This is a genomic window from Methyloversatilis sp. (genome assembly GCF_030698125.1).
In the GTDB taxonomy this organism is placed as follows: domain Bacteria; phylum Pseudomonadota; class Gammaproteobacteria; order Burkholderiales; family Rhodocyclaceae; genus Methyloversatilis.
Window position 1 is genome coordinate 55,867 of the sequence record NZ_JAUYNV010000053.1, and the last position, 56,912, is coordinate 112,778.

A 56,912-nucleotide genomic window follows, 5' to 3' on the forward strand; every position below is an offset into this window, starting at 1 on the left:
GCCGCATCGGCCAGGAGCCGGTGCTCAACGGTCAGCAGCTCACCTATACGGTCAGCGCCAAGGGCCGTCTGCTGAGCATCGAGGAATTCGAGAACATCCTGCTGCGCGCTGATGGCCCGGGCGGCGTGGTGCGGCTGAAGGACGTCGCGCGCATCGAGCTTGGCGCGGAGAACTATGACCGCACGACCAAGGTGAATGGCACGCCGGTGTCCGGCATGGGTATCTACCTGCAGTCCGGCGCCAATGCGCTGGAAGCGGCGAATCTGGTGCGCGCCAAGCTTGATGAACTGTCGGTGCGGCTGCCGGACGGGCTCGAATTCATCATCCCGAACGACACCACGCGCTTCATCCGCGAATCGATCAAGGCGGTGGCGACGACGCTGCTCGAAGCCACCGTACTGGTCGTGCTGGTGGTGTTCGTTTTCCTGCAGAACTGGCGCGCGACGCTGATCCCGCTGATTGCGGTGCCGGTGTCGCTGGTCGGTACCTTCGCCGGATTGTGGATGTTCGGCTTTTCGATCAACACGCTGACGCTGTTCGCCATGGTGCTGTCGATCGGCATTGTCGTGGACGATGCCATCGTGGTGCTGGAGAACGTCGAACGGCAGATGCGCGAATTCGGCCGCACGCCGAAGGACGCGGCACTGGAAGCGATGCGCGAAGTGTCCGGCGCGCTGGTCGCCATGGTGCTGGTGCTGGTCGCGGTATTCGTGCCGGTCGCCTTCCTGGGCGGCATCGCCGGCAAGCTGTACCAGCAGTTCGCCGCCACCGTGGCGGTGTCGGTCACCATTTCCGGCATCGTCGCGCTGACGCTGACGCCCGCCCTGTGCGCGCTGATGCTCAAGCCGCACGACGGGGAATCGAAAATGTTCCGGCCATTCAACCGCGGCTTCGACTGGCTGACGAAGGTCTACACCGGCACCGTGGCGCTGACGCTGCGTCATGGCCTGATCAGCGTGCTGGTGGTCGGCCTGCTGTTCGCCGGCGCGGGGTTCATGTTCCGCGTCGTACCGGGCGCCTTCGTGCCGTCGGAAGACCAGGGCTATCTGTTCGGTTTCGTCACGCTGCCCGACGGCGCGTCGGCCGAGCGCACCGAACAATCGTTCGAAAAGCTGCGCAAGGTGATCAACGACGAGCCGGCGGTGGAAAACCTGTTCATGGTGCGCGGCATCGACTTCATCACCGGCAACAACCGGTCGAGCGTCGCCATGATGTTCGTGGTGCTGCGTCCATGGGACCAGCGCACCGAAACGGCTGACGACCTGCAGAAGAAGATCGCCGCAGCCGGCATGAAACTTTCCGACGGCATGGGACTGATCTTCAACCCGCCACCGATCCAGGGCCTGGGTACGGCGGGTGGCTTTGAAGCCTACGTTCAGGCACGCGAAGAGGCCGACCCGCGCAAGCTCGCGGCCATCACCACGCAACTGCTTGAGGCGCTGAAGGCGCGCTCCGAACTGACCGGCATGAACAGCTTCTTCCGCGTGTCGTCGCCGCAGCTCGCGGTCGAGGTGGACGAGTCGAAAGCGATTGCACTAGGCATACCGATCGACGCGCTGTATTCGACGCTTCAGGCCACGATGGGCACGCTGTATGTGAATGACTTCAATCGCTCGGGCAAGACCTACAAGGTGCAGCTTGGCGCCGATGCCGCCTACCGCATGAAGCCGGAAGATCTGGGCAAACCGTATGTGCGGGCGAGTACCGGTGCAATGATTCCGCTGTCGGCGGTGATCACCGTGAAGTCCGTCGTCGGTCCGGAAATGGTCGAGCGCTTCAATGGCTTCATCGCCGCCAAGATCCTCGGCAATTCGGCGCCGGGCCGCAGTTCGGGCGAGGCGATCCGGATCGTCGAAGAGGTGGCGCGCGACGTCCTGCCGGCGGGCTACTCACTCGAGTGGACCGGTCAGGCGTATCAGGAAAAGCGCACCGGCCTGACCTCGGTGATCGCGATGGGCTTCGGCATCATCATGGTGTTCCTGATCCTCGCTGCACAGTACGAGCGCTGGTCGCTGCCGCTGGCGGTCATCCTCGCGATTCCGTTCGCCATCCTCGGGGCGCTGCTGGCGGTGTGGGTGCGCGGCATGCCGAACGACATCTATTTCCAGATCGGTCTGGTGGTGCTGGTCGGACTGGCGGCGAAGAACGCCATCCTGATCGTTGAGTTCGCTGCGCAGAAGCAGGCCGAGGGCATGAGCGCCCTCGAGGCCTCGCTCGAGGCGGCGCGGCTGCGCTTCCGCCCGATCTGCATGACTGCGCTCGCTTTCATCCTCGGCGTGGTGCCGCTGGTGATCGCCACCGGCGCCGGTGCGTCGGCGCGCCGTTCAATGGGTACCGGCGTGTTCGGCGGCATGCTGGCCGCCACGTTCGTCGCGACGATCTTCATTCCGCTTTTCTATAGCTGGCTGAGCGGCCGCAAGGCGGCAACGCGCAACACAGACACCCCGGAGGCGATGCAATGAAGCCTGCATTCCGCTCACCGGCCCTGACTGCGCTCGCCGCGTTGCTGCTGTCCGGCTGCATGGTGGGCCCGGACTACATACGGCCCGAGCTGCCGCTGCCCGGGCGCTTTGCGGTGTCGGACGACGGCCAGCCCCAGGTGGCGGTGGCGCGCGGCTGGTGGAAGCTGTTCAACGATGACACGCTGAACGCGCTGGTCGACCGTGCGCTGACCGACAACAGCGACGTGCAGCGTGCTGTCGCGCGGATCGAACAGGCCGACGCGGTGCTGCGCGAAGTCGGTGCGGCGCTGTTTCCGGATGTGGGTGTGGGCGCGAACGCGAGCCGCTCACGCATCAGCGGTGTGGCGACACCGATCCCGGCCGGTGCGCCGCTGTACCGCAACAACTTCCAGACGGCGATCTCGACCTCTTTCGAAATCGACTTCTGGGGCAAGCTGCGCCGCGCCAGCGAGGCGGCGCGCGCGCAGGCGCTCGGCACCCGATACGCAAAGGACACGGTGGAGCTGACACTGGTGAGCCAGCTGGTCGGAAGCTACCTGAACCTGCGGGCCCTGGATGCCCAGCTCGCGCTGTCGCGCGACACGCTGACGACACGGCGCGACAACGCCACCATCCTGCGTACGCGCACCGAACGTGGGCTGACCAATGATCTCGAACTGCAGCAGGCGCTCGGCGCGGTGTCGGCCATCGAGGCGCAGATCGCCGATCTGACGCGCAGTCGGGTCATTGCCGAGAACCAGCTCGGTCTGCTCAGCGGCCAGCTCGATCTGGCGATCGCGCCGGGCGACCTGCGCACGCTGCCCATGCCGCCGCAGCCGCCGGCCGGACTGCCGTCGTCGCTGCTCGACGCGCGGCCGGATATCCGTCAGGCCGAAGCCGATCTGGCCGCAGCCAATGCGCAAATCGGCGTGGCGAAGGCGGCGCTGTACCCATCGATTTCGCTGACCGGCAACTATGGCGCTCAAAGCCGGGAGCTGTCCGACCTGTTCAGCGGACCGGCCAATATCTGGTCGCTGGGCATCGGTCTGGATCTGCCGTTGTTCGACGCCGGTCGGCGCAGCGCGCGCGTCGATCAGGCCAGTGCGCAGCAGAAGCAGGCGCTGGCGAGCTATGTGTCGGCGGTGCGCAGTGCCTTCACCGATGTGCGCGATGCGCTGGTGGCGGGCGAGCAGTACGCGCAGAGTGTGGTTGCGCTGCAAGCGCAGTTCGACGCCGCTGCACGCAGTCTGGAGCTGGCGCAGAAGCGCTACGACGCGGGCTATTCGCGTTACCTGGAAGTACTCGATGCGCAGCGAAGCGCGAATGACGCATCGCTCGCGCTGGTGCGGGCGCGCCAGTCGCAACTGGCCGAAGTGGTGAACCTGTATGTCGCGCTCGGCGGCGGATGGGCCGGCGCGACGGCGGAGCAGGGCGAGGCCGCAGCGGCCGCGCCCTGATCTCCAGCCACTCCGGCCTTCCGTTTCAGCCGGCGAGCGCGCTCAGTACACGACGCTCGTCCGCCGGCTGTTCCTTCGTCGGCCGCGAGGCGTCCTTGCTTGCGGCGGTCAGCGACTTCACGTCGCCCGATATTTCCCCGCCCTCCTCGATCAGGATCGAGCCGTAGCGGATCTTGCCGCTGACCCGGCCGGTCGCATGGACGATGAGCCGCTGGCGCGCGGTCAGTTCGCCATCGAAATGACCGTGGATTTCCGCGATGTCGATGCCCACCGTGCCGGAGTACGCGCCATGTTCGGCGATGCGGATGACCCGGCTGTCCATCGTCGCCTCGACGCGGCCTTCCACCACCAGCGTGTCGCAGTCGAGAATTTCCGCGCCCTTGAGCTTCACGTCCGGTCCGACGATGAGGCGGCTGCCTTGCTCGGTCGAACCCGCACTGGCCGCTTCACGCGCGGCGGGCGTGGCGGTGAGTGAGGCCGGTGTGTCGCCGGAGAGCGACACCTGCTGAGCGCTGGTCGGTTGCGCGGCTGGCAAGCCACCTGGCAGGGAGGATTGACCGCCTGGCCGCAACGTACGGCCGGTCTGGTTTTCGGCGGGTTTCGGGAACGGACCGGGTTTGCTGTTGAACATGCGTTCTCCTTGGATGATCGGGCCATCGAAGCGGGGCCCGACAGCACCCAGCAATGGTTGTGCCCGAAGCTATAAACCCATTTTTTTCATTGGCTTGCAGGAATTCATGGATGACGGATGTCCGGGCCAGGCATCCGGATGTCGCTCTGGCACGACACGCCCGCCTTGAACCGGGCGTCAAGCCATGCGTCTGCCATTTACTTTATTTTGCATTTGCTTACGACGGCTTACCGCGCGGGCTTTGCGCCTTCCCTAGACTCGCGGCTCCATCTTGGCCTTACTCCGCCCGCGCATGCCGCATCTTTCCTTCCGCAGCACCCTTCTCATCGCCGTTCTGCTGATCGCCGGCGCGCTTGGCGCAGCGGCCGGTAGCGGCTGGGTGATGCTGCAGGACTTCGCGTTTGCCAGCCGGCAGGCCGGTGCCAGTGCGCTCAGGCTGTCGGCTGCGATGCAGCAGATCGACGAACGCAGCGCCGACATGGAGCGCAGTGCGCGTCAGTACGCGGTGCTGCAGGCACCGGCGCTGCGCGAACGCTTCGATGAGGCCTACGAGCTGGCGCAGATCGCTCTGGTCGATATCGAAGCCGAATTGCCGGTCGCAGCCGCCACGACGAAATGGCGCGAACGTGCCGCCCGGCTCGCGGCCGGATTCGATCTGTCGGCGCCCCCGGCGCCCCCGGCGGACGCGGTCGACGCCGAATCGGATCTGGCCAGCTTCAACGACAGGCTGGCCGCCGCAATCCGCAGCCACATCGACCAGCGCAACACCACGCTGCTCGATACGCTGGAACGCAGTCGTGACCGGCTCGCGCTGCAGGTGCTGGCGGCCGTGGTGCTCGCGGTGTTGCTGGCGTTGGCCATCGGCTGGTGGATATTGCGACCGCTCAAACACGTCGAACGCGCGATCACGCGACTGGGTGAAGGGAGCTTTGCGGTGCCGGTGGCGGTCGGTGGGCCGGCGGACCTGCGTCAGCTCGGAGACCGGCTGGAATGGCTGCGCCAGCGCATGGCCGAGCTCGAAACGCACCGCAACCGGGTACTGCGCCATGTTTCGCACGAACTGAAGACGCCGCTCGCGTCGCTGCGCGAGGGCATCGCGCTGATGCAGGACGGCGTGCTCGGCGGCCTGAACGTGGAACAGCTGGAAGTGAGCCGCATCCTGGACACCAATGCGCGCGCGCTGCAGGAACGCATCGAGCAGCTGATCGGCTACAACGCCACGCAATTCGATGCACAGCACCTCGACCTGCGCCCGACCGCATTGCGTGCGCTGGTGCGCGACGTCACCGCGGACCTCAAGCTGCAGGCCAAGGTCAAGGACGTGCAGATCAACGTGTCGGGCTATGCGCCGCCGGTGCGCGGCGACGCCGCCAAGTTGCGCATCGCGCTGAGCAACCTGGTCAGCAACGGCATCGCGTTCAGCCCGCATGGTGGTACGGTCCGGCTTGAGTTGAGCGCGGATGAACAGACCGCCCGCATCGACTGCATCGATGAAGGGCCGGGTGTTGCGCCGGACGAGGTTGATCGCATCTTCGAACCGTTTTTCCGCGGCACCCGCCGCGCACCGCGACCGGACAAGGGCAATGGCCTCGGTCTGGCCATCGTGCGCGAGTTCATCGCCGCCCACGGCGGCACGGCGCGCGTGATGCCGGCCGAACGCGGCGCCCATTTCAGGATAGAACTGCCTCATGCACCTCAAGCCGTCTGACCCCGCCCGCGGTCCCGCGTTTCCATTCGCATATCTGCTGATGCTCGCCGCGCTGTTGAGCGGCTGTGCGGCGACACGATCATCACCCACCACCGGAGTACCTGACTCGGTGCCGCTATCGCCTGTGGTGAGCGTGCAGCCGGTCGAGCCGTCGCCGCTGCAGCAGGCCATGCAGGCCGCACACCCGCGCACCGGCAACGCGGCGCGCGCGAAGGCGCTGCTCGAAACGCTGCTCGCGACCACGGACGATGCGTCGCGCGCGCAGCATCCGTATGCGCGCAGCCTGCTCGACCAGATCAATGAGCGGCAGCGACTCGTCCAGCAGGCGGAGCGCACGAGCCAGCAGCTGAAGGACAGCCAGCTGCGCAACGACGAGCTGCAGCGCAAGATTGACGCGCTGGCCGATATCGAACGCACGCCGCCGGTCCGCGCTCCGAAGCGGGCGCTGGCCCGATGAGCGGCGCGCACCGCTTGCTGCTGGTCGACGACGATACGGATCTGCTGCGACTGCTGTCGATGCGGCTCAAGGCCAGTGGCTACACGGTCAGCACCGCCGAAACCGCAGAGGCTGCGCTGTTGCGGCTGGCGGTCGAGCGCTTCAGTCTCGTGGTGTGCGATGTGCGTCTGCCCGACCGCGACGGCCTGTCGCTGTTCGGCGACATCCGCCAGCAGCACCCGGCGCTGCCGGTCATCCTGCTGACCGCGCACGGTACGATTCCGGATGCGGTCGAAGCGACTTCACAAGGCGTCGCCGGCTATCTGACCAAACCTTTCGACAGCGCGGTGCTGATGGCGCAGATTTCGCGCGCACTCGAGCATGCGGCGCCACCCGGCGCGGGCGCTACCATCGACGAGGCCTGGCGTGCCGACCTGATCAGCCACAGCGCGCGCATGAACACGCTGCTCGACGAAGCACGGCTGATCGCGGCGTCCGACGCCAGCGTGCTGATCCGCGGCCAGAGCGGGACCGGGAAGGAGTTGCTGGCACGCGCCATTCATCGCGCCAGCCCGCGTGCAGCCGCGCCCTTCGTTGCGATCAACTGTGGCGCGATTCCGGAGGCGCTGCTCGAATCCGAACTGTTCGGGCACGAGCGGGGCGCTTTCACCGGCGCGACCGTGCGCCATACCGGTCTGTTCCGTGCGGCGCACGGCGGCACGCTGTTTCTCGACGAAATCGGCGACATGCCGCTGGCGCTGCAGGTGAAGCTGCTGCGCGTGCTGCAGGAGCGCGCGGTGCGCCCGGTCGGCGCCACACTGGCCGAGCCGATCGACGTGCGCATCGTGTCGGCCACCCATTGCGACCTCGACACCGCGCTTGATCAGGGTCAGTTCCGCGAAGACCTGTATTACCGCATCAACGTGGTCAGCCTCGTCCTGCCGTCGCTGGACGAACGGCGGGAAGACATTCCGCTGCTGGCCGATCACTTCCTGCGTGCGCTGGCGAAGAAGTACGGCAAGCACCTGACCGGCTTTGCACCCGATGCGCTCGAAGCGCTGGCCACCGCGACCTGGGCCGGCAATGTACGCCAGCTGCAGAACGTCGTAGAACAGGCGTGCGCACTGACCACGACGGCACTTGTGCCGCGCACGCTGGTCGACCGGGCGTTGCGTGTGAAGCCGATGGAAGCGCTTGGCTACGCCGAAGCCAAACAACGGTTCGAACGCAACTATCTGGTGCAGTTGCTCAAGCTCACGGCCGGCAACGTGAGCGATGCGGCGCGCATCGCCGGGCGCAACCGTACCGAGTTCTACCGGCTGTTGCAGCGCTGCGGCCTCGACCCGGTGCTGTTCAGGGGCGATGCAACGGATGCGGGAGTCAGCCGGCAGACCTGACCGGGCCGGCGTTTCGCCGCTGGGGTGTCGCTGCGGCACGACACGCGGCCTGCGGAAACTTGAGCAGGTTATTGATTATCAAGAAAAAGGCGTTCTGGCATGAGACCTGCGTAGGTCATCTGGCCAGCGCGACCCGATCACCCGGAGGAGACAGCCCATGATTTGCAGACAGCGCATTGTTACCGTGTTGACCACGACCGCCATTGCCTATTCCATCTGCTCGCCGACCCAGGCCGCCAATCTGGTCGGCGTCGCGCAGTCCAAATCGCGCGAGCCGGTCGCAAACGACCTCGACCACAGCCTGCAAAACGACATCAAGGCCGCACTGGGCGCCGAACCGGCACTGGACGGCTGCTCTGTCGCGGTGTCGTCGCGCAGTGGGCAGGTCACGCTGTCGGGGATCGTGCGCGACGCCGTACAACTGGCCCGCGTGCTGCAGACGGCGATGTCGGTTCCGGGCGTTCGGCACATCGACAATGCGATTGAAGTCGGTGACCCATCCGCTTGGTCTGCGTCGGTTCAGGGCACACGATAGCTCGCCTGCGTCATGAGGTCAGTGCCGCACGGCAGGTCCTCGATCCAGTCCACAAACCGTTTCACCATGGCTGGCCCCTCGAAGCGCGCACCGTGCTGCGGGACGATCATGTCGATGTCCAGGGTACGCACCATGTTCGCCCAGTAGCGACAGACCTTGTTGGCGACCATGTAGCGGCGATGAAAGCCGACCATATGCGGTACATGGGCGTCGAAATCGCTGACCGCATGCAGTGCCTCGCGGTGGTCGAGCATCGAGGCGCCCATGTCACCCGAAAACAGGATTTTCGATACCGGATCGTAGAACTGGAAGTTGCCTTCCGAGTGCAGGAAGTGCGCGGGCAGCGCGATCAGTCTGCATTCGCCGAGGGCGATGTGCATGCCTGCATCCGGAATTGCAATGATGCGCGACGTGTAGTCGCGACCGCTCGTGAAGTGCGGCAGAAAACGCGCCCAGATGCTTGAAATCATCACCTTGCATGAAGTGCTGACCATCCACTTGTTCATCGACGCAATGATGTCCGGGTCGGCGTGCGATGCAAGGATGAGATCCAGATCCTTCGACGGAAAGTAGCGCTGCATCGCCATGATCAGGCCGCTGTAGGTCATGTTGCCGCCGGGATCGATCAGCGCACCGTGCCCGTTGTTCGCGATCAGAAACTGGTTGCACTGGACAGCGTTGTCTGCGCCCTCATCGACCAGGTCGTAGAAGGCAAGGCAGACATGCTGTCCATCGTTGTAGAGTTCGACGGCCATGGGTTACCTTCGTCTGGAGCTTCGGCACCCGAAGCACCACCATTTTGCCGCAACAGCGACCGGCGCTTCGCACTCGATCGAACACGCGTGACGATGATCGCGTCTGCGCCGCACGCCCACGTGCGTGCGGCGCCCGATCCGATCCGGGGCGGCGTGGCGCATGCGGGATCAGGGAGGTGATTGTGGGTCGACACTGCGCAAGAAGGATCTGCTGAGGCCGATGCAGGCGGCATTCACGTCTTCCAGGAAGGCAGACAGGGCGGAGCTCGACAAGGCGCTTGCCAGGTCTTCACTGGCATCGAATTCGCGTTGTCAGGGCTCAGTCGTCACCGAATTTCTGGAACCGGTTGGCCAGTCGGCAGCCGTCGATGCGGGGACCATGAGGGAGGGGTTTGCGACCCGCTGCTGACTGGAAAAGCCCCAGCCGTCAGCGGCTGGGGCTATGTTCTGGTGGGCCCCCCGAGAGTCGAACTCGGCACCAACGGATTATGAGTCCGCTGCTCTAACCAAGCATGAGCTAGAGGCCCGACAAGGGCGCGTACTATAACAAAGCACTGCGCGGTTCGGTCATCGGGACCGGCCGGTCAGCCGGGGAGTCAGCGCTGGATGTGGCCGGATTTTGATGGCGGATCGATTGTCGATCTGATGGACAGCGTGCTGCGCTCGCGTGGCGGGCATGCGGCGGGCCCCGGGCTGCGCGATGTGGACGTGTCGGGCTGGAGTGACGCGCGCACCGTGGTGCTTCTGGTGCTTGACGGCGTCGGCATGGCGCAGCTTGATCTGCTGCCGGAGGACAGTTTTCTGCGGCGCCATTGCGCTCACGCACTGACGTCGGTTTTCCCTTCCACCACCGCCGCGGCGATCACCACCTTCATGACGGCGCGCGCTCCTGCGGTGCATGGTTTGACCGGCTGGCACGTGCGCTTCGATGAACCCGGACTCGATGGTCGGGTGCTGGCCATCCTGCCGGTCACGCCACGCGGCATGCCTGACGCATCGGAGCAGACGCTGGCGCCCGACGACGTGCTGGAAAGGGTGTGCCGCACGCCGTCGCTGTTCGCGTCGCTGCCCGGCGACAGTTGCGTTATTTCCCCGGCCGACATCGTCGATTCACCGTTCAACCTGCGGCACAGTGCGGGGGCTCGGCGCATCGGCCACGATGGTTTGCCCGACATGCTGGACCAGATCGACTGCGCGCTGAGAGTGCCGTCTCCACCGTCTTACGTCTATGCCTACTGGCCGGATTTCGATCATTGCGCCCATCAGCGAGGCGCGGCGTCTGGCGAGGCGCGCGCTCTGCTGCGCGCCGCGGATGTTGCACTGGGCCGCTGGGTACAGGCGCCGTCGCGACGCGACACCTTGCTGCTGGTGACCGCCGACCACGGGTTCATCGACGGGCCACCGCAGCGTCTGATCGAACTGGAAGATTTTCCGCTGCTCGCCGATTGTCTCGCCGGTCCGCTGTCCGGCGAGCGAAGGGCGGTGTTCTGTCACGTGAAGCCCGGGCGCGTGCGCGATTTCGAGCGGGCGTTGCAGGCACTCGAGCCTGCCTGCACCGTGTGGCGATCGGCCGATCTGCAGGCGGCCGGGCGTTTCGGGCCGGGCACGCCTCATCCGAAGCTGCTGTCGCGCATTGGCGACTTCACGCTGGAAATGCGTGACGACTGGACCTTGCGCGACACGATGCCGGGCGAGCGTGGGCACCGCCTCGTCGGCGTCCACGGCGGGACGCACGCCGACGAAATGCGGGTGCCGCTGGTTCAGCTGGTGATATAGCTTTCGAGCTGCCGGATCAGGAACTGCTGGTAGGCGATCGTTTCCTTGACCATGTCGCCGATGGACACGACGCCGACCAGTGCACCGGATTCATCAAGCACCGGCAGGTGGCGGATGCGCTTGTCTGTCATCAGATGCATGGCGTCATCCACCGTATTGGCCGGTGTCACATGGATGAGCTTGCTCGTCATCACCTCGCGCAGCGGTGTCGACGACGAGCTTTTGCCTTCCAGAACCACACGCCTGGCGTAGTCGCGTTCCGAAAAGATGCCGGCAAGCTTGCCGGCATCGGTCACCAGCACGGCGCCGATGCCGTGCTCCGCAAGAAGGCGCAGTGCGTCCAGCACAGTGCGATCCGCCTCCATCTTTGCAATCGGGGCGGTCTTGCCTTCGAGTACCTGGGCTATCGTTTTCATGGTGCATCCTCCCTGTTGTCTATCAAGACTCCGGATGAGGATTCAACCCGAAATCAGGTCTCCGTGTCGAGGAAGCTGCGCAGCTTCTCCGAACGCGACGGATGGCGCAGCTTGCGCAGCGCCTTGGCTTCGATCTGGCGGATGCGTTCGCGCGTCACGTCGAACTGCTTGCCGACCTCTTCCAGAGTATGGTCGGTATTCATTTCGATGCCGAAGCGCATGCGCAGGACCTTGGCTTCGCGTGGTGTCAGGCTGTCCAGCACTTCCTTCGTGATGTCGCGCAGGCTGGCGAACAGCGCGGCGTCTGTCGGTGCCAGCGTCGCAGTGTCTTCGATGAAGTCGCCCAGATGCGAATCGTCGTCGTCGCCGATCGGCGTTTCCATCGAGATCGGCTCCTTGCTGATCTTCAGGATTTTCCGGATCTTCTCTTCCGGCATTTCCATGCGGATGGCCAGCGTCGCCGGATCAGGCTCGGCACCGGTCTCCTGCAGGATCTGGCGCGAAATGCGGTTCATCTTGTTGATCGTTTCGATCATGTGCACCGGAATGCGGATGGTGCGCGCCTGATCGGCAATCGAACGCGTGATGGCCTGACGGATCCACCAGGTCGCATAGGTCGAGAATTTGTAGCCGCGACGATACTCGAACTTGTCCACCGCCTTCATCAGGCCGATGTTGCCTTCCTGGATCAGGTCGAGGAACTGCAAGCCGCGGTTGGTGTACTTCTTGGCGATCGAAATGACCAGACGCAGGTTGGCTTCGGTCATTTCGCGCTTGGCGCGGCGCATCTTCGCTTCGCCGGTGGACATCTGCTTGTTGATGTCCTTCAGTTCCTTCAGCGGCAGACCGATGCGGTCCTGGATGTCGATCAGCTTGCCCTGTTCCTCGATGATGGCCGGCGCAGCGCGCAGCAACTGCGCGCCATTCGACTTGGCAGCGGTGATTTCGCCCTTCAGCCAGTCGATGTTCACCTCGTTGCCCGGGAACACCTTGATGAAGTGCGAACGCGGCATGTTGCCCTTGTCCACGCACAGTTCCAGGATCTTGCGTTCGTGCTTGCGTGCCGACTCGACCATGCCACGCACCGAATCGCACAGCTTTTCGATCATTCGGGCGGTGAAGCGGATGTTCATCAGCTCGTCCGACAATTGCTTCTGCAGCTTCAGATAGATCTTGTCCTGCGAGCCCTTCTTGTCCAGCGTTGCCTGCATCCTGGTGTAGAAGGCGCGGATGTTCTCGAAGCGCTCGAGCGCGTCGGCCTTGAGCTGGATCAGCGAGGCGCTCATCGCGCCGGCTTCGTCTTCCTCTTCCTCGTCGTCCTCTTCGCTGTCCTCGTCAACAGCCGGCTCCGGTGCCGCCGCAGCGGCTTCTTCCTCGACCGCGTTCGGATCGATCAGGCCGTCGATCAGCTCGTCGATGCGCATTTCCTCGCGCGCCACCTTGTCGGCCATGTCGAGGATTTCCGCAATCGTCGTCGGGCAGGCGGAGATGGCCTGAATCATGTGACGCAGGCCGTCTTCGATGCGCTTGGCGATTTCGATCTCGCCCTCGCGCGTCAGCAGTTCGACCGTACCCATTTCGCGCATGTACATGCGCACCGGGTCGGTCGTGCGGCCGAATTCCGATTCCACCGTGGATAGTGCCTGTTCGGCTTCTTCCTCGACTTCCGACGCATCGACCACAGCCGGGGCGTTCTCGCCCATCAGCAGGTCTTCCGATGCGGGGGCTTCGTCGAAGACACGGATGCCCATGTCGTTGAAGGTCGAAATGATCGACTCGATCTGCTCGGCATCGACAATGTCGTCCGGCAGGTGGTCGTTGATCTCGGCGTAGGTCAGGTAGCCACGTTCCTTGCCGAGCGCAATCAGCGTCTTCAGGCGCAGGCGACGCTGGTCGGCGTCCATCGGCAGTGCATTGGCGACGGCGCCGGCTGCCTTGGCAGCTTTCAGTTCCTTCGCCTTGCTGGCAGCCGTGGCGGCCTTCGCGGGCTTTGCAGCGCGTGCTGCGACGGGCTTCGATACGGCTGCTTCAGTCGGGTTGGGGGCGGCAACAGGTGTTTCTTCGACCGCTACCTGCTTGCGTGTATCCTTCGACTTGTCCTTGGCGACCATGTAATTCCTCAGATCTGCGTGTTACCAACGATCTTCCGACCATCGGAATATCGTCCGCCGGCATCGATGAGACACCCCGCGATGTGGCGGCCCGGAATGCTGCGAGGGCATCCGGCTAACGTTTTACGATTCGTTCTGCGGCTCGTCCCACGCTCGTCCCACGATTCGCTCTACGGTTCGAGTACGTTGCGTCCGACGAGTTCGGCAGTGCCCGGCAGGACACCCGCGTCGTCGGCAGAACGTTCAATAGGGGAACCCATCATTATACGTGTTTTAGGGTGCGCGTCCGCCTGTTTCAAGTGCCGGCCTTCTCCTTCAACAGGCGGTGCAACTCCTCCTGCTGCGCGGGGGTCAGCCCGGACTGCCGGCTCAGTTCGGTCAAGCGCTTGATCGAATTCGATATTCCGGCACGTCGCAGATGCAGGATGGTGTCGTCGAACATGTGCGGCAGTGCGCCTTCATCCGCTACATCTTCCAGCGAGCTGGCTGCGGCTTCAGTCATCAGCGCCCCGTGCGGGCTGTCCCGGAAAAATTCCATCAGTGCAGCGGCATTCGGCGATTCGATGTCGCCATGTTCCAGGCAGTCGGCCACGGCCTGCACCGCCTGCAACCAGCTGTCGTCCTCCACGAATTCCAGATGGCCCAGCCGCAGGCTCAGGTCGGGGCGCTGCATCACGATGCACAGCAACTTGCGGGCAGGCGACGACGGCGCAGTGCGCGGCGCCGCTGCCGGCGCGCGCGCCGGGTAGCTGCCGCGGCGCGGTAAGCGCAGCCCGCATGCCTCGGCCAGTTCGGCCGCAGACAGGCCGACCGCCGGCGCCAGCAGATGCAGCAGCTGGGTGCGTAGTGCGCCGGCCGGCACCTGCGTGACCAGCGGTCTCGCTTCGGTCACGAGCTGCGCGCGCCCTTCGGCGCTGCGCGTGTCACAGCGCGCCTCGAGCTCGTGCAGCAGGTATTCGCTCAGCGGCTGTGACGACAGAGCAAGCTGGCGGAAGCGGTCTGCGCCCTGTTCGCGCACGAAGCTGTCCGGATCGTGTTCCGGCGGCAGGAACAGGAAGGATGCGGATCGACCGTCGGCGAGTTCGGTCAGCGCTGATTCGAGCGCACGCCAGGCGGCCTTGCGACCGGCGCGATCACCATCGAAGCAGAACACGATGCGATCGGTCTGGCGGAACAGTTTGTGGATATGGTCGGCTGTGGTGGCGGTACCGAGCGTCGCGACCGCATTGCCGACGCCGAACTGCGCCAGCGCCACCACATCCATGTAGCCCTCCACCACCAGCACGAAGCCGTCGTCGCGAATCGCCGCGCGCGCCTGCGTCAGGCCGTATAACTCGCGGCCTTTCGAGAACAGGGGGGTTTCCGGGGAATTCAGGTACTTCGGCTCCCCCTTGTCGAGCACGCGGCCGCCGAAGCCGATCACGTTGTTGCGCGCGTCGAAGATGGGAAACATGATGCGGTCGCGGAAGCGGTCGTAGCGCCGCCCCTTTTCCTGACCATCGGACGCCTCGGCGTCGATGACCAGACCGCATTCGTTCAGCCCGGGCGCCTCGTAATCATCGAAGGCGTCGCGCAGGCCTTGCCAGCCATCCGGTGCGTAACCGATGCCGAAGCGCGCAGCGACCTCGCCCGACAGGCCTCGTCCCTTCAGGTAGTCGATGGCACGGGGTGTCTTCTTGAGCTGCTGCTTGTAGTGATTCGCGGCGCGCGCCATCAATTCCGTCAGCGAGGCCGCCTGCTGGCGGCGCTGCGCCATTTCAGGCGTGAAATCCTCACGCGGCACGGTCATGCCGGCCTGGCGCGCCAGCTCCTCTATCGCTTCCGGATAGGGCAGCCCTGAATATTCCATCAGGAAGCCGATGGCGCTGCCGTGCGCGCCACAGCCGAAGCAGTGATAGAACTGCTTGGTCGGGCTGACTGTGAATGACGGCGACTTTTCGCTGTGGAAGGGGCAGCAGGCCTGGTAGTTGGCACCGGCCTTCTTCAGCGGAACGTGGTGCTCCACCACATCGACGATGTCGACCCGGTTGAGCAGTTCCTGGATGAAGGACTGCGGGATCATGCCCGCGCCCGGTCAGCCGCCAGCGCCGCCGAGTGCGGCCTTCACGAGCGCCGACGCAGCGGCCATGTCGGTTTTGCCGGCCAGCTTCGCCTTCAGCGGACCCATGACCTTGCCCATGTCTGCCGGACCGGTTGCGCCGACAGCGGCAATCACCTCGGCGATGACTGCACGAACCTCGTCGGCGCCCAGTTGCTGCGGCATGTAGGCGGTCAGGATTTCGAGCTCGGCCTTTTCCGCGTCGACCAGATCCTGGCGGCCTGCGCTTTCAAACTGGCTGATCGAGTCGCGCCGCTGCTTGAGCATCTTGTCGATGACTGCGGTGACCTGCGCTTCGTCGACAACGATTCGTTCATCGACTTCCTTCTGCTTGATCGCCGAGAGCAGCAGGCGAATCGTGCCCAGACGCGCACTGTCCCGGGCGCGCATCGCCGACTTCATGTCTTCGGTGATCTGGTCCTTCAGGCTCATGGTCGAGTGCTCACAGCGAAACGGTTGGAGGGGCGCAACAAACACAAAAAGCCGAAGGCGCTAGCGAGCGCATCCGGCTTTTCGATTCAAGCCCTGCAGCCTTGCAGGGCCCGGCGATCAGTACAGCTTCGGCGGCAGGGTCTGGCTGCGCAACCGCTTGTGGTGGCGTTTGACCGCGGCGGCCAGCTTGCGCTTGCGCTCGGCGGTGGGCTTCTCGTAGAACTCGCGTGAGCGCAGTTCGGTCAGCGTGCCTGCTTTTTCGATGGTGCGCTTGAAGCGACGGATTGCCACTTCGAACGGTTCGTTTTCCTTGACGCGAATACCCGGCATGCAACAGCCCTCAATGGCGCGCCCGCTTCTCTGGATGAAAGCGAACGCATAACGGAAAGCCGATGAGTATATCGCCTAGTAGGCGGTGTGCCAAGCCTGACCGACGTTGCGCCCCGTACAATATCGGCCATGTGGATACTTGGCATCGAATCGTCGTGCGACGAAACCGGTCTGGCGCTCTACCATGATGTGCGCGGGCTGGCGGCGCACGCCGTGCATTCGCAGATCGACCTGCATCAAGCTTATGGCGGCGTGGTGCCCGAACTGGCGTCACGCGACCACGTGCGGCGCATCGTGCCACTGTTCCGTCAGGTACTGGCGGAGGCAGGTATCTCCGCAGGCGACATCGATGCGGTGGCCTACACGGCCGGACCGGGCCTGGCCGGGGCGTTGCTGGTTGGTGCAGCGTTTGCGGAGTCGCTCGCGCTGTCGCTGGGGCGGCCCGCGATCCCCATCCATCACCTTGAAGGTCATCTGCTGTCGCCGCTGCTGTCGGCAGACCCGCCAGCGTTTCCGTTCGTTGCACTGCTGGTGTCGGGCGGCCATACGCAGCTGATGCGGGTGACCGGCGTCGGCGCGTATGAGTTGCTGGGCGAAACGCTGGACGACGCGGCAGGCGAGGCGTTCGACAAGACAGCCAAGCTGCTCGGCCTGCCCTACCCGGGTGGTCCGGCGCTCGCTGCACTGGCTGAAGGAGGTGTAGCTGGCCGGATGAAGCTGCCGCGTCCGATGCTCGGCAGCGGCGATCTCGATTTCAGTTTTTCAGGCTTGAAGACCGCAGTTCTCAACACGGTCAACAAGGGCGTCGAAGACGCTGCCCGGGCAGACCTCGCGGCCGAATTCCAGGAGGCGGTGGTCGACGTGCTGGTCGCAAAATGTCTTGCCGCGCTGCGCCACACCCGCCTGAACCAGCTGGTCGTGGCCGGAGGCGTCGGTGCAAACCGGCGCCTGCGCAGCCGGCTCGATGTCGAGCTCGCGCAACGTCGCGGTCGCGTGTTCTACCCGGAACTGGAGTTATGTACCGACAACGGCGCGATGATTGCCTTCGCCGGCGCGTTGCGGCTGGCGGCTGGCCTTGCGCAACATTCTGCGGGCGGCGAAATCGCCGTGCGGCCGCGCTGGGCGCTCGATACGATCTGATCGCATCGCGTCATCCTGCGGCGGTTTTCTTGCGCCCGATGCGGCTTTCGCTGCCATTCATCAGGCGACGGATGTTTTCGGCGTGGCGCCAGATCAGCAGCCCGGCCATCGCTGCGAATGCGCCGCACACCACTGCAGAGCCGGTGTAAAGCAGGCCGGTGATCGGCGCGCTGCATGCGGCGAGCAGCGCGGCGAGCGACGAGTAACGCGTGACCACGACGACGCCGATCCAGATGCCGAGCGCGATCACGCCTGCGGGGGGTACGGCAACCAGCATGACACCGGCCGCCGTCGCAACACCCTTGCCGCCGCGAAAGCCCAGCGTGGCGGGAAAAACATGGCCGACAAAAGCCGCAACGCCCGCCAGCAGGGCCATGGTGTCACCCATGCCCAGCGCTCGCACCACCCATACGGCAACGCACCCCTTCAGCGCGTCACCGAGCAGGGTGAGGACTGCCGCTTTCTTGTTGCCGGAGCGCAGTACGTTGGTGGCACCCGGGTTGCCCGAACCATAGCTGCGCGGATCGGCAAGTCCGAAAATCCTGCTGGTGATGACGGCGAAGGGGATGCAGCCGAATGCGTAGCCGATGACGAGAGCGAGGGCGATGCTTGAAGCGGTATTCACGATATGTGACGGGCCCGACGTAGAATCCGGCCATTCTAGTTCCACACGGGCAGCGCGCGAGACATGGACTGCATATTCATCGAAGGCATGAAGGTGACCGCTTCGGTCGGCATCTACGCGCGCGAGAAGGCGCATACGCAGCAGCTGGAAATCAGCATGACCTTTGGCGTGCCGGATGCCGCGGCCGAAAACGACGACATCAACGACACCATCGACTACGCCGAAGTGGTCAATCGCATCCGTGCCGAACTGGGCCAGCGACACTTCAATCTGCTGGAAACGCTGGGCGAATTCGTCATCCACATGATGCTCGAAGACTTCAAGGCTCCATGGGTGAAGATATCGATCGCCAAGACCGGCATCATGAAAGACGTGCGTCAGGTCGGCGTGACGATAGAGCGGGGCCGTTCGCCGACAGCCTGAAGCCACCCGCCGCGGCCTCGTGCGCAAGAAGCCAGCGTTTGATGCCGGGCAGGAAGCCGGCGGTCGAATGCGCGAAGCCACCCAGGCTGCCGCCGGCCGCAACGATGCGGTGGCAGGGGATCACGATGGGAAACGGGTTTGCGCCGCAGGCGCCGCCGACCGCGCGTGGCGAACTGCCGATCTGTGCAGCGACTTCACCATAGGTCAGCGTGCAGCCCGGCGCAATCGTCCGCATCAGCTGCCAGACCGCGCGCTGGTGTGCCGTGCCGGCGGCGGCGAGCGGCAGGTCGAACGGGGTCAGCGGATCGCGCAGATACGCCGTGAGCTGGGTAGTGACTTCGCGGCCAAGGGCACAGCGCGCACTGCGCGTCAGCCCGGCAGGGAGAAATTCGATGCCGGCAACCGTGTCTGCTGCCAGACGTACGCCCAGTGCGAAGCCGGGTGCGCCAACGATGACGTCCCAGTCCTCGCCGGTCGTGCTCATGGTGCGGAACGGCCCGCCAGCAGCTGTACCTTCAGATCGTCCTGTGTGGGCACCGGGCCGATCCACACTGCGAGCAGGCCGCGATAGAAGTCTTCGCCCTTGATCAGCGTGGACGAAGGCTGGCCATCGACCACGATGCGCGTGCCGCGGCCGGGTATCCAGTCCAGCGCCAGCCGGCTACCCGATTTCACCGACCCGATCGCCAGAACCTGTTGCGAAAAAGCCTTGATGCGCGGCTGCATCGCTTCGTACTCTTCGCGCGGCAGATTTTTCTTGATGCCGCGGATCAGCGGCTTGTTGAAATGTTCGGCTGGTACATCGATCATGGACACGATCTCGATCCGTTTGGCGCCCGGCACCGCCATGGCACTGTCGAGACTGTCGGCGGGCGCACCCAGGTAGAGCCCGATGGCATAGGCCTTGAGCGAATAGAGGCTGCGAATGCCTTCGCCATTGAGTTTCAGTGGCGCATCGGCGACGCGGGTGACCGGTTCGAAGCGCAGTGTCGCGGGCTCGGCGGCATGCAGCGGAACGGCCAGGCAAAACAGGAAAATGACCAGCGCGAGGACGCGTGACGGCATGCGGAACTCCGTTTGGGCGAGCCGCCGATTATCCCGCGCAGCCGGACGATGGCAACGCCGAAGTGGAGAAGATGACAGATTTGTTGGGGAAAGAGCCTTAAAAAACGATCGCAACATATTGTTTTTTATGTCTTGAGGTGCAAAGATCGAGGGCCTGAATATTCAGTTGCCGCATGTTTCGGCGGCAGGGAGAGCACATGAGAACAACGAAGAGGTCAGCGTGGCATACCCGTCGGACGTCCGCTTCGGGTCTGCGAAGATGGCTGTACCTTCCGGCTATGGTGTTGTGGCTGGGTAGCCAGGCGCATGCGCAGTCAGTGACCGAGCAGGCGGCGGCACACATCGAAGCCGGGCGTCACGCAGCGGCCTACGCCCTGCTGGCGCCGCAGGAAAGCGAGCGTGCCGGCGACCCGCAGTTCGATCTGCTGCTCGGCATCGCGGCGGTTGAAACCGGTCGTCATACACTGGCGGTGTTCGCACTCGAACGCGTGCTCGCGCTGCAGCCGGACAACGCGCGTGCCCGCGCCGAAATCGGCCGCGCCTATCTCGCGCTCGGCGAATCGGCGAGCGCGAGGCGCGAACTGCAAGCAGTGCGCGGACAGAATGTGCCGCCGGAGGTCGCCCGCTCACTCGACCGTCTGCTGTCGGCGATCGACCGCGCGCCGGCCGAACCCAAGCCGTCATTCGCCGGCTTCATCGAGGCGGCCGTCGGTCGTGATACGAACGTCAACAGCGCCACATCGGCTGGCTCGATCGCGATTCCGGGACTGATCGGCGACTTCACGCTGACCGGCGACAGCCGCAGCCGCGACGCCTGGTTCTCGTCGCTCGCCGGCGGCTTCAATGCGCGCATTCCGGTCAATCGCGAGTGGGCGGTGGTGGGCGGTGTGTCCGGGGCCGGTCGATTCAATGGTGGTGAATCGCGCTTTGACACGATGGCGGTCGACGGCAATGCAGGCGTCGCCTGGACACGTGGCGCCAACCGCGTCACCGCGGCGTTGCAGGGCGGCATCTTCGAGGTCGACAATGACAAGTTGCGCGACTACACCGGTCTGAGTCTGCAGTGGCAGCACACGCACAATGCGCGCAACCAGACGACCGCCTTCATGCAGCATGTACGCCTGCGCTACGACGGCAGCAACGACGTGCGCGACGTCAACCGGAACATCTACGGCGTCGGTCACGCCCATGTGCTGCAGGGTGGCAAGACGATGATGTTCGGCAGCTTCTATCTGGGCAGCGAAAACGGTCGCAACGATCTGCCTTCCGGCGTCAATATCGCCAGCACCGATGTCATCGGCTTCCGGGTTGGCGCCCAGCACACGCTCGATCCGCGCTGGCTGCTGTTTGGTGCGCTGGCTCACGAAGCACGTGATTACGAGAATGCCGATCCCTTGTTCCAGCGCGTGCGTGACGATACCTTGACCACGCTGTCGCTCGGCGCAACCTACGCGCTGACCGAGCGCTGGTTGCTGACGCCGTCGGTCACGCTGATGCGCAACGATTCCAGTTTCAGCATCAATGATTATCGCCGCGGCGTCGCGCAGTTCGCCGTGCGGCGTACGTTCTAGGAGACCGCCATGATCCGGATTTTCAGGCCAGTCCCGCTGGCGCTCGCCATGGCTGGCGCGTTTCCGCTCGCCGTGAATGCCGACAGTGCGGCGCGCGTCGAATTCACCGCCGGCGAAGTCCGCGCGGTCGCCGCCGACGGACGCAGCCGTCCACTGACGCGCGGTGCGCAGGTGGGCAGCGGCGACACCATCGACACCGGCAGCGGGCGTGCCCAGATGCGCTTCACCGACGGTGCGCTGGTATCGCTGCAGCCGCAGACACAGTTCCGTATCGACCAGTACGCATTCGCCGGCAAACCGGACGAGGACCGCGGCTTCTTCAACCTGCTCAAGGGCGGTCTGCGCACCATCACCGGGCTGGTCGGCAAGGCGAATCGCAGCAACTACAAGCTCACCACCTCGGTAGCCACCATCGGCATCCGCGGCACTGAGTTCTCCGTGGCCTACGGCAACAGCATCAATGTCACGACCGGCGATGGCGCCGTCGATGTCTGCAACGGTGCCGGCTGCCTGACGGTCGAAGATGGCCAGAGCGCCTATGTGGCCGACCAGAACACGATGCCGGTCATCATCGAGGTGAAGACCGACCTGCCGCCGCCGCCGCCATCGAATGCGTCGGGCGGCGTCGAGCCCCCGGTGAGCAATGAGGTGTTTCTCGTCGGCGAGGAACGCGACGACGACGGCGATCTGGTCACGCTTGACGGGCTGGACCCGCAGGGTGACCTGCAGTCGGGCGACGGCTATTACGTGTATGGGCAATACACCGAACAGTACGGCGGCTATGGCGGCCTGGTCACACTGACCGGTGTCACCACGATCATCGAAGGCAGCGCACTCAAGTCAGCCGACGACGGTGACGGCGCAATGCTGACTGCGGGTACCGTCGCGCAGTCGGCACAGGATGGCATCATCGGCTGGGGCCGCTGGGCCAGCGCGTCGTGCGCCGGCTTCTCGTGCGATGGCGACGACATCGTCGACCTGCATTACGTCACCGGTCGTGCCACGCCGGATCTGGCAGCGCTCGGCGGCATCAGCGCCACCTACAATCTCAGTGGCGCAACGACGCCGACTGCGTCGGGGGGCGCGCCGGGCGGCGCGGTCAGCGGTACGCTGCTCGCCAACTTCACAAACTACACGGCTGATCTGGATCTCGGCGTCACCGTCAGCGCGGTCACGTTCAATGTTTCCGGCTCAGGGTCCATCAATTCAGGTACGGCAGCCTTCGCCGGTTCCTTCGACAGCTGCAGCGGCTGCGGCAGCACACCGAACGGCAGCTTCCATGGTTTCTTCGCCGGGCCTGCAGCGGAGCGGGCCGGGGTTGTGTACTCCTTCGACAGTTCCATCGGCGGCATCGACAAGGTGACTGGCGCCGCGGTATTCACCCGGGGCGTTTCAGGCCTCGACAACTGACGGCTCAGTCTGCTTGCAGGCCCGGGCATTCCCGGGTCGCCGCCCCCCAGGCTTTTTGCGTCATGGTCCGACGCGGCGCGAACGATCTCCGCGCCGCGCGGTCATGCTCCGTCGGCAGATAAAAACGGACACCACGCAAGATGCCCCATCACACTCCGCTGATCACGACCATCGTCGGCGGTCTCGTACTTGCCTTCATCTTCGGCTCGCTGGCGCACCGCTTTCGCATGCCGCCGCTGGTTGGCTACCTCGTCGCCGGCATCGCGGTCGGTCCGTTCACGCCCGGCTTTGTCGCCGATGTCGCGCTGGCGCAGGAACTGGCCGAAATCGGCGTCATCCTGCTGATGTTCGGCGTCGGCCTGCACTTTTCGCTGAAGGACCTGATGTCGGTAAAGGGCATCGCCATTCCGGGGGCGATCGTGCAGATCGGCATCGCCACGCTGCTCGGCATGGCACTGGCCTGGGCGATGGACTGGACCGTCGGGGCGGGCATCGTATTCGGGCTGGCACTGTCGGTCGCCAGCACGGTTGTGCTGCTGACGGCGCTGCAGGAGCGGCGGCTCGAAACCACCCGACGCGGGCGCATCGCCATCGGCTGGCTCATCGTCGAAGACATCGCCATGGTGCTGGCGCTGGTGCTGATCCCCGCCTTCAGCGGCCTGCTCGGCGGGCAGGGTGATGCGCTGAGCGGCGATGCGCTGCTGAAGACCCTCGCCATCACGCTGGGCAAGGTGGCCGCTTTCGTCGTCGTCATGCTGGTGGTCGGACGCCGGGTGATTCCGTGGACGCTGGAACGCATCGCCGATACCGGCTCGCGCGAGCTGTTCCGGCTCGGCGTGCTGGCCATCGCACTTGGCTTCGCACTCGGCTCGGCCTATGTGTTCGGCGTGTCGTTCGCGCTCGGCGCATTCTTTGCCGGCATGATCCTGAGCGAATCCGAACTGTCGCATCGCGCGGCCGAGGAATCGCTGCCGCTGCGCGACGCGTTTGCCGTGCTGTTTTTCGTATCGGTCGGCATGTTGTTCGATCCGTCCATCGTCGTGCGCGAACCGCTGCTGGTGCTTGCCACCGTGTTCATCATCGTCATCGGCAAGTCGATTGCCGCAGCGGCCATCGTGCGTGCCTTCGGCCATCCGCTGAGCACGGCGCTGACGGTGTCGGCCAGCCTGGCCCAGATCGGCGAGTTTTCGTTCATCCTCGCCACGCTGGGTCTGTCACTGGGGCTGCTGCCGGAAACCGGGCGCGACCTGATACTGGGCGGCGCCATCATTTCCATCCTGCTCAATCCGCTGCTGTTCGTTGCGCTTGACAGGCTCAAGCCGTGGCTGGAAGCGCGCGAAGGCACCGCGAGCGCGGTTGCGCCGGCCCCCACCGCTGTGACCGAGATCAACGGTCATGTCGTGCTCGTCGGCTTCGGCAAGGTCGGTCACCGCATCGTGATGGCGCTTCTGGAAAGCGGGCACAAGGTGGTCGTCATCGAAGACCACGCGGAAGTGGTCGAGGCGTTGAACGGTGACGGCATCCCGGCGCTGTACGGCAATGGTGCCGCGCCCGGCATGATGGAGGCGGCGCACATCGAAAGCGCGCGTTTCCTGCTGGTCGCCATTCCGGATGCGCTGGAAGCCGGCCAGATCATCGAGCATGCCCGGCGCATCAACCCGGACATCGAGGTGATCGCGCGCGCCTACACCGATGGCGAACTGGCGCACCTGGAAAAGCACGGCGCGACGCACACCGTCATCGGTGAGACGGAGATCGCGCGCGGCATGGCGCAGCGGGTGATCGACGCGATGATCTGAGACACAGGACGTCTCAAAGAGTGTCGATGAAGTTGCGGATGCCGGCCAGCAGCATTTCGATCGAAATTGCGCACAGCAGCAGCCCCATCAGACGCTCCAGCGCGGCCGTGCCGCGCTCGCCGAGCCGGCGGATCAGCGGGCCGGCGGCCAGCAGCACGACCGTGGTGACGGCCATTGCGGCGCTCATCGCGCCCAGCCACGTGTAGAAGCGCTCCGGCTCGCGCGACACCAGCAGCATCACCATGGCCATCGCCGACGGGCCGGCGATCAGCGGAATCGCCAGCGGCACGATGAACGGCTCGCCACCCGACCACTCGCCGAACACCCCATCCGGCTGGTGAAAGATCATGCGCAGCGCGATCAGGAACAGCAGCACGCCTCCGGCGATGCCGAGCGAAGTTTCCGACAGCTGCAGCACACGCATGACGGATTCGCCGGCGTACATGAACAGCACCAGCGCCAGCCAGGCCGCGCAGCACTCGCGCAGGATGACCCGCCGGCGACGTTCCCGCGGCACGTCCTTCATCAGCACCGTCATCACCGGTGCGTTGCCGAACGGATCGAACAGCAGCAGGAGCAGGATGCTGGCGGACAGGAAGCTATCGGACATTTTCGGGAGTCAGTGCGTGGGGTGGATGTTGGGCATCGCTTCGCTCACCCCAACCTACGGCGATGCCGGGTGACACGGTGCTGTTGGGCATCGCTGCGCTCACCCCAACCTACGGCGATGCCCAACAAGACTTCCCGAAAGACTCGCCTCTCGCCGAAGCACGGACGATCACCCCGGCAGCGGTACGGACCTTCAGGCCCGCACCTGCCCGTCCCCCAGCACCACCCATTTCTGGCTGGTCAGGCCGTCCAGGCCGACCGGGCCACGCGCGTGGATCTTGTCGGTCGAAATGCCGATCTCTGCGCCCAGTCCGTATTCGAATCCATCGGCGAAGCGGGTCGATGCATTGATCATGACCGACGCCGAATCGACCTCGCGGATGAAGCGCATCGCCCGCGTGTGATTCTCGGTGACGATGGCGTCGGTGTGCTGCGAGCCCCAGCGGTTGATGTGATCGATCGCCTCATCGAGCGAATCGACGATGCGTACGGCAAGGATGGGCGCCAGATATTCGGTCGCCCAGTCGTCGTCGGTGGCAGCCGTCATCGCCGGCACCAGTGCGCGGGCGCGCTCGCAGCCGCGCAGTTCCACGCCCTTGCCGAGGTAGATGTCGGCCAGCCGGCCGAGCACGCGCGGCGCCGCGGCGACATGCACCAGCAGTGTTTCCATCGTGTTGCAGGTGCCGTAGCGATGGGTTTTCGCGTTGTCGGCAATGCGCACCGCCTTGTCGTCATCCGCCTGTTCGTCGATGTAGACGTGGCAATTGCCGTCCAGATGCTTGATCACCGGCACCTTCGCATCGCGCGAAATGCGCTCGATCAGCCCCTTGCCGCCGCGCGGCACGATCACGTCGACGAACTGCGGCATCGTGATCAGCTCACCCACGGCCGCGCGGTCGGTGGTGGCGACCACCTGCACTGCGGTTTCCGGCAGACCGGCGGAGACCAGACCGTCGCGCACGCAGGCCGCGACCGCCTGATTGCAGCGCGCCGCTTCCGAGCCGCCGCGCAGGATGGCGGCGTTGCCGCTCTTCAGGCACAGCGCGGCCGCATCGGCCGTCACGTTCGGCCGCGCTTCGTAAATGATGCCGATCACGCCCAACGGTACGCGCATCCGGCCCACCGTGATGCCGCTCGGCCGGCGCTTGAAATCGGTCATTTCGCCGACCGGATCGGGCAGCGCGGCCACCTGTTCCAGACCGGTCGCCATCGCTTCCACGCCCTTGGCGGTCAGCGTCAGGCGGTCGATCATTGCCGCGTCGAGGCCGTTGTCGCGCGCGGCGGCTACGTCGGCCGCATTCGCTTCGAGCAGCTGCGGTGCGCGCTCACGCAGCAGTGCGGCGATACGCATCAGCGCATCGTTCTTCACCGCGGTCGACGCCTGCGCGACGACGCGTGACGCGGCCCGGGCCTGACGGCCCAGCGTATTCATGTAGTCCTTGATGTCCATCGTGTGTCCTGAAATGCTCTGTAATGTTGACTGCGGGTAAAGGCGGATGAAAGCAGAAAGCGCGGCAGCGTGCCACCGGTTTCTGCCGGAGGAGGGGGGGCGGGCGATGTCGTTGGGCATCGCTGCGCTCACCCCAACCTACGGGTCGGGTGCGGGTGCGGTGATGAGGAGATGTCGATGGGGCGCTCTGCGACGCAGGTCGGGGCGGGTGCGGTGTGGTGTGTTGGGCATCGCTGCGCTCACCCCAACCTACGGGTCGGGCGCGGGTGCGGTGATGAGGAGATGTCGATGGGGCGCTACTGCGACGCAGGTTGGGGCGGGTGCGGTGTGGTGTGTTGGGCATCGCTGCGCTCACCCCAACCTGCGGGTTGGGCGCGGGTGCGGTGATGGAGCCAGTTTGTTAAGGCGATAACGCTGCGCAGGTCGGGACGGGCTCGTCTTTGTAGGTTGGGGTGAGCGCAGCGATGCCCAACAGCAACCCGTCCCCCATACACATCCACATGCACCCATGGCAAAACTCAGCGCGCGCACACCCGTAGCGCGATCTGCAGGAACTCGTCCCACACATCGCCGCGCGCAACACCCTTGATCATGCGGTCGAGCCGCGCCGCCTGCATCAGCGCCGTACGCGTGGCGGCGGATGACAGCCGCGCCAGCGCGCGCCGGTAGGGCGACTGCCGGGCGCCGAAGATGCGGGCAGTGGCCAGTGCTTCGTCGGCACTGCGGCCGGCGTCCATTTCAGCCCGCGCCGTCGCCAGCGTGCGCAGCTCGGCCACGATGATCCACAGCACCAGCGGCGCGGCCACGCCTTCGGCGCGCAGGCCGTCGAGCAGCCGGCTTGCCCGTGCTGCATCGCCGGCGAGCAGCGCCTGGCGCAGGTCTTCCACGTCGTAGCGTGCAACGTCCATCACCGCGTTGCGCACTTGCTCGAGTGTGAGTTCGCCCGGCGGATGCAGCAGCCCGAGTTTCATCACTTCCTGATTGGCGGCCAGCAGATTGCCTTCGACATGGGTCGCCATGAAGTCGAGCGCCTCGCGCCCCGCGCTCTGTTGCTGGCGCGCCAGACGCGCGGCCAGCCAGTCCGGCAGGCGGTCGAGCGGCGGTGCGTTCAGCTCCATCACGACGCCGGTCGCCGACAGCGCGGCAAACCAGGCGCTCTTCTGCGCCTTCCAGTCCATCTGCGGCAGCGTGATCAGCGTCACCGTGCCGGCGGGCGGGCTGGCGGCGAAGCGCGTCAGCACGTCACCGCCATCACGCCCCGGCTTGCCGGTGGGAATACGCAGGTCGATCAGCTTGTCGCCACCGAACAGCGACATATTGCCGGCCGCTTCGGCCAGCGCCGACCATTTGAAGTACTGCGTCACCACCAGTACCTCGCGCTCGGTGAAGCCGCGCGCACGCGCCGCGGTGCGGATCGAATCCGCCGCTTCGATGACCAGCAGCGGCTCGTCGCCGTGCAGCACGTAGAGCGGCGCGAGCGTGCCCTTCAGGTGGCTGTCGAGCTGTTCGGCGCGCAGCTGCATGCGGGTCAGGCGGGCTTCTTCTTGATCGCCTGCAGTCGGCGCAGCAATTGCTGCACGACATCGCCCTGCATTTCGGCGTACAGCAGCTGTTCCTCTTCCTGCTTGGCCAGCACTTCGACGTCGTTGGACGTGATGTCGCGGCGGACTTCGATGGTCGACACCGGCGCGATTTCCTCGCCCTTCGGGCTCCGGACCTTGAAACCGAAGCGCTGTCGCAACTGGTATTCACGCACCCGGCCGGCGGAATTCAGACTCAGGATGACCTTCTCGACGCGGTTTTCCGTGATGTCGATGACTGCATCGGCGTCCTTGAGCTCGTCGGTGACGCGGGTCGTGCTCTGCGCGTTGATCGCACGCCGGATCTGCGCCGTCATTTCGGCGTAGGGGCTGGCATTGATGAACACGGTTGCGAACGGCAGGTCACGCACGCCGCGCAGGTGGAAGCCGCAGGCGCCGAGCAGCAGCGCACTGCCGGTGGCGGCGACAAGGCTGCGGCGGGCCTTGAAATCAGGGGCGGTCACACGTTTCTCCCGCGTCAGCACACGATGTTGATCAGACGGCCGGGCACCACGACAACCTTCTTCGCCGGCTTGCCTTCCATGAATTTCTGCGCCGCCTCGCTGGCCAGCGCCTGCGCTTCGATGACGTCCTTCGCCGCGTCGGCGGCCACGCGCAGGCTGCCGCGCAGCTTGCCATTGACCTGCAGCACCAGCTCGATTTCGTCCTGCACCAGCGCCGCGTCGGCCGGTTCGGGCCACGGTGCGTTCAGGATATCGTCGCCGAAGCCGCAGTCGCGCCACAGCACATGCGTGATGTGCGGACAGATCGGCGACAGTACGCGCAGCAGCATCGACAGACCTTCGCCGACCACTTCTGCCGCGAGCGCGCCGTCGCGCGGCGCCTTCTCGAGCGCATTGAGCATTTTCATCGCGCCCGACGCGACGGTGTTGAATTGCTGCTTGCCCAGATCGTAGCTGGCCTGCTTGAGCACCAGATGCAATTCGCGCCGCAGATCGGCCAGCGCAGTCGGCAGCTTCGCGCCGTCGAGCGTGGGGCGGGCCGGCATCCGGGCGCGCAGGTCGGCGTCGAATCCCTGTGCGAAGGCCCACACCCGCTTCAGGAAGCGGTGCGCGCCCTCGACTCCGGCGTCGTTCCATTCGAGGGTCTGTTCCGGCGGGCTGGCGAACATCATGAAGAAGCGTGCCGTGTCGGCGCCGAACTCGTCGATGATGGATTGCGGATCGACGCCATTGCGCTTGGACTTTGACATCGTGCCCATGCCCTGGAAGTCGACCGGCTGGCCGTCGGCGATCAGCGTGGCCCCCGTGATGCGGCTGGCGTCGTCGCGCAGCGGCGTCACCTCTTCCGGCGCGTAGTACTCGATGCCGCCCTTGTCGGTGCGGCGCGAATAGATGTGGTTCAGCACCATGCCCTGGGTCAGCAGGCGGCCGAACGGTTCGGTCACGGTCGTCAGCCCCATGTCGCGCATCACCTTGCACCAGAAGCGCGAATACAGCAGGTGCAGGATGGCGTGCTCGATGCCGCCGATGTACTGGTCGACCGGCATCCAGTAGTTCGCGCGCTCATCGACCATCGCGCCATCGTTGCCGGCCGAGCAGTAGCGTGCGTAGTACCAGCTCGAATCGACGAAGGTGTCCATCGTGTCGGTTTCGCGCTTCGCAGGCGCGCCGCAGGTCGGGCAGGTGACGTGGATGAAGTCGTCGCGTTTCAGCAGCGGATTGCCCGAGCCGTCGGGTATGCAGTCTTCCGGCAGCACCACCGGCAACTGATCGTCCGGCACCGGCACGTCGCCGCAGTGGTCGCAGTGGATGATCGGTATCGGGCAGCCCCAGTAGCGCTGGCGCGACACGCCCCAGTCGCGCAGCCGCCACTGGATCTTCTTTTCGCCCCCTTTTGCGGCGAGATCGGCCGCCACCGCGTCGACCGCCGCTTCGTAACCCAGTCCGTCGTACCGGCCGCTTGCGGTGCACACGCCGTCCTTCGACGCGTACCACTCGGCCCATGCATCGGTCGAGAACACCTTGTCGCCGAGCGAAATCACCTGTTTGATCGGCAGATCGTATTTCTTCGCGAAGCCGAAGTCGCGCTCGTCATGCCCCGGCACGGCCATCACCGCGCCGTCGCCATAGCTCATCAGCACGTAGTTGCCGACCCACAGCGGCACCGCTTCGCCGGTCAGCGGATGCACGACGGTCAGTCCGGTCGGCAGGCCTTCCTTTTCCATGGTCGCCATGTCGGCTTCCATCACCGAGCCGTGCTTGCACTTTTCGATGAAGGCGGCCAGTTCGGGATTGTTGCGTGCAGCGTGTGTGGCCAGCGGATGTTCCGCGGCCACGGCGCAGAAGGTGACGCCCATGATGGTGTCGGCGCGGGTGGTGAACACCCACAGCTTGCCGTCGTCGATCAGCGCGCCCGCGTCGTCGCGGATGTCGTGCGTGAAGGCGAAGCGCACGCCGGTGCTCTTGCCGATCCAGTTCGCCTGCATGGTCTTCACGCGCTCGGGCCAGCCCTCAAGCGTGTCGAGATCGTTCAGCAGTTCATCGGCGTACTGCGTGATGCCGAAGTAGTAACCGGGAATCTCACGCTTTTCGACCGGCGCACCGGTGCGCCAGCCGCGGCCGTCGATCACCTGTTCGTTGGCCAGCACGGTCTGGTCGACCGGGTCCCAGTTCACGACCTGCGTCTTCTTGTAGGCAATGCCCTTCTCCAGCATGCGCAGGAACAGCCACTGATTCCACTTGTAGTAGGACGGCTGGCAGGTCGCGAGTTCGCGGCTCCAGTCGATGGCGAAGCCCAGCGACTGCAGTTGCTGCTTCATGCAGGCGATGTTGTCGTACGTCCACTTCGCCGGCGGCACAGCGTTCTTGATCGCCGCGTTCTCGGCCGGCAGGCCGAAGGCGTCCCAGCCCATGGGCTGCAGCACGTTGTAGCCGCGCATGCGGTGAAAACGGGTCAGCACGTCGCCGATCGTGTAGTTGCGCACATGGCCCATGTGCAGCTTGCCCGACGGATAGGGGAACATCGACAGGCAGTAGTACTTCGGCTTCAGCCCGTCCTCGACGGCGCGGAAGGCCTGCGTGTCGTCCCAGTAGCGGCGGGCGGCGGATTCGACTGTGGACGGCTGATAAGCGGAGGTCTGTTTTTCTTGCATGACGCGGGCTGCGGCGGAAGGTTTTGGCGCCGGACTGGCGCGAACCCGCGATTATAGGGCGAGCGGCGATCAGGCAGAGGACAGCTTGCGCGGCGTCAGCCGGCTGCTCATCTGCTCGATCAGCGCCTTTTCGGTCTCGCGTGCGAACGACAGCGTGACCTGCGGATACGGGATTTCGTGGCCGCGCGCATCGAATTCGGCTTTCAGCCGGCGCATGAACTCGCGCTTCACCTCCCACTGCGCCAGCGCCACCACCTTCAGCCGGGCGCGCAGCGTCACCGTCGAGTCGTTCCACGACTGAACGCCGGCGATGTCCAGATCGCCCAGTATCTTCGGCCCGAGCCGTTCGTCCTCGCGCAGACCGGCGGCGACTTCCTTCATCACCTCGAAAATGTCATCCACCCGCTCGCGGTAGTGCACGCCGACGTCGAGCACGGCGTGGGCGAATTCGCGCGACCGGCTGGTAACTGTCGTGATTTCACCGTTCGGCACGAAATGCACATTGCCTTCGTAGTCGCGCAGGCGCACATAGCGCAGGGTCACTTCCTCGACTGCGCCGTCATGGCCGGCAATGCTCACCACGTCGCCGACCCGGATCTGGTTCTCGAGCAGTACGAAAAAGCCGGCGAACAGATCCTTCACCAGACTTTGCGCGCCGAAACCGATGGCGATGCCGGCCACGCCCGCGGTGGCGAGCAGCGGCGCGACCGATACGCCGATCACACTGAGCACCAGACCGCCGGCGATGACGAACACCACCACCGACGCGGCGTAGCGCGCCACGCGCACCAGCGTGTCGATGCGCTTGACGTCTTCGGTGCAGTCGGTGCGGTTCTTCAGCGCGGCATAAACGAGATTGATCGCGCGTCGCGCGGCGAGGCGCAGGCCCCAGGCCAGCAGCAGGATGAAGCCAAGCCGTATCGACAGGTCAAGCAGCAGTGGCAGGCGTTCCATCGCCCAGCTGTAGAACCACGCGGTCCATTGCGTCCATTCGGCCATTCTTGTGTGCTCCCTTGCAGTGATGTCCTCTTTCCCGACACCTTCATGTCGCGTCGGTTCCCGTCGTGGCGACATCGAAAGTGCGCGCCGCGCACCGCGCGGGCCGTATCACCCACCGCTGTAGTGGCGGGCTGCGCGGTTAGAATCGGCCGGATGAACGCAAATCCGCTCCTCGCCGGTCTGAATGAACCGCAATTCCAGGCGGTTACGCTGCCCTCGCAGTCGGCACTCATCCTGGCCGGTGCCGGCTCCGGCAAGACGCGCGTGCTGACCACGCGGCTCGCCTGGCTGATTTCGACCGGGCAGGTGTCGCCGCACGGCATCCTTGCGGTCACCTTCACCAACAAGGCGGCCAAGGAAATGCTGGCGCGGCTGACCGCCATGTTGCCGATGAATACGCGCGGGCTGTGGATCGGCACCTTCCACGGGCTGTGCAACCGCATGCTGCGCGCGCACTGGAAAGAAGCCGGCCTGCCGCAATTATTCCAGATACTCGATTCGGCCGACCAGCTGTCGGCCATCAAGCGCCTGCTGAAGGCGCTGAACATCGACGACGAAAAGTTTCCGCCGCGCGAGCTGGGCTACTTCATCAATTCGGCCAAGGAACAGGGCCTGCGCCCGCACGAGGTCGAAGCCTTCGACGACTTCGCGCGCCGGCGCGTCGAGCTGTATCAGGCTTACGAGGCGCAGTGCCAGCGCGAAGGCGTGGTCGATTTCGCCGAACTGCTGCTGCGCTGTTACGAACTGCTGACGCGCAACGAACCGATCCGCGCGCACTACCAGCGGCGCTTCCGCCATCTGCTGGTCGACGAGTTCCAGGACACCAACGTGTTGCAGTACCGCTGGCTCAAGCTGCTGGCCGGTCTGGGCACCGAACATCAGGCGGCGGTGATGGCGGTCGGCGATGACGACCAGAGCATCTACCGGTTCCGCGGGGCCGAGGTCGGCAACATGCGCGACTTCGAGCGCGAGTTCCATGTCGACAACGTCATCCGGCTGGAACAGAACTACCGTTCGCACGGCAACATTCTCGACGCGGCCAACGCCGTCATCAAGCAGAACACCGGTCGGCTGGGCAAGAACCTGTGGACCGAAGCCGGCAGCGGCGAGCCGCTGCGCGTCTATGAGGCGTTCAACGACATCGAGGAAGCGCGCTGGGTGGTTGAGGAAATCAAGGCGCTGATCAATGACGGCGCGGCGCGCTCCGACATCGCGCTGCTCTACCGCAGCAACGCGCAGTCGCGCGTGCTCGAACACGCACTGTTTTCGGCCGCGATTCCCTACCGCGTATATGGCGGCCTGCGTTTCTTCGAGCGGCAGGAAGTGAAGCACGCACTGGCTTACATGCGACTGATCGCCAATCCGCACGACGATACCGCCTTCACCCGGGTGGTGAATTTCCCGACCCGCGGCATTGGCGCCCGCTCGCTCGAACAACTGCAGGACGCCGCGAAGGCATCGGATTCCAGCCTGTACGGCGCGCTGAACCTGCTGACCGGCAAGGCGGCGCAGTCGGTCGGGCATTTCATCGATCTGGTCGATCAGTTGCGCTTCGCCTGTGAAGGGCTGACGCTGCCGGAAATGGTCGAGCAGGTGCTGGAACTGTCGGGCCTGCGGGCGCACTACAAGACCGAAAAGGAAGGGCAGGAGCGCATCGCCAACCTGGATGAGATCATCAATGCGGCGAGCAACTTCATTTCCGAAGAGGGCTATGCGCAGGTGGCGGCCGAAGACGAGGCGGCTCCGCCCGATCCGCTCGCGGCTTTCCTGTCGCACGCGTCACTGGAAGCCGGCGAACATCAGGCCGACGCCGGTCAGTCGGCGGTGCAGCTGATGACGGTGCATTCGGCCAAGGGGCTGGAATTTGACGCGGTGTTCCTCGGTGGCCTGGAAGAGGGTTTGTTCCCGCACGAGAACTCCATTCTCGAACGCGAAGGACTGGAGGAAGAGCGGCGGCTGATGTACGTCGCAATCACCCGTGCGCGCCGCCGGCTCTACCTGTCGTTCGCGCAGTCGCGCATGCTGCACGGCCAGACCCGCTACAACCTGCGCAGCCGCTTCTTCGACGAGATACCGGCCGAGTTGATGAAGTGGCTGACGCCGCCGGCCATGGCGCGTGGCTTCGGCAGCTTCGGCAACGCGGCGGTGCCGCCGGCGCCATCCAGCAGCAACCCTCGGACCTTCGGCAGCGGCCGCAAGTCGCCGTCGAGCAACGACACCGGTTTTCGCATCGGTCAGCAGGTCAGCCACGCGAAATTCGGCAGCGGCGTCATCGTCAATGCCGAAGGTTCCGGCTCGGACGCCCGGGTGCAGGTCAATTTCGGTCGCGAAGGCGTCAAGTGGCTGGCGCTGGCGGTGGCCAAGCTGAGCGCGGTCTGACATGAACCGGTGCGTCGCCATCCTGTTCCCGGCGCTGCTGTGCGGCGCGGTCGGGCAGGTCGCGGCCAGCGACCAGTGGCGCACCGCGCACCTGCGGGGCGAATGCGAAACGGCCCTGACCGAGGCGCGCGCCGCCGCGGAGGCAGGCAGCGCCGAGGCCCTGCTGCAACTGTCCGACTGGCATTTCTTCGGCACCTGTCTGGACAAGGACGACATCGCGTCTGCGCGTCTCGCCCTGCAAGCGGCGCAGGGCGGGTTGCCGCGCGCCCAGGCGGTCGTCGGTCAGCTCTACGCAAGCGGTCTGGGTGTCGAGCGCGATGACGCGGAGGCGCGTCGCTGGTATCTGCTGGCGGCCGACGCGGGCGATGCCGAAGCCATGCTGCTGCTGGCACGCCACCTCGAAGCCGACACCGCCAACCCGATCGCGGCCGATGTCGCGCTGGCCTGGGTCAACCGTGCGGCCGAGGCCGGCTATGCGCCGGCGTTTGTCCATCTGGCGCAGCTGTACAGCGGCGGCGGCGCGCAGACCGACTACGCCAAGGCGGCCCAGTGGCTCGACCGGTCCATCCAGTCCGGCTACAAGGACAACGGCGTGTGGGTTGCCTATTCGTGGGCCTGCCTGAACCTCGGCCGCTACGACGATGTGCTGCGCGCGGCCGATCAGGTACCGAAGGAAGCCGCTGAATACAAGGCGGCGCAGATCAACCGCGCGCACGCGCTGTTGTTGAACGGCCAGATCGGCAATGCGCGCGAGGTCTATGCCGCCAACCTCACGCTGCGCGGCGAAACCGAATTCCGCCGCATCCTGCGCGATGACTTCGCCGAGCTGCGCCGCTCCGGCCGCGCGCACCCGGCGATGGCGCGCATCGAAAAGCTGTTCGCCATCGGCGCCGAAGAGTGAACGGCACCGCGGTGCATCGCGACCGCTACCGCAGTTTCGACGAACTGGCCGCTGCCCACTTCGATGGGCGTGATTACCGCATCACGGTGAAGTCGCGTGGCAGCGGTATCGCCGTGATCGCGCCGCACGGTGGGCGCATCGAACGCGGGACGTCAGAAGTGGCGCGCGCCATTGCCGGCGAGGCGTTCGATCTTTACCTGTTCGAAGGCTGCCTGCCGTCACTCAATTTCGAAACCCTGCACCTGACCAGCCGGCATTTCGACGAGTCGCGTGCGCTGGCGCTGATCGCCGGCTGCCACACGGTGCTGGCAGTACATGGTGTGGCCGATACCGGCGAGCGGGCGCTGCTCGGCGGGCGCGACAGCGCGCTGGCCTGCATGATCGCCGACCGGCTGTTCGTACGCGGCGTGCGCGCACAGGTGTCGGGTCATCGTTACCCCGGCCGCGATGCCGCGAATGTGTGCAACTGCGGCGCGAGCGGGCAGGGTGTACAGCTTGAATTGAGCGACCGCCTGCGTGGCGGGCCGCTGGAACCGGCGGTGGTCGAGGCGGTGCGCTGCGCGCTGCAGGACAGGCTCAGCTGCCGCCGCGCAATGGCGCCGCCAGATCACCGGAGCAATTCAGGTACTGCGCCGTGACGTCGCGCGGCGCCGGGCCGGTGAACGGGATTTCGATGTCGCCGCCGACCTGCCCCAGCACCAGGGTGCCGCCGAAGAACATGAAGTTGCGCATCAGGGTCGCCCAGTCGAGACGCGCATCGGCTTCGAAGCCGGGCAGCGTGAGCAGTCCTTCATTGGGTACCAGCAGCACGGCCGGCCTGAACTGGCCGATTTCGAGCCGGGCCAGCACCGGCAGCGCACCGCTGTCGGGGGGTGGCCTGACTTCCACCCGCGCCGCCACGTCGTCACCGACCCGTTCGCGCAGGATCTGGATGTCCCAGCCCTGTATCGACACCGCGCTGCCGCAGCGGCGCGGCCAGCCGCTGTCCAGACCGACCACCGCGCGATAGCTGCCGGCCGCGCCGGCGGACACGGTACCCAGGCAAAGCAGGAGGAAGAGGAGGCTGCGAAGCATGGCGTTTCAGACAGGGCGAAGCGGCTGCGAGTTCGACCGCTCGGTCACCGCTGCCACCGCCCTCGCAGCCGCTGCGGCTCATCGAACGCGATCATCGCGACCACGGCGACTCCGGCCATCAGTGGCTTTCGAGCAGCTCGTAAAGCGCGACGAATTCCTGCGTGACCTTGTGGCTGGGAGCGAAATGGATCAGCGGCTGCGCCGCTTCGTGCGATTCCTTCACCTTGACCGACGACGACAGCGCCGCTTCGAGCACCGGCAGGCCTTCGTCGCGCAATTCCTGCACCACGCGCACCGGCAGGCTCGAGCGTGCCTGGAACTGGTTCACCACGATGCCTTCGAGTTTCAGCCCTTCGTTGTGGTCACCACGGATTTCCTCGATGTTCTCGATCAGCGTGTACAGCGCCTTGCGCGAAAAATCGTCACAATCGAACGGGATCAGCACCGATTCGGCGGCGATCAGCGCACAGCGCGAGTAGAAGTTGAGCGCCGGCGGCGTATCGATGTAGATGTTGTCGAAGTCGTCGAGCGCTTCCAGGGCCTCACGCAGCTTGTAGATCTTGTAGCGCGACTCCAGCTTGTTTTCGAGTTCGGCCAGCTGCGGGCTGGCGGTCATCACCGACAGGCCCGGGTGGCCGGTATCGCTGATGAATTCGGCCGTATCGCGCGGCGTGAGCTTGAAATTGAGGATCTGGTCGAAGAAGTCGGCGGCGCCCAGTTCCACCTTGTCGGCGGCATCGCCGAGCAGGTAATGGCTCGAATTGCACTGCGTATCGAGATCGATCACCAGTGTGCGTTGGCCGCGCGCGGCACTGATGGCGGCCAGATTGCAGGTGATCGTGGACTTGCCGACGCCACCCTTCTGGTTGAACACGACACGACGCATGACGGACTCCGGTGGACTCGATCCTGCATTCTGCCAAAACCGACAGTGCAGTGCACCATGAACTTGGCCGGTAGAATCCACGCTCATGTGCCGGAACCTGCCCTCCCGATGACCGATTTCGCTGTTCGCATGCACCGCACCGGCGGCCCCGAGGTACTGCAGTACGAGGCTGTCGAACTGCCCGACCCTGCGGCGGGCGAGGCCCGGGTGCGCCAGCACGCCATCGGTGTCAATTTCATCGACATCTACTATCGCTCCGGGCTCTACCCCATGCCGCTGCCCGGCGGGCTGGGTCTGGAGGCTGCCGGCGTGGTCGAGGCGGTCGGCGATGGCGTGACCGATATCGCACCCGGCGACCGCGTGGCCTATGCCGGCGGGCCGCCCGGTGCCTACGCCCAGGTGCGCAACCTGCCGGCCGACCGGCTGGTGCGCCTGCCCGATGCGATCGACTTCGACACCGCTGCCGCACTGATGCTCAAGGGGCTGACGGCGCAGTATCTGCTGCGACGGACCTGCCGCATCGAACCGGGTGACTGCGTACTGCTGCACGCCGCGGCCGGTGGCGTCGGTCTGATTGCGAGCCAGTGGGCGCAGGCGCTCGGCGCGACGGTGATCGGCACGGTCAGTACGCCGGCCAAGGCCGAACTGGCTCGTGCCCACGGTTGCGCTCACGTCCTGACCGATGTGGCACCGGCCGACCTGCCGGCGCAGGTCCGTGCGCTGACCGGCGGCAAAGGCGTGCGCGTGGTGTATGACGGCATCGGTCGCGACACTTTCATGGCCTCGCTGGACTGCCTCGCCCCGCTCGGCATGATGGTCAGTTTCGGCAACGCTTCCGGACCGGTGGCTGCATTCGAACCCGCGCTGCTGGCGCAGAAAGGCTCATTGTTCCTGACCCGGCCGACGCTGTTCCATTACGTGGCGCAGCGCGCCGACCTGCTGGCCGCGGCCGACGAGTTGTTCGCCCGGGTGGCCGACGGCACCTTGCGTGTCGCCATCGGGCAGCGTCATGCGTTGAAGGACTGTGCACGCGCGCATGAAGCGCTCGCTGCGCGCCGCACCACAGGTTCCCTTTTGCTGACGCCGGAGTGAGGCGTGAGGAGGGCGCTGGCGGAACGCACTGCGTCCGGCGTGGCACGCCGTTTACCGATTGACCTTGCGGAGCATTCCCGATGAAGTTTCTGTTGTCGCTGCTGGCCTGCTGTTGCATGCTTTCACCCGCCATCGCGCAGACGCCGGCCCAGACGGCGTTTCTGAAGGCGGAAACGCGCCGGATCGAGGATCAGTTCGTCCGTCGCATCGTCGACATCACCCGCCTGCCCGACGCGCAGGTGCGTTCGGCGATGCCGGCGGAAGGCCGCATCACCGACCCGGCAGCGCGCGTGGTCGCGGCCATCGAACAGCAGCGTGGCCAGCCGCTGACCGAGGAGCAGAAGCAGGCCATCGCGCACGCCGACGAGGAACGCCGCCGTGCATTGGTCGCAGCGCGTGCGGCAGCGAAGGACAAATAGACTCGACATGCGAATGCCGGGGGCAAGAGCGACACAAGGCCAGCAACACGGCCGTGACAGGTAGCAGCGACACCAAACAGGCATCACAGCAGCGCTGGCCGGGAGAAAAACGATATGGGATCCAAGGTGTGCGCCATTGTCGGCATGGGAACCGAAGTCGGTGCCGCGGTAGCACGGCGCTTTGGCGCCGAAGGCTATTGCGTCGCGATGATTTCGCGCGATGCCGGCAAGCTCGAACGCTATGAACACGAACTGGCCGCGCGTGGTGTGACCGCGCAGGGCTTCGTGGCCGACGCCGGCAGCGACGAATCCATCGTGTGCGCCATCGAAAGCATGCGCCACGCGATGCCGCCGCCCGAGGTGCTGGTGTTCAACGCCGCGGTGCCGCGCGAAAGCGCGCCGTCGGTGCTCGACCCGGAAGCGCTGGCGGCCGACCTGCGCATCGGCGTACTGGGCGCGCTGATCGCCGCGCGTGCCGTGCTGCCGGCGATGCGTGCAGCCGGTCAGGGCAGCATCCTGTTCACCGGCGGCGGACTGGCGATGGAACCGGTCGCCGCGGCGGCTTCGCTGTCGGTGCAGAAGGCCGCGCTGCGCAATCTGGTGTTCAGCCTGCATCAGGAACTGTCGCCGGCCGGCGTGCATGCCGCCATCGTCACGATCGCCGGTGTGCTGCGCGAAGGCAGCCTGCTCGATTCGGCCCGCGTGGCCGACGCGTTCTGGACCCTGCATTCACAGCCCGGCGGCCAGTTCGCGCGGGAGATCGTACTTTCCTGAGCGTACTTTCCTGAGGCCGCTGCATGTATAGCGTACTGGTTGCGAACCCCAAGGGCGGTGCCGGCAAGAGCACGCTGGCGACCAACGTCGCGGCGCACTACGCCACCCAGGGTGCCCGCGTGATGCTGGGTGACATCGACCGCCAGCAGTCGGCGCGCCACTGGCTGGCACTGCGCTCACCGCTGCTGGCGCCCATTTCCGGCTGGGACATCGAGCCCGATCTGCCGGCCCGCCCGCCGCGCGGCACCACCCATGTCGTCATCGATACGCCGGCCGGCCTGCGCGGAAAGCGGCTCGAAACCATGCTGCGCAGCGTCGACCGCATTCTCGTGCCGGTGCAGCCGTCGATCTTCGATATCCTCGCCACCGGTGAATTCCTGAATGAGCTGGCGCAGCACAAGCGCATCAGCTCGGCGCGGGTGCGCATCGGCATCGTCGGCATGCGGGTCGACACGCGCACGCGCGCGGCGCAGGAACTGGAGCGTTTCTGCGCCGGGCTCGATTTGCCGGTGCTGGGCTATCTGCGCAATTCGCAGCTATATGTACAAACCGCTGCGCACGGCATGAGCATTTTCGACCTGTCCCGCTCGCGCGCGCAGACCGACCGCGAACAGTGGCAACCCATCATCGACTGGCTGGATTCCCCATGAACAACCCGAACAGCAAAAGTCTGGCAGTCGTCCGCAACAGTTCCGAGGAAGAAGGCATGAAGGCACGCATCCTGTGTTTTGCCGGCAGCACACGCGAGGCGTCGTTCAACCGTCAGCTTGCGCTGGCGGCGGCTCGTGCAGTCGAAGAGGCGGGCGGTGAAGCCACCTTCATGGACCTGCGCGACCATCCGTTGCCGCTGTACGACGGCGACCTCGAAGCGTCGGCCGGCCTGCCGCTGGGGGTGCGACCGCTGAAGGAACTGTTCAAGTCGCACAATGGCCTGTTCATCGCGTCGCCGGAGTACAACGGTTCGTTCAGTGCGGTGCTGAAAAACACGCTGGACTGGATTTCCCGCCCGGCCGGCGACGAAGCCGGTACGGTGCCGTATGCCGGCAAGGTGGCCGCGCTCGCCGCCGCCTCCCCCGGTGCGCTGGGCGGCCTGCGTGGCCTGGTGCATCTGCGTGCGGTGCTGCAGTCGGTCGGTGCGCTGGTGTTGTCGGAGCAAGTGGCCGTCGGCGGAGCGTCCTCGGCCTTCACACCCGAAGGCCGCCTGGCCGACGAGCGTCTGCAGCAGATGCTGGACCGCACCGCATTGCGTCTGGTCGATGTGGCGGCGCGCCTGCGCCCCTGATTTCGCTGATTTTCCGTCCGACTCCAGGATGCAACAATGAAATACCTGCGTGTGCGCCATCAGGGCGCCGAACGGCTGGGCCGCATCGCCGGCGATGGGGTCGACAAACGGGTCGAACTGCTCGATGGCGATTTGTTCGGCGCGCCGCGCGTGACCGGTGAAACCGTGCCGCTCGCCAGCGTCGAATGGCTGATGCCGTGCGTGCCGTCGAAGATGATCATCATCGTGAACAACTTCCACGCGGCCGTGCAGAAGGCCGGTGGCAGCGTGCCGGCTGAGCCGCTGTTCCTCGTGCGTTCGCCGACTGCGCTGAACTGGCACCACCAGCCGATTCCGAAACCGCTGGCCTTCGACGGTCGCGTGTTCTACGAGGGTGAGCTGGGCGTGGTCATCGGCAAGGTGGCACGCAACCTGGACGAGGCGCAGGCCGCCGACGCCATCTTCGGTTACACCTGCGTCAATGATGTGAGCGCGCTGGAACTGGTGGACAAGGATCCGTCGTTCGCGCAATGGACGCGTGCCAAAAGTTTCGACGGTTTCGGTTGTTTCGGTCCGGTCATCGAAACCGATGCGCTGCCGGCCGATGCCGAAGTGGTCACCACGGTCGGCGGGCGCGAGCGCCAGCGCTATCCGGTGTCCGACATGATCATTCCGCCGGTCAAGCTGGTGGCGATGATTTCGCGCGACATGACGCTGCTGCCCGGCGACGTGATCTGTTGCGGCACCTCGGTCGGCGTGCTGCCGATGAAACCGGGCAGCACGGTCGAAGTGACCGTCAGCGGGGTCGGCACGCTCAGCAACGTGTACGCGCCCGCTGACTGAACGACCTGTATCAATGCGATCCGGCCGCACCTGATGCACCCTTGACGGATGGACGCCCACGCCGGATTGCCCCACCTGCAGCCGCTGCTGCTGTTTCTCGCCATTGCCGGTCTGGTGATGCCGCTGCTGGCACGCGCACGGGTGAGCCAGGTGGTGGCCTTCCTGTGCGCGGGCGCGCTGGTCGGTCCGTATGGTCTGGGCCGGCTGGCCGCTGACCAGCCCTGGCTGGGTGCGCTCACCATCGCCGACGGCGAGGGTGTGCGGGGTCTGGCCGAACTGGGCGTCATGTTCATGCTGTTCGTCATCGGCCTCGAACTGTCGGCACGCCAGCTGTGGTCGCTGCGTCGCTGGGTGCTGGGCGTGGGCAGCGCGCAGTGGCTGGGCACCGGCGCGCTGATCGCCGGCATCGCGCTGGCGTTCGGCCACGGCCACGAGACGGCGCTGGTGCTCGGCCTCGGCCTCGCGATGTCATCCACCGCGGTGGTGATGCAACTGCTCGACGAGGCGGGTCAGACGCGCTCGACGGTCGGTCGCACGAGTTTCGCGGTGCTGCTGCTGCAGGACATCGCCTTCGTTCCGCTGCTCATCCTGCTCGGCCTGATGGCGGGTGACGGCGCGGGCGGCACGGCGAGCGGCTTCGTGTGGCTTTTGTTGACCGCGCTGGCCAAAGCCGCACTGGCGGTGGCGCTGATCCTGCTGCTCGGGCGGGTCGTGCTGACACCGCTGTTCCGCCGCGTGTCGGTCACCACGCAGGCCGACAGCTTCATGGCGCTGACACTGCTCGCTGCGCTCGGCGTAGCCGCGCTGACCGGCCGTGCCGGGCTGTCGATGGCGCTCGGCGCCTTCCTGGCCGGGCTGATGCTGTCCGAAACCGAATACCGCCATGCCGCGCTGCAGGCCATCGAACCGTTCAAGGGTCTGCTGATGGGGCTGTTCTTCGTGTCGGTCGGCATGAGCCTCGATCTGATAACCGTGGCCGCCGACGCGCTGTGGCTGGTGGGCTCGGTGATCGGCCTGTACGCGCTGAAAAGCGCCGTGCTCTTTACACTGTTCCGCCTGTTCGGCCTGGCACGCGGTGACGCGGCCGAGGCGGCGCTGTTGCTCGGTCAGGCCGGCGAATTTGCGCTGATCGTCATCGGCATCGCGCTTGGCACCGGTCTGCTGGATAGCCGTACCGGCAATTTCATGTTGCTGGTGGCCACGCTGAGCATGTTCATGACGCCACTTGCGGCAAAGGCCGGTCGTGCGCTGCACCGGCGCTTCGATCGCGCTGCCGACACGGCGGACGAAGGTGCAGCCGCGCGAAGCCTGCCCGCGCAGGACGATGTGGTCATCATCGCCGGCTTCGGCCGGGTCGGCCAGCGGGTGGCACGTGTGCTCGACCGCGCCGGACTTCCGTGGGTCGCCATCGAACGGCACGTCGCCGCGGCGACGCGCCATCATGCAGAAGGTCGGACGGTGATCGTCGGCGACGCCGGCAGCCCGTCACTGCTGCATCATCTGGGCGCCGGTCGGGCCCGCGCGCTGGTCGTCACGATGGATGATCCCGCCGCGGCCCGGCACGTGGTGCGCAGCCTGCACGCCGAATTCCCGGCGCTGCCGCTGATCGCCCGGGCGCGCGATGGCGCACATGCGGCCGAACTGCGGGCAGTGGGGGCCAGCGAAGTCATTCCGGAGGCACTGGAAGCGGCGCTCCAGCTGGGCGATCACGTGCTGGCGCAACTGGATGTATCGCCCGCACGGCGCGGCGAACTGATCGACGCCGAACGCCGCAGCGCCGACTGAGCTCTGCCGCGCTGCGTCAGCGCTTCACGCCTGGTGGCAGCGCCGGCTTCATTTCAGTGGCACTCGGCTGCACATGGTCGTGGCTTTCGATCGTCGGATGCTCCTGCCCGGCATGCACCTTGCGGGTTGAAGGCTTGACGCCTGGCGGAAGCGCCGGCTTCATTTCCGTGGCGCTCGGCTGTTCGTGATCATGGCCTTCGATCACCGGGTGTTCATGGCCGGCGTGCACCTTGCGCGTCGACGGGGTGACGCCGGGCGGCAATGCCGGCTTGCTGCCGACGTTGGCCGGCGCCGTGTCCTTCAGCGCGTCGGCCGGATGCGCCGAACCGGCATGGCCCGACGCGGCGTCGGCCCATGCGGTCGTACAGGACAACGCGGAAAGTGCCAGAGCGGCCCAGATCCTGTTCATGATTGCTTCCTTCCGGTAGTGAGTGATTGCAGCCAGTGTGCGCCTCGGGCGCGCCTGACGCATTGACTTGACTCAACAGCATTGCGCACAACGGGTATCGCGCCACGCGGACCCGGTGCGCGGCGTATTCTTCTTCGCGCCATGCCGCTCGCCCAACCTGTCCTGTTCCTGCACGCCAATGGCTACCCGGCCGGCGTGTACCGCCAGTTTCTCGCTGCACTGGCGCGCCACCACCCGGTCGATGCAATCGACGTGATCGCCGCCGCGCACGGCCCCGGCCCCGGCCGCGGCTGGCGCAACCTGCTGACGCAGGTGCTGGTCCGGGTCGACGCGCTACCGGATGAACCGCTCGCGCTGGTGGGCCATTCGATGGGCGGCTATCTCGCCGCCATGACCGCCGCGCGCCGGCCGCTGCGCGTGGCGCAGGTCGTTCTGATCGATGCGCCGCTGGTCGGCGGCTGGCGCGGCGCAGTGCTGACGGCATCACATGCCAGCGGCCTGTCGCGCAAGGTGGGTCCGGCGCCGATTGCCGCCCGCCGGCGCATGCACTGGCCATCGCGCGAGGACGCGCGGCGACATCTGGCGGACAAACCTTTCGTGCAGCGCTGGGCGCCCGGCGTGCTCGACGATTTCCTGGCCGCCGCGCTGACCGATCACCCCGGCGGTGGTGTCACGCTGACCATTGCGCGCGAAGCCGAGCGCGACATCTACGCCACGCTGGCGCACCGTGCGGCCCTGCGTGCCGTGCGCACGCTGCGCCGGCGCGGCACGCCCATCGGTTTCGTCGCCGGCAGCCAGTCAGAAGAGCTGCGCCTCGCCGGGCGCGACGCCAACCGCGCCTTCTGGGGCCGCGACTGGCGCGAACTGGACACCGGCCATCTGGTACCGATGGAAGCGCCGCAAGCGTGTGCCGCTGCGGTGCAGTCGCTGCTCGGCGAACGTTGAGCCATCGTTTTGACATGCGCCGTACCGCGTGCCTGCATCCGTCATGGGCAACCGGCCGGCGGCATGCCTACTCGTCGGCGAATTCGCAGTGCCCGGAACCCAGTTCGACCGCCTGGGTCGCGGCGCGGCGCGCGGCTTCGAACATCGATTCGATGCCGATATAGCGCGCGTCGCCCAGCGCGATGCCGGCCGCTGCGGCGATCACGACCTCGCTGTCGCCCACGCGCAGCGTCGCGGTCAGTTCCTGCATCAGGCGGGCCGCGAGTTTCGATACCGCCGGAATCAGTTCGTTGGAGCCAGCCAGTTCGCGCGCCGCCTGACCGGCGCGGAAGTCGGTCAGCAGCACCGCGAACTGGTGCTTTTCCAGATAGCTGACCGCGGCGCCCGGATAGCTGACCGGACGGAAGCGCCGCGCCACCTCGGCCAGCACCTGTTCGGACACTTCCTGACTGTAGTGCGGCACCAGTTCTTCCATGCCGAACACATCGACCCACAGCAGCGCGAACGGGGCGCCGCTGACCTGGAACTGGTGCAGCGTCCACGCCAGCAGCGCGTCGAAGATGGGCCGGCTGGTCATGCCGGTTCGGGCTTCGAACCACATGCGTCGACGGGCGCGTTCCTCGGCGCCGCGCCGCTCGCTCACGTCGGTGATGAAGCCTTCGATCACCAGCAATTCGCCCTGCGACGAGAACACGCCGCGCCCCTGTTCCCACACCCACAGATAGACGCCATTGACGTCGGCGATCCGGTAGGAAATCTGATACGGCTTGTGCTGCGCCAGATTGGCCTGCACCTGCGACCAGACGAATTCGCGGTCTTCCGGGTGAATCAGGCTGCCGAAGGCCACGCGGCGGTTGTCGACCAGTTCCCAGGGCTCGTAGCCGGTCAGGTCGACGCAGCCGTCGCTGACGAATTCCATGGTCCAGTCCGGATCGTTGCGGCCGCGATACACCATGCCCGGCACATTGGCGAGCAGCGTATTCAGATAGCGCCGGCTGGAGCCCAGTTCCTCGCTGCGGCGCCGCCGTGTGACCTCGGTCAGCGTACCGACCACACCGGCCAGATCGCCGTCCGGCAGGGTGCATGACTGTGCGCGCAGCATGACCCAGAACACGTTGCCGCTGGCGGCGACCAGACGCACTTCGCTGACCAGCTGGTCGAGCTGGCCGCTGGCCACCGACAGCAGCGATTTTTCCACCCCGTCGCGCTCTTCCGGGTGCACGGCCGCACTGAGCAGCCGCCCGCGGCTGTCGGCAACGCTGCGACCGGTCAGCCGCTCCCAGGCGCGATTCAGGTAGGCGATGCGGCCTTCGGTATCGGTCTTGAACAGCACCAGATCGATCTGGTCCAGCACCACCGGCATGTCATGTTCGCTGTCGTCGCGCGCCGGCACGGCCGCGGCATCCGGGCTGAACTGGATCAGCAGGCTGCCCGGTACCGCCGGCAGTGGCGAAATGCTGGCGTGCAGCTTCACCGGCAGACCGGTGGCGCTGACCATGCGCAGCATGCTTTCGGCCGCCGTCGGATTGCTGCCGGCGGCGATCGCGACCAGCGCAGCGAAGCGGGCATGATCGACCGGATGCAGCAGGTTGGTGAACGGCAGCCCGACCACTTCGTCGGCACGCCCGCGGTAGTCAAGCAGCGCGAGAAAAGCCTGGTTGGCGAAACTGATGGTCGGTCCTTCTATCGTGACCGAGGGCGATGAAATGTTGTGGCACAGTTCACCCGCCCACTGCGTCTGTTGCGCGGTGGCATCGGGGCGCCGGCGAAGTGGCGCGTCGGACCATGTCTGTCGCCGCAACATCAGCACCAGCAGCAGTCCGCCCAGTCCGACCGCGGCAGGCAGGCCGTAGGCCGCGTGGCCGCCGTGCCAGGTGCCGACCACGGCCGCAAACATCAGGGCGAGCGTCCACGCGGAAAACAGATACAGGGCCATCGTGATTCGTTTCCTTTCAGGCGCCGGCAGGCGTTACCCGCTGTATACCGGATTGACGGTCATGCTGGCCGGCTGCGCGCTGTGCGCGGCGCTGGCCTTCTGGGGCAGTGTCGAAGTCGAACGGCAGTTTTCGCAGATTTTCGGCCGCATGGTCGCACTGTGTGCGGCGCCTGCGGCGGCCGAAGGGGCGCTGTGCGAGGTGGTGGCCGGCGTCGAGCGTGCATTGCTGGAACGGGTGGCCGTGATGCTGCTGCTGCAGGGGCTGTGCCTGCTCGCCATCATCGTCGGTTGCACGCTCATCGCGCACCGGGCGTATCGACTGCTCGTGTGCCGCAGCGAGGCCGCATTGAGCCTGATGCCGGAAAGCAGCCGCGCGCGCGGGCGCGACGAAATCGAACGGCTGGTCGAAAGCCTGGCCGAACTGACGGCGCGCCAGGCCGGACTGGAGGCAGAAGTGAGCTGGCGCCAGCAGGTCACGGCCGAACAGTTGCGGCGCAAGGCACTGGAACTGCAGACGCTGCATCAGGTGGCGCGCACCTTCACCAACAGCGAAGTGTCGGCGTTCAGCCTGCTCGGCGGCCTCGCCCAGCTGGAATCTGCGCTCGGTGCGCGCACCGTCGCGCTCAGCCTGGGCATGGTCGCGCGGCAGGCACTGGGTGCCGACGCCGTTCTGGCGACCCATGGCGAGCCGGCCATTCTGGCTCAGCTGGCCGACCAGCCGGCGGCGCGAGAAATCACCGCGCGCGTGGTGCCGGCGGGCGCAACCGGGCCGACCTGTTCGCTGGTGCTGCCGGTGTGCCGCGGCGATCTGGCGCTCGGCACGCTGGTGGCCGAATTTCCCGAGCATGCGCGGGTCGATGACCCGCAGGTCAAGCTGGCCGAAAGCTTCGCTCATCTGGCCGCACTTGCCTTGTCCGGCGTGAGCCGCAGCCAGGAGGAAAGGCGGGTGGCACTGATGGAGGAACGCACGGCGATCGCCGGCGAACTGCACGATTCGCTGGCGCAGTCGCTCGCCTACATGAAGATCCAGGTGGCCCGGCTGCAACGCGGTCTCGATCGCGAAAAGCACCCGGCCGATGTCGCGCAGGCCGCGCGCGAACTGCGCGAGGGGCTGTCGGCCGCCTACCGCGAGGTGCGTGACCTGATCGCCGCCTTCCGCGTGCGCATGGGCCCGGGCGGCCTGCTGTCGTCGGTGCAGGCCACGGTCGACGAGTTCGCGCAGCGCAGCGGTCTCGACATCAGTTTCGTGCACGATCTGGGCCGATGCCAGCTTGGCGTGAACGAGGAGTTTCACGTCATGCAGGTCATCCGCGAAGCGGTGTCGAACACGGTGCGCCATGCGCGGGCTTACCATGTCTGGATCAGCATGCATTACGGGCCCGGACATCTGCTCACCGCCATCGTGGATGACGACGGCCGCGGCCTGACCAACCCCTATGCAGAGACGAACCACTATGGCCTGTCCATCATGCGCGAGCGCGCCAGCTCGCTCGGTGGCGAGGTATCCGTGGTACACCGACCGGGTGGCGGCACCCGGGTGCAGCTGGCCTTTGCGCCGCAGAAGCTGCCGGCCGACATTCTTTCCGAAGTGACGACATGAGCATACGCATCCTGCTGATCGACGATCATCCGCTGTTCCGCAAGGGCGTGGCCCAGCTGGTGCGCGCCGATGACGAACTCGAACTGGCCGGCGAAGCCAGCGACGGCGTGAGCGGTATCGCGCTGGCCGCCGAGACGGATCCCGACCTGATCCTGATCGACCTCAACATGAAGTCGGTGAATGGCATCGAAACGCTGCGCCGGCTCAAGGCGGCGGGCCTGCGCGGCCGCTGCGTCATGCTGACCGTGTCCGATGACGAACGCGACGTGCTGGATGCGATGAAGGCCGGTGCCGACGGCTATCTGCTGAAGGATATGGAACCGGAAGAGCTGTGTCAGCGCATCAAGCAGTCGGTGGCCGGCACCGTGGTGCTCGACGGCAGTGTCGCCGGCTTGCTCGCCCATGCGCTGAACGCGCCGCCAGCCGCCAGTCACGCCGATCTGACTGAACGAGAGCGCGAAATTCTCGGCCTGCTGTCGGACGGGCGCAGCAACAAGGAAATCGCGCGCGTGCTCGGCATTTCCGATGCGACGGTGAAGGTGCATATCAAGCACGTGCTCAGCAAGCTCAACATGAAAAGCCGTCTCGAGGCGGCCGTGTGGGCGCTGCAGAACCCGCAGTTCCGGCGGGTGGCCGCTCACGACTGAGGCGCGCGGCGCCGTCTGGTGCCGGCCGGACCCTGAATGGAAAACCGGCAGACGACAGCCCATGGGCTGCCGCTGCCGGCTGTTCAGCACAACCGCTGGCGAGTACTCAATACACGGCCAGGCTGTGCGACACCACCACCACCACCACGCCCGCTGCCAGCGTCACGTAGGGCAGCACCCCGGCGCGCTTGCCGCCTGACGGCAACTGGTCATTCAGGTGCATGTCCTCGATCATCGCATCCGGAAACTGCCCCTTGTCCTGCACGTAATGGCGATACAGGAACACCGGAATGATCAGCGACGCGAACACCAGACCGGCAGTCAGCGTGCCTGCGCCGTAGATGTCGGCACCCAGACCCATCAGTGCGAGATTGACGAAGGCGAGCACGACACCGATGCCGAGGATGATGTTCGGTGCCTTGAACGGACGCTCCCAGTCCGGGCGGTCGATGCGATGGATCCAGCCGGAGTTCAGGTTCAGGAAGTTGAAGATGATGTAGCCGACATTGGAGCAGGCCAGCACGAACACGTAGTCCGACAGCATCAGCAGGATCAGGTTGAAGCCGAGGTCGGTCCACATCGCGCGCGTCGGCGCGCCATGTTCATTGACGTGCGACAGATAGCGCGGCAGCCAGCCGTCGACCGACGCCTGATACAGCGTGCGCGACGAACCCGCCATCGACGTCATGATGGACAGCAGCACCGCCAGCACCAGCATGACCACCAGCACGTTCGCCACCATTTCGCCGCCGCCCACCATGTGCGACATCACGTTGGCCACACCCATGCCGCTGTACACGTCGGGTGCGAGCATGCCGCTGTAGACCGCGGGCGAGGACACCGTGCCATCCGCCTCGACCACCGGCGGCGTGACCACTTCACCCAGACCGAGGTGACCCTGGAAGGCCAGCGGCACCAGCGTGAACACGACGATGCACAGCAGACCGGAGAACAGGATCGCCTTGAAGGTGTCCTTCTTCGGGTCCTTGAATTCGCGCGTGTAACAGACCGCCGTTTCAAAGCCGTAGGTCGACCACGCGGCGATGAACAGGCCGCCGGCCATCAGCGTGACGCCCGCCATGTTCCATGAACCATCGACCACCAGCCCGTTTTCCCAGGCGATGGGCACCATCGGCGAGAAGTGGGCCGACGGCATGTCGCCGGACAGCAGCGGTACCAGCGCGATCAGCATCAGCGGAATCAGCGCCGTGATGCCGAGCACCATGGTCGTGCGCGCCGAGCGCAGGATGCCACCGTGCTGGACGCCGAACACCGCCAGCAGCAGCACGACACCGACCAGGAAGGTCGCGTTGATACGCAGCTCGAGCCCGGACCTGATGAAACCCAGATCGACCAGCGTCAGTTGCCAGGTGTTGATCGCCGCGTCGGCCGGGAACAGCGCACCCAGTATGTAGCCCGCTGCGAGCCCGGAGCCGATGGCCAGCACCGGCGACCAGGCAAACCAGTTGCACCACACCGACACCGGCGCAATGATCTTGCTGTAACGCACCCACGCCACCGCACCATAGACCGACGCGCCACCCGACTTGTGCGGGAACAGGCCGGCGATCTCGGCGTAGGTGAAGGCCTGTATGAAGCCGAAGCCGATCGACAGCGCCCACACCATCCACGACGGCTTGCCCACGGTGGCGGCGATGGCGCCGATGGAAAACAGCACCAGCGCCGGTACCCCGCTGGCCACCCAGAACGCACCGGTCCAGTCGATCTTCCGGTGCAGTGAAGCACTTTCGGCGCGGCTGGCTGACCGCACCGGCGCCGCTCCGATCACATCCGCATTGCTGCTCATGTCATATCCCCTTTATGCGAAGAGGGCTGCATCGCGGCAGCCCTTCGGTCATCAGAACGTGCGCTTGACGTACAGCAGCCACTTGCTGTCGCCGGTGTCCTTGCAGCGCGTTGCCGCGCCGCCGACGTTGTCGCAGATGGTGTAGAAGTTACTGTCCGCATTGGTGTTGATGTAGGCGACCGCCGCCTGCCAGCCCCCGTCGAAGTTCTTCGTCACGCCGACCTTCCAGTCGGTGAAGTCGTAGTCGTCGTAATTTTTCACCTTCTGGTGACCGACGTGCAGATTGGCGATCCAGCCCGGCATGAACTCGTAATTCGCGTTCGCTTCCAGATAGTCCGAGCCGTCCGAATCGGCGCCGAAAGCCTTCTTGCTGAAACCGAAGTAGTCGGTCACCGCGTACGAGTACTTCAGCTGGATGAACTTCCAGGTCACAGCGGCGTTCAGCTCCAGCGTGTTCAGGCTTTCGCCGGACGGATCGTACTTGCCGCCGGGGAAGATGAACTGCAGGAAGCCGACATCGAAGGTGAAGTCGTCCACCGTCTTCGCAAAGCCGCCATACACGTCGATCTCGCCGGTCGCGTTCGACAGCGCCAGATCGCTGACGTTGGTCCCCCACACGCCGAGGTAGAGCCCGCTCTCGTGCGCGACATCGAAGCCGCCCTGCACGGCCGGCTTTTCCTGCGTGTAGCTGATGCCGCGGAAGATGTACTGCGAGAACACGCCCACGTTGGCGCTGATCGTGTACGACGGCGCCGGCGCCTCTTCCGCCTGTGCCGCGAACGGTGCGACGAGCAGGCCCAGCAGCAGCGCGCTCAGGGTCTTGTGACGAAAACGTTCATGCATGGTGCTCTCCTGTGATCCACGGTTGTCGGGCGATCTGTACGACGGATGACGGGCCCAACGTCGTCCGTCTGTCTTGCGTCACGGCAGCCGGCCTGGAAACCGGTTGCCGTGCGTTGATGCTCGGGAATGAGGGTGCTGCAGGGTGACGCGCCGGTCGCGCCAGTGCGCCCGGAGGTCTTGATGTGGGACCGATTATTGAAACGTCGCTGCCGTGCGAACAATTCTCACAAGGGATTACCCACTAATGGGTAAGGCGCCACGGCAGCAAGAGACTCCCGACGCCGCTCGCCCGCCGTAGGAGCGGACCCTGTCCGCGATGCGAGCGTTGATCACGCGACATCGTGTGTTCGGAGACCGCATCGCCTGCAGGGCAGGCTCCTACGAAAACCGCGATGGCTTCACGACTGGCGATGTTTTTCGTAGGAGCGGACCCCGTCCGCGATGCGAGCGTTGATCACGCGACGTCGTGTGTTCGGAGACCGCATCGCCTGCGGGGCAGGCTCCTACGAAAACCGCGACGGTGTTGCCTTGCGTAGGAGCGGACCCTGTCCGCGATACGCGCGTTGATCACGCGACGTCGGCCATGTTCGCGCACCCATTCGCCTCCGCGGCACGCTCAATGGAGCTGTGTGCCGGCGCCTACCCCCTAATGGGTAACTCCTCTTGAGAATTGTCCGCACCGGTCGCGCTTCGCATCATTCGCCGCACCTGACGTACGGCGCGAAGCCGGACGTCCGGCGGGCGACCCGGCGCATGCGGCGCCGTCGCAGCCGTATCCCGAACGGAACTGACAAGAGGAATCCACAGCATGAAAAAGCGTGTTGCCATCATCGGCGCCGGCCCCAGCGGGCTGGCCCAGCTGCGTGCCTTCCAGTCTGCTGCGGCCAAGGGCGCAGACATTCCCGAACTGGTGTGTTTCGAGAAGCAGTCGGACTGGGGTGGCATGTGGAACTACACCTGGCGCACCGGGCTGGACGAGCACGGCGAGCCGGTGCACGGCAGCATGTACCGTTACCTGTGGTCGAACGGCCCGAAGGAATGCCTGGAGTTCGCCGACTACACCTTCGACGAACACTTCGGCCGTCCGATGGGTTCCTACCCGCCGCGCGAAGTGCTGTGGGACTACATCAAGGGCCGCGTCGAGAAGGCCGGTGTGCGCAAGCACATCCGCTTCAACACCTCGGTGCGCAACGTGACCTGGGACGACGCGACCCGGCTGTTCACGGTTACCGTGCACAACTACGAGCAGGACCTCACCTACTCGGAAACCTTCGACTTCGTGGTGGTGGCCAGCGGCCACTTCTCGACGCCCAACGTGCCGTATTTTCCGGGTTTCGAAACCTTCGGTGGTCGCGTGCTGCATGCACATGATTTCCGCGACGCACTCGAATTCAAGGGCAAGGACGTGCTCATCGTCGGTGCCAGCTACTCAGCCGAGGACATCGGCTCGCAGTGCTACAAGTACGGCGCACGCTCGATCACCAGCTGTTACCGCACCAACCCGATGGGCTACAAGTGGCCCGACAACTGGGACGAAAAGCCGCAGCTGCTGCGCGTCGACGGCCATATGGCCCATTTCGCCGACGGCAGCAGCAAGCACATCGACGCGGTCATCCTGTGCACCGGCTACAAGCACCACTTCCCCTTCCTGCCGGAAGAGCTGCGCCTGAAGACCGACAACCGCCTGTGGCCGCTGAACCTCTACAAGGGCGTGTTCTGGGAAGAGAACCCGGCGCTGATCTATCTCGGCATGCAGGACCAGTGGTACAGCTTCAACATGTTCGACGCCCAGGCCTGGTACGCACGCGACGTCATGCTCGGCCGCATTCCGCTGCCGTCGCCGGAAGCCATGCACGCCGAAGACATGGCCTGGCGCGAAGAGGAACTGACGCTCGAAACGGCGCAGGAAATGTTCGAATTCCAGGGCAAGTACATCGGCCAGCTGATCGACGCCACCGACTACCCGAGCTTCGATATCGCCGCGGTCAACAAGACCTTCCTCGAGTGGAAGAACGACAAGTACGAGGACATCATGGGCTACCGGAACAAGTGCTACGCTTCCCTGATGACCGGCACCATGGCGACGCCGCACCACACGTCATGGCTCGAAGCGCTCGATGATTCGCTCGAGGCCTACCTGAACGAACCGGCCGACCAGGAACACGCCTGACCTGCTGCAGCGTGCGGGCGGCATCAACGCAGATGAGCCCGCATCCGATGAACCCCGTTGCGGTCCGTCGCGCCCCTGCAGCACGGCGCCGGACTGCGGGTGACCGCATCTGATGAACACGATAGTCGAACCTTCTTTCAACCCGTCGATCTCCGCCCGTCCGCGTCCGGCGCATGTCCGTCATGTCGCACCCGGCGGTGCCACGGTCGCGTTCGACCTGGCAGCCGGCGACCGGGTCACGCTGATCGATCCCGAAGGCCTGCAGCCCGGTGACCTCTATCTCGCCGGGCCGGCCGGCCTCGCGGCCGCCATGCTGCCGGGCGTCGCACTCGACGCGGTCGATGCCGCCGGCACACCGGCCGCTGCGCTGATGCACGGCGCGCCCGCCGGCTGGCGTCTGCTGCGCGCCCGCCTGTTCGGCGCCGACAGCCTGCCCGGCGCGCGATGCGACTTCACCGCACCGGGCGCCCTGCGCTGCCTGCTGCACGCGCCGGGCACCGACATGACGCCCGATGCGCAGGACGCGCCGACCGAACTGATCGCCGACATCGTCCGCGCCGAGCCGCTCAGCGGTCAGGCGCCGCCGCCGCTGGCCGAACCGGTGCTCGACCTGCGGGTCGCGGCCGGCACGGCGCACGCCTACCGCGTGAAGGCCGGCGACTACATCCAGGTGATCGACGTCGATGGCCGGCAGTGCTCCGACTTCCTCGCCTTCGACGCCGAAGCACTCGCGCGCGGTCAGGAATACGACCTCGACCCGACCACCACGCGCACGCTGACCGGCACCGCCAGTCCGGGGCCCGGCCTGCTGTCGAAGTATTACGACGAGCGGCAGGTGGCACTGGTCGAAGTGGTGCGCGACACCGTCGGCCGGCACGATACCTTCATGCTCGCCTGCAGCGCCAAGTACTACGACGACATGGGCTACCCCGGTCACGCCAACTGCAGCGACAACTTCAACAACGCGCTCGAACCGCTGGGCGTGGCGCGCCGGGCCGGCTGGCCGGCGATCAACTTCTTCTACAACACCATCGTCAATCACGACGACAGCATCGGTCTCGACGAGCCGTGGTCGCGTGCCGGCGATTACGTGCTGATGCGCGCGCTGACCGATCTGGTCTGCGCCTCGTCGTCCTGCCCCGATGACATCGATCCGGCCAATGGCTGGTATCCGACCGACATCCACGTGCGGGTGTATGACGCCTCGAACAACTTTTCCAAAGGGATCGCACACCGCATGACGCCCGACGCCACCCCCAGACTGACGCGCGAATCCGGCTTCCACGCCCGCACGTCCGCGCTCACCCGCAACATGGTCGAGTACCGCGGCTTCTGGCTGCAGACCTCGTTCGCCGCCAACGGCCCGATCGACGAGTACTGGGCCTGCCGCGAGCGCGCCGCGATGATCGATCTGTCGGCGCTGCGCAAGTTCGAAATCACCGGCCCGGACGCCGAAGCGCTGCTGCAGCGGGCCACCACGCGCAACATCCGCAAGCTGGCGGTCGGCCAGATCGTCTATGCCGCGCTGTGCCATGAACACGGCGGCATGATCGACGACTGCACCGTGTTCCGCCTGGCGCAGAACAACTTCCGCCTGGTGTGCGGCGACGACTGGTGCGGCGTGTGGCTGCGCGAACTGGCGGCGCAGCACGGCCTGCGCGCCTGGGTGCGTTCATCCACCGACCAGCTGCACAACCTGTCGGTGCAGGGACCGAAGTCGCGCGACATCCTGCGCGACATCGTGGTCACGCCGCCGACCAGCGCTTCGATGGATGAACTGAAGTGGTTCCGCTTCTCGGTCGGCAAGATCGACGGCTGCCCGGTCGTCGTGTCGCGCACCGGCTACACCGGCGAACTGGGCTACGAGGTGTGGTGCCATCCGAAGCACGCCGTGCAGGTGTGGGACGCGGTGGCCCGCGCCGGCGAGCCCTACGGCATCGCGCCGATGGGTCTGGCCGCGCTCGACATGCTGCGCATCGAAGCCGGGCTGATGTTCGCCGAGTACGATTTCTGCGACCAGACCGATCCGTTCGAAGCCGGCATCGGCTTCGCCGTGGCGGCCGACAAGGAAGACGACTACGTCGGCAAGGCCGCGCTCGAGCGCCGCAAGGCCCACCCGGCGCGCGTCATGGTCGGTCTGGACATCGAAGGCAGCGAGCTGGTGGCGCACGGCGACCCGATCTACAACGGTCGCGCACAGATCGGCCAGATCACCAGCACGACCCGTTCGCCCATCCTCGGCAAGACGATCGCCTTGGCGCGGCTGGACGTGTCGGCTGCCGAACCGGGTGCCACGGTCGAGATCGGCAAGCTCGACGGCCACCAGAAACGCATCCACGCGAAGCAGGTACGGTTCTCGCACTATGACCCGGAGAAGGCGCGCGTCCGGGGGTGATGCAGAAGCACGATTCGGGATGCAAGGGGACGAGGCGCGGGGGGGGGGGGCGTGTCGCGCTGCGGTGCGCGGGTCGCCGAGAATCCGTCGCAGCGAGGAAAGGGGGATGGCTGCAATGCGGGCATCCCCTTCGTCGTTCCGGCGATGCGTGCGCGGCTTGCTAGAATCCGGGCATTCTTTCGCCGGGTGTCGCGGCTTGCGCATGCCACCCGGGTGCGCCCCTTTTCAGCCCTTTCGCCCCGCGATCTTTTCTGCCTGCCATGGATCTTTTCGACGACGCTTCCAGCCTGCCCATCCAGATCGAACCCGGTGTTTCCGCTCCGCTGACCAAGGAGCAGAAATCGTTCAACAGCCTGATCAAGAAGATCGAAGCGCGCCGTGCCGTACTCGCCGAGTGGCAGGCGACGCAGCCCGCCATCGCGCAGGTGTACGCGCGG

The 56,912-nt window shown here is 65.8% G+C and carries 50 protein-coding genes and 1 tRNA gene (2 of these 51 only partly in view); 28 read left to right on the forward strand and 23 right to left on the reverse strand.

What is annotated here, in order from left to right:
• Both Q8Q80_RS17725 and Q8Q80_RS17730 read left to right on the forward strand, forming a co-directional pair.
• On the forward strand, positions 1-2,462 hold the 3' portion of the coding sequence (locus Q8Q80_RS17725) for an efflux RND transporter permease subunit (RefSeq protein WP_305634191.1). It extends 649 nt beyond the left edge of the window; the window shows 2,462 of its 3,111 coding nt (coding positions 650-3,111); its start codon lies beyond the left edge, outside the window; it ends in the stop codon at positions 2,460-2,462.
• Complete coding sequence (locus Q8Q80_RS17730; protein ID WP_305634192.1) at positions 2,459-3,898, forward strand: efflux transporter outer membrane subunit; 1,440 nt, start codon at positions 2,459-2,461, stop codon at positions 3,896-3,898. Before Q8Q80_RS17725 ends, Q8Q80_RS17730 begins: the two co-directional genes overlap by 4 nt.
• A 25-nt stretch (positions 3,899-3,923) precedes the next feature.
• Here the strand turns inward: Q8Q80_RS17730 and Q8Q80_RS17735 are convergent, their stop codons facing one another.
• Positions 3,924-4,529: a polymer-forming cytoskeletal protein gene (locus Q8Q80_RS17735; RefSeq protein WP_305634193.1), complete on the reverse strand. Its 606-nt coding sequence runs from the start codon at positions 4,527-4,529 to the stop codon at positions 3,924-3,926.
• Between the two features lie 292 nt (positions 4,530-4,821).
• Between Q8Q80_RS17735 and Q8Q80_RS17740 the strand changes: the two genes are divergently transcribed.
• The 4 genes from Q8Q80_RS17740 (at position 4,822) to Q8Q80_RS17755 (ending at position 8,605) form a co-directional block, all read left to right on the forward strand.
• Complete coding sequence (locus Q8Q80_RS17740) at positions 4,822-6,237, forward strand: HAMP domain-containing sensor histidine kinase (RefSeq protein ID WP_305634194.1); 1,416 nt, start codon at positions 4,822-4,824, stop codon at positions 6,235-6,237.
• 109 nt (positions 6,238-6,346) lie between these two features.
• The gene (locus tag Q8Q80_RS17745) at positions 6,347-6,694 is read left to right on the forward strand and encodes a hypothetical protein (RefSeq protein WP_305634195.1); all 348 of its coding nucleotides are present in this window, start codon (positions 6,347-6,349) and stop codon (positions 6,692-6,694) included.
• The gene (locus Q8Q80_RS17750) at positions 6,691-8,070 is read left to right on the forward strand and encodes a sigma 54-interacting transcriptional regulator (protein ID WP_305634196.1); all 1,380 of its coding nucleotides are present in this window, start codon (positions 6,691-6,693) and stop codon (positions 8,068-8,070) included. The genes Q8Q80_RS17745 and Q8Q80_RS17750 overlap by 4 nt, the downstream gene beginning before the upstream one ends.
• 157 nt (positions 8,071-8,227) lie before the next feature.
• A complete protein-coding gene (locus Q8Q80_RS17755; RefSeq protein ID WP_305634197.1) occupies positions 8,228-8,605 on the forward strand; it encodes a BON domain-containing protein in 378 nt (125 codons plus the stop codon).
• Here Q8Q80_RS17755 and Q8Q80_RS17760 read toward each other — a convergent pair.
• Positions 8,590-9,360 carry an MBL fold metallo-hydrolase gene (locus tag Q8Q80_RS17760; RefSeq protein WP_305634198.1) on the reverse strand — a complete coding sequence of 257 codons (771 nt, stop codon included), beginning with the start codon at positions 9,358-9,360 and terminating at the stop codon, positions 8,590-8,592. The two genes, Q8Q80_RS17755 and Q8Q80_RS17760, sit on opposite strands and share 16 nt — an antisense overlap.
• Positions 9,361-9,808: 448 nt before the next feature.
• A tRNA-Ile gene (locus tag Q8Q80_RS17765) sits at positions 9,809-9,887 on the reverse strand.
• A gap of 79 nt (positions 9,888-9,966) precedes the next feature.
• Between Q8Q80_RS17765 and Q8Q80_RS17770 the strand changes: the two genes are divergently transcribed.
• Positions 9,967-11,136 (forward strand): alkaline phosphatase family protein, encoded by a 1,170-nt coding sequence (locus Q8Q80_RS17770; RefSeq protein WP_305634199.1) that lies wholly within the window; start codon positions 9,967-9,969, stop codon positions 11,134-11,136.
• Here the strand turns inward: Q8Q80_RS17770 and Q8Q80_RS17775 are convergent.
• From Q8Q80_RS17775 to rpsU, 5 genes are all read right to left on the reverse strand, one after another.
• Positions 11,121-11,552, reverse strand: coding sequence for a CBS domain-containing protein (locus tag Q8Q80_RS17775; protein WP_305634200.1), 432 nt, complete (start codon positions 11,550-11,552; stop codon positions 11,121-11,123). The genes Q8Q80_RS17770 and Q8Q80_RS17775 overlap by 16 nt on opposite strands.
• A 53-nt stretch (positions 11,553-11,605) precedes the next feature.
• Complete coding sequence (gene rpoD / locus Q8Q80_RS17780) at positions 11,606-13,663, reverse strand: RNA polymerase sigma factor RpoD (protein WP_305634201.1); 2,058 nt, start codon at positions 13,661-13,663, stop codon at positions 11,606-11,608.
• A gap of 295 nt (positions 13,664-13,958) precedes the next feature.
• Positions 13,959-15,725 carry a DNA primase gene (dnaG, locus tag Q8Q80_RS17785; RefSeq protein ID WP_305634202.1) on the reverse strand — a complete coding sequence of 589 codons (1,767 nt, stop codon included), beginning with the start codon at positions 15,723-15,725 and terminating at the stop codon, positions 13,959-13,961.
• A gap of 12 nt (positions 15,726-15,737) precedes the next feature.
• Entirely contained in the window at positions 15,738-16,193 is a 456-nt protein-coding gene (locus Q8Q80_RS17790; protein WP_305634203.1) for a GatB/YqeY domain-containing protein, read from the reverse strand.
• 117 nt (positions 16,194-16,310) lie between these two features.
• Positions 16,311-16,523 carry a 30S ribosomal protein S21 gene (rpsU, locus tag Q8Q80_RS17795; protein ID WP_008061479.1) on the reverse strand — a complete coding sequence of 71 codons (213 nt, stop codon included), beginning with the start codon at positions 16,521-16,523 and terminating at the stop codon, positions 16,311-16,313.
• A gap of 129 nt (positions 16,524-16,652) precedes the next feature.
• Between rpsU and tsaD the strand changes: the two genes are divergently transcribed.
• The gene (gene tsaD / locus Q8Q80_RS17800) at positions 16,653-17,663 is read left to right on the forward strand and encodes a tRNA (adenosine(37)-N6)-threonylcarbamoyltransferase complex transferase subunit TsaD (RefSeq protein ID WP_305634204.1); all 1,011 of its coding nucleotides are present in this window, start codon (positions 16,653-16,655) and stop codon (positions 17,661-17,663) included.
• 10 nt (positions 17,664-17,673) lie between these two features.
• Here the strand turns inward: tsaD and plsY are convergent, their stop codons facing one another.
• Positions 17,674-18,288 (reverse strand): glycerol-3-phosphate 1-O-acyltransferase PlsY, encoded by a 615-nt coding sequence (plsY, locus tag Q8Q80_RS17805; protein WP_305634205.1) that lies wholly within the window; start codon positions 18,286-18,288, stop codon positions 17,674-17,676.
• Between the two features lie 63 nt (positions 18,289-18,351).
• On the opposite strand from plsY, the gene Q8Q80_RS17810 reads away from it, so the two are divergent.
• Positions 18,352-18,711, forward strand: a complete 360-nt coding sequence (locus Q8Q80_RS17810; protein ID WP_069039234.1) for a dihydroneopterin aldolase — start codon at positions 18,352-18,354, stop codon at positions 18,709-18,711.
• Here Q8Q80_RS17810 and Q8Q80_RS17815 read toward each other — a convergent pair.
• Both Q8Q80_RS17815 and Q8Q80_RS17820 read right to left on the reverse strand, forming a co-directional pair.
• Positions 18,650-19,195: a methylated-DNA--[protein]-cysteine S-methyltransferase gene (locus Q8Q80_RS17815; protein WP_305634206.1), complete on the reverse strand. Its 546-nt coding sequence runs from the start codon at positions 19,193-19,195 to the stop codon at positions 18,650-18,652. The two genes, Q8Q80_RS17810 and Q8Q80_RS17815, sit on opposite strands and share 62 nt — an antisense overlap.
• Positions 19,192-19,776: a chalcone isomerase family protein gene (locus Q8Q80_RS17820; protein WP_305634207.1), complete on the reverse strand. Its 585-nt coding sequence runs from the start codon at positions 19,774-19,776 to the stop codon at positions 19,192-19,194. The genes Q8Q80_RS17815 and Q8Q80_RS17820 overlap by 4 nt, the downstream gene beginning before the upstream one ends.
• Positions 19,777-20,060: 284 nt before the next feature.
• Between Q8Q80_RS17820 and Q8Q80_RS17825 the strand changes: the two genes are divergently transcribed.
• The 3 genes from Q8Q80_RS17825 to ybaL all read left to right on the forward strand — a co-directional run bounded on the left by Q8Q80_RS17825 (position 20,061) and on the right by ybaL (position 24,556).
• On the forward strand, positions 20,061-21,347 hold the full coding sequence (locus Q8Q80_RS17825) for a tetratricopeptide repeat protein (RefSeq protein WP_371132786.1): 1,287 nt from the start codon (positions 20,061-20,063) through the stop codon (positions 21,345-21,347).
• A 9-nt stretch (positions 21,348-21,356) separates the two neighbouring features.
• The gene (locus tag Q8Q80_RS17830) at positions 21,357-22,757 is read left to right on the forward strand and encodes a FecR family protein (protein ID WP_305634209.1); all 1,401 of its coding nucleotides are present in this window, start codon (positions 21,357-21,359) and stop codon (positions 22,755-22,757) included.
• 140 nt (positions 22,758-22,897) lie between these two features.
• A complete protein-coding gene (gene ybaL / locus Q8Q80_RS17835; RefSeq protein WP_305634210.1) occupies positions 22,898-24,556 on the forward strand; it encodes a YbaL family putative K(+) efflux transporter in 1,659 nt (552 codons plus the stop codon).
• Positions 24,557-24,569: 13 nt separating this feature from the next.
• On the opposite strand, the gene Q8Q80_RS17840 is transcribed toward ybaL, so the two are convergent.
• From Q8Q80_RS17840 to Q8Q80_RS17865, 6 genes are all read right to left on the reverse strand, one after another.
• Complete coding sequence (locus Q8Q80_RS17840; RefSeq protein ID WP_305634211.1) at positions 24,570-25,166, reverse strand: MarC family protein; 597 nt, start codon at positions 25,164-25,166, stop codon at positions 24,570-24,572.
• A gap of 192 nt (positions 25,167-25,358) precedes the next feature.
• Positions 25,359-26,615 (reverse strand): glutamate-5-semialdehyde dehydrogenase, encoded by a 1,257-nt coding sequence (locus tag Q8Q80_RS17845; RefSeq protein WP_305634212.1) that lies wholly within the window; start codon positions 26,613-26,615, stop codon positions 25,359-25,361.
• A 518-nt stretch (positions 26,616-27,133) separates the two neighbouring features.
• Positions 27,134-28,138: a DNA polymerase III subunit delta gene (gene holA, locus Q8Q80_RS17850; protein WP_305634213.1), complete on the reverse strand. Its 1,005-nt coding sequence runs from the start codon at positions 28,136-28,138 to the stop codon at positions 27,134-27,136.
• 5 nt (positions 28,139-28,143) lie between these two features.
• Complete coding sequence (gene lptE / locus Q8Q80_RS17855) at positions 28,144-28,659, reverse strand: LPS assembly lipoprotein LptE (RefSeq protein ID WP_305634214.1); 516 nt, start codon at positions 28,657-28,659, stop codon at positions 28,144-28,146.
• A gap of 14 nt (positions 28,660-28,673) precedes the next feature.
• Positions 28,674-31,310, reverse strand: a complete 2,637-nt coding sequence (leuS, locus tag Q8Q80_RS17860) for a leucine--tRNA ligase (protein ID WP_305634215.1) — start codon at positions 31,308-31,310, stop codon at positions 28,674-28,676.
• 69 nt (positions 31,311-31,379) lie between these two features.
• The gene (locus Q8Q80_RS17865) at positions 31,380-32,309 is read right to left on the reverse strand and encodes a mechanosensitive ion channel family protein (RefSeq protein WP_305634216.1); all 930 of its coding nucleotides are present in this window, start codon (positions 32,307-32,309) and stop codon (positions 31,380-31,382) included.
• Between the two features lie 153 nt (positions 32,310-32,462).
• Between Q8Q80_RS17865 and uvrD the strand changes: the two genes are divergently transcribed.
• Genes uvrD through Q8Q80_RS17880 form a run of 3 tightly spaced genes read left to right on the forward strand, consistent with a single transcriptional unit; the run spans position 32,463 to position 36,227 of the window.
• Positions 32,463-34,688 (forward strand): DNA helicase II, encoded by a 2,226-nt coding sequence (gene uvrD / locus Q8Q80_RS17870; protein WP_305634217.1) that lies wholly within the window; start codon positions 32,463-32,465, stop codon positions 34,686-34,688.
• A gap of 1 nt (position 34,689) precedes the next feature.
• Entirely contained in the window at positions 34,690-35,589 is a 900-nt protein-coding gene (locus tag Q8Q80_RS17875) for a tetratricopeptide repeat protein (protein WP_305634218.1), read from the forward strand.
• Entirely contained in the window at positions 35,586-36,227 is a 642-nt protein-coding gene (locus tag Q8Q80_RS17880; protein ID WP_305634219.1) for a poly-gamma-glutamate hydrolase family protein, read from the forward strand. Before Q8Q80_RS17875 ends, Q8Q80_RS17880 begins: the two co-directional genes overlap by 4 nt.
• Here Q8Q80_RS17880 and Q8Q80_RS17885 read toward each other — a convergent pair.
• Positions 36,166-36,663, reverse strand: coding sequence for a hypothetical protein (locus tag Q8Q80_RS17885; RefSeq protein ID WP_305634220.1), 498 nt, complete (start codon positions 36,661-36,663; stop codon positions 36,166-36,168). The genes Q8Q80_RS17880 and Q8Q80_RS17885 overlap by 62 nt on opposite strands.
• A gap of 118 nt (positions 36,664-36,781) precedes the next feature.
• Positions 36,782-37,549 (reverse strand): ParA family protein, encoded by a 768-nt coding sequence (locus Q8Q80_RS17890; RefSeq protein WP_069039247.1) that lies wholly within the window; start codon positions 37,547-37,549, stop codon positions 36,782-36,784.
• A 108-nt stretch (positions 37,550-37,657) separates the two neighbouring features.
• Here Q8Q80_RS17890 and Q8Q80_RS17895 point away from each other — a divergent pair, with 108 nt between their 5' ends.
• The 7 genes from Q8Q80_RS17895 to Q8Q80_RS17925 all read left to right on the forward strand — a co-directional run bounded on the left by Q8Q80_RS17895 (position 37,658) and on the right by Q8Q80_RS17925 (position 43,723).
• A complete protein-coding gene (locus Q8Q80_RS17895) occupies positions 37,658-38,641 on the forward strand; it encodes a quinone oxidoreductase (RefSeq protein WP_371132787.1) in 984 nt (327 codons plus the stop codon).
• A gap of 80 nt (positions 38,642-38,721) precedes the next feature.
• Positions 38,722-39,060, forward strand: coding sequence for a hypothetical protein (locus Q8Q80_RS17900; protein WP_305634222.1), 339 nt, complete (start codon positions 38,722-38,724; stop codon positions 39,058-39,060).
• A 114-nt stretch (positions 39,061-39,174) separates the two neighbouring features.
• Positions 39,175-39,834, forward strand: coding sequence for an SDR family NAD(P)-dependent oxidoreductase (locus Q8Q80_RS17905; protein ID WP_305634223.1), 660 nt, complete (start codon positions 39,175-39,177; stop codon positions 39,832-39,834).
• Positions 39,835-39,857: 23 nt separating this feature from the next.
• Complete coding sequence (locus tag Q8Q80_RS17910; RefSeq protein ID WP_257096878.1) at positions 39,858-40,484, forward strand: ParA family protein; 627 nt, start codon at positions 39,858-39,860, stop codon at positions 40,482-40,484.
• A complete protein-coding gene (locus Q8Q80_RS17915; protein ID WP_305634224.1) occupies positions 40,481-41,116 on the forward strand; it encodes an NADPH-dependent FMN reductase in 636 nt (211 codons plus the stop codon). The genes Q8Q80_RS17910 and Q8Q80_RS17915 overlap by 4 nt, the downstream gene beginning before the upstream one ends.
• 36 nt (positions 41,117-41,152) lie before the next feature.
• The gene (locus Q8Q80_RS17920; protein ID WP_305634225.1) at positions 41,153-41,938 is read left to right on the forward strand and encodes a fumarylacetoacetate hydrolase family protein; all 786 of its coding nucleotides are present in this window, start codon (positions 41,153-41,155) and stop codon (positions 41,936-41,938) included.
• Positions 41,939-41,986: 48 nt separating this feature from the next.
• The gene (locus tag Q8Q80_RS17925; protein WP_305634226.1) at positions 41,987-43,723 is read left to right on the forward strand and encodes a cation:proton antiporter; all 1,737 of its coding nucleotides are present in this window, start codon (positions 41,987-41,989) and stop codon (positions 43,721-43,723) included.
• Positions 43,724-43,739: 16 nt separating this feature from the next.
• Here the strand turns inward: Q8Q80_RS17925 and Q8Q80_RS17930 are convergent, their stop codons facing one another.
• Positions 43,740-44,132, reverse strand: coding sequence for a hypothetical protein (locus Q8Q80_RS17930; RefSeq protein ID WP_305634227.1), 393 nt, complete (start codon positions 44,130-44,132; stop codon positions 43,740-43,742).
• 141 nt (positions 44,133-44,273) lie between these two features.
• Between Q8Q80_RS17930 and Q8Q80_RS17935 the strand changes: the two genes are divergently transcribed.
• Positions 44,274-45,077: an alpha/beta fold hydrolase gene (locus tag Q8Q80_RS17935; protein WP_305634228.1), complete on the forward strand. Its 804-nt coding sequence runs from the start codon at positions 44,274-44,276 to the stop codon at positions 45,075-45,077.
• A gap of 67 nt (positions 45,078-45,144) precedes the next feature.
• Here Q8Q80_RS17935 and Q8Q80_RS17940 read toward each other — a convergent pair whose 3' ends face one another.
• Positions 45,145-47,013 (reverse strand): PAS domain-containing protein, encoded by a 1,869-nt coding sequence (locus Q8Q80_RS17940; protein ID WP_305634229.1) that lies wholly within the window; start codon positions 47,011-47,013, stop codon positions 45,145-45,147.
• 61 nt (positions 47,014-47,074) lie between these two features.
• Here Q8Q80_RS17940 and Q8Q80_RS17945 point away from each other — a divergent pair, with 61 nt between their 5' ends.
• Positions 47,075-48,613, forward strand: coding sequence for a histidine kinase (locus Q8Q80_RS17945; protein ID WP_305634230.1), 1,539 nt, complete (start codon positions 47,075-47,077; stop codon positions 48,611-48,613).
• A complete protein-coding gene (gene narL, locus Q8Q80_RS17950) occupies positions 48,610-49,260 on the forward strand; it encodes a two-component system response regulator NarL (RefSeq protein ID WP_305634231.1) in 651 nt (216 codons plus the stop codon). The genes Q8Q80_RS17945 and narL overlap by 4 nt, the downstream gene beginning before the upstream one ends.
• A gap of 106 nt (positions 49,261-49,366) precedes the next feature.
• Here the strand turns inward: narL and Q8Q80_RS17955 are convergent, their stop codons facing one another.
• A complete protein-coding gene (locus Q8Q80_RS17955) occupies positions 49,367-51,067 on the reverse strand; it encodes an APC family permease (RefSeq protein WP_305634232.1) in 1,701 nt (566 codons plus the stop codon).
• A gap of 51 nt (positions 51,068-51,118) precedes the next feature.
• Positions 51,119-51,910, reverse strand: coding sequence for a TorF family putative porin (locus Q8Q80_RS17960; RefSeq protein WP_305634233.1), 792 nt, complete (start codon positions 51,908-51,910; stop codon positions 51,119-51,121).
• Positions 51,911-52,718: 808 nt separating this feature from the next.
• Between Q8Q80_RS17960 and Q8Q80_RS17965 the strand changes: the two genes are divergently transcribed.
• From Q8Q80_RS17965 to Q8Q80_RS17975, 3 genes are all read left to right on the forward strand, one after another.
• Entirely contained in the window at positions 52,719-54,080 is a 1,362-nt protein-coding gene (locus Q8Q80_RS17965) for an NAD(P)/FAD-dependent oxidoreductase (RefSeq protein ID WP_305634234.1), read from the forward strand.
• Between the two features lie 112 nt (positions 54,081-54,192).
• Positions 54,193-56,475, forward strand: coding sequence for a DUF1989 domain-containing protein (locus Q8Q80_RS17970; protein ID WP_305634235.1), 2,283 nt, complete (start codon positions 54,193-54,195; stop codon positions 56,473-56,475).
• Positions 56,476-56,735: 260 nt separating this feature from the next.
• Positions 56,736-56,912, forward strand: the start of a protein-coding gene (locus Q8Q80_RS17975; protein WP_305634236.1) for a J domain-containing protein. It continues 936 nt past the right edge of the window; only the first 177 of its 1,113 coding nucleotides appear in the window; it begins with the start codon at positions 56,736-56,738; its stop codon lies beyond the right edge, outside the window.

Coding starts and splice junctions, on each gene's coding strand:
- Q8Q80_RS17730 (WP_305634192.1), top strand. CDS start 2,459: ATGAAGCCTGCATTCCGCTCACCGGCCCTGACTGCGCTCGCCGCGTTG.
- Q8Q80_RS17735 (WP_305634193.1), bottom strand. CDS start 4,529: ATGTTCAACAGCAAACCCGGTCCGTTCCCGAAACCCGCCGAAAACCAG.
- Q8Q80_RS17740 (WP_305634194.1), top strand. CDS start 4,822: ATGCCGCATCTTTCCTTCCGCAGCACCCTTCTCATCGCCGTTCTGCTG.
- Q8Q80_RS17750 (WP_305634196.1), top strand. CDS start 6,691: ATGAGCGGCGCGCACCGCTTGCTGCTGGTCGACGACGATACGGATCTG.
- Q8Q80_RS17755 (WP_305634197.1), top strand. CDS start 8,228: ATGATTTGCAGACAGCGCATTGTTACCGTGTTGACCACGACCGCCATT.
- Q8Q80_RS17760 (WP_305634198.1), bottom strand. CDS start 9,360: ATGGCCGTCGAACTCTACAACGATGGACAGCATGTCTGCCTTGCCTTC.
- Q8Q80_RS17770 (WP_305634199.1), top strand. CDS start 9,967: ATGTGGCCGGATTTTGATGGCGGATCGATTGTCGATCTGATGGACAGC.
- Q8Q80_RS17775 (WP_305634200.1), bottom strand. CDS start 11,552: ATGAAAACGATAGCCCAGGTACTCGAAGGCAAGACCGCCCCGATTGCA.
- rpoD (WP_305634201.1), bottom strand. CDS start 13,663: ATGGTCGCCAAGGACAAGTCGAAGGATACACGCAAGCAGGTAGCGGTC.
- dnaG (WP_305634202.1), bottom strand. CDS start 15,725: ATGATCCCGCAGTCCTTCATCCAGGAACTGCTCAACCGGGTCGACATC.
- Q8Q80_RS17790 (WP_305634203.1), bottom strand. CDS start 16,193: ATGAGCCTGAAGGACCAGATCACCGAAGACATGAAGTCGGCGATGCGC.
- rpsU (WP_008061479.1), bottom strand. CDS start 16,523: ATGCCGGGTATTCGCGTCAAGGAAAACGAACCGTTCGAAGTGGCAATC.
- tsaD (WP_305634204.1), top strand. CDS start 16,653: ATGTGGATACTTGGCATCGAATCGTCGTGCGACGAAACCGGTCTGGCG.
- Q8Q80_RS17810 (WP_069039234.1), top strand. CDS start 18,352: ATGGACTGCATATTCATCGAAGGCATGAAGGTGACCGCTTCGGTCGGC.
- Q8Q80_RS17815 (WP_305634206.1), bottom strand. CDS start 19,195: ATGAGCACGACCGGCGAGGACTGGGACGTCATCGTTGGCGCACCCGGC.
- Q8Q80_RS17820 (WP_305634207.1), bottom strand. CDS start 19,776: ATGCCGTCACGCGTCCTCGCGCTGGTCATTTTCCTGTTTTGCCTGGCC.
- Q8Q80_RS17830 (WP_305634209.1), top strand. CDS start 21,357: ATGATCCGGATTTTCAGGCCAGTCCCGCTGGCGCTCGCCATGGCTGGC.
- ybaL (WP_305634210.1), top strand. CDS start 22,898: ATGCCCCATCACACTCCGCTGATCACGACCATCGTCGGCGGTCTCGTA.
- Q8Q80_RS17840 (WP_305634211.1), bottom strand. CDS start 25,166: ATGTCCGATAGCTTCCTGTCCGCCAGCATCCTGCTCCTGCTGCTGTTC.
- Q8Q80_RS17845 (WP_305634212.1), bottom strand. CDS start 26,615: ATGGACATCAAGGACTACATGAATACGCTGGGCCGTCAGGCCCGGGCC.
- holA (WP_305634213.1), bottom strand. CDS start 28,138: ATGCAGCTGCGCGCCGAACAGCTCGACAGCCACCTGAAGGGCACGCTC.
- leuS (WP_305634215.1), bottom strand. CDS start 31,310: ATGCAAGAAAAACAGACCTCCGCTTATCAGCCGTCCACAGTCGAATCC.
- Q8Q80_RS17865 (WP_305634216.1), bottom strand. CDS start 32,309: ATGGCCGAATGGACGCAATGGACCGCGTGGTTCTACAGCTGGGCGATG.
- uvrD (WP_305634217.1), top strand. CDS start 32,463: ATGAACGCAAATCCGCTCCTCGCCGGTCTGAATGAACCGCAATTCCAG.
- Q8Q80_RS17875 (WP_305634218.1), top strand. CDS start 34,690: ATGAACCGGTGCGTCGCCATCCTGTTCCCGGCGCTGCTGTGCGGCGCG.
- Q8Q80_RS17885 (WP_305634220.1), bottom strand. CDS start 36,663: ATGCTTCGCAGCCTCCTCTTCCTCCTGCTTTGCCTGGGTACCGTGTCC.
- Q8Q80_RS17890 (WP_069039247.1), bottom strand. CDS start 37,549: ATGCGTCGTGTCGTGTTCAACCAGAAGGGTGGCGTCGGCAAGTCCACG.
- Q8Q80_RS17895 (WP_371132787.1), top strand. CDS start 37,658: ATGACCGATTTCGCTGTTCGCATGCACCGCACCGGCGGCCCCGAGGTA.
- Q8Q80_RS17900 (WP_305634222.1), top strand. CDS start 38,722: ATGAAGTTTCTGTTGTCGCTGCTGGCCTGCTGTTGCATGCTTTCACCC.
- Q8Q80_RS17905 (WP_305634223.1), top strand. CDS start 39,175: ATGGGATCCAAGGTGTGCGCCATTGTCGGCATGGGAACCGAAGTCGGT.
- Q8Q80_RS17910 (WP_257096878.1), top strand. CDS start 39,858: ATGTATAGCGTACTGGTTGCGAACCCCAAGGGCGGTGCCGGCAAGAGC.
- Q8Q80_RS17915 (WP_305634224.1), top strand. CDS start 40,481: ATGAACAACCCGAACAGCAAAAGTCTGGCAGTCGTCCGCAACAGTTCC.
- Q8Q80_RS17920 (WP_305634225.1), top strand. CDS start 41,153: ATGAAATACCTGCGTGTGCGCCATCAGGGCGCCGAACGGCTGGGCCGC.
- Q8Q80_RS17925 (WP_305634226.1), top strand. CDS start 41,987: ATGGACGCCCACGCCGGATTGCCCCACCTGCAGCCGCTGCTGCTGTTT.
- Q8Q80_RS17930 (WP_305634227.1), bottom strand. CDS start 44,132: ATGAACAGGATCTGGGCCGCTCTGGCACTTTCCGCGTTGTCCTGTACG.
- Q8Q80_RS17935 (WP_305634228.1), top strand. CDS start 44,274: ATGCCGCTCGCCCAACCTGTCCTGTTCCTGCACGCCAATGGCTACCCG.
- Q8Q80_RS17940 (WP_305634229.1), bottom strand. CDS start 47,013: ATGGCCCTGTATCTGTTTTCCGCGTGGACGCTCGCCCTGATGTTTGCG.
- Q8Q80_RS17945 (WP_305634230.1), top strand. CDS start 47,075: ATGCTGGCCGGCTGCGCGCTGTGCGCGGCGCTGGCCTTCTGGGGCAGT.
- narL (WP_305634231.1), top strand. CDS start 48,610: ATGAGCATACGCATCCTGCTGATCGACGATCATCCGCTGTTCCGCAAG.
- Q8Q80_RS17955 (WP_305634232.1), bottom strand. CDS start 51,067: ATGAGCAGCAATGCGGATGTGATCGGAGCGGCGCCGGTGCGGTCAGCC.
- Q8Q80_RS17960 (WP_305634233.1), bottom strand. CDS start 51,910: ATGCATGAACGTTTTCGTCACAAGACCCTGAGCGCGCTGCTGCTGGGC.
- Q8Q80_RS17965 (WP_305634234.1), top strand. CDS start 52,719: ATGAAAAAGCGTGTTGCCATCATCGGCGCCGGCCCCAGCGGGCTGGCC.
- Q8Q80_RS17970 (WP_305634235.1), top strand. CDS start 54,193: ATGAACACGATAGTCGAACCTTCTTTCAACCCGTCGATCTCCGCCCGT.